Annotated in this window: 54 protein-coding genes and 4 tRNA genes (2 of these 58 cut by a window edge); 21 read left to right on the top strand and 37 right to left on the bottom strand. The window is 46.6% G+C overall.

All coding sequences use genetic code 11. The features are described 5' to 3' along the window. Positions 1–1,298: the 3' portion of an NACHT domain-containing protein gene (locus DP923_RS12230; RefSeq protein WP_112306130.1), read on the top strand. 502 nt of this gene lie to the left of the window's left edge; only the last 1,298 of its 1,800 coding nucleotides appear in the window; its start codon lies off the left edge, out of view; its stop codon occupies positions 1,296–1,298. 213 nt (positions 1,299–1,511) lie between these two features. On the opposite strand, the gene DP923_RS12235 is transcribed toward DP923_RS12230, so the two are convergent. From DP923_RS12235 to DP923_RS12265, 7 genes are all read right to left on the bottom strand, one after another. Then, positions 1,512–1,595: transfer RNA gene (locus DP923_RS12235), tRNA-Leu, on the bottom strand. Between the two features lie 22 nt (positions 1,596–1,617). After that, entirely contained in the window at positions 1,618–2,154 is a 537-nt protein-coding gene (gene hscB, locus DP923_RS12240) for a Fe-S protein assembly co-chaperone HscB (protein ID WP_112306131.1), read from the bottom strand. Between the two features lie 202 nt (positions 2,155–2,356). Then, the gene (locus tag DP923_RS12245) at positions 2,357–2,875 is read right to left on the bottom strand and encodes an ankyrin repeat domain-containing protein (protein ID WP_165838191.1); all 519 of its coding nucleotides are present in this window, start codon (positions 2,873–2,875) and stop codon (positions 2,357–2,359) included. A 32-nt stretch (positions 2,876–2,907) separates the two neighbouring features. Next, entirely contained in the window at positions 2,908–4,146 is a 1,239-nt protein-coding gene (gene hemA, locus DP923_RS12250) for a glutamyl-tRNA reductase (RefSeq protein WP_112306132.1), read from the bottom strand. A gap of 94 nt (positions 4,147–4,240) precedes the next feature. Next, positions 4,241–5,773 (bottom strand): catalase, encoded by a 1,533-nt coding sequence (locus tag DP923_RS12255; protein WP_112306133.1) that lies wholly within the window; start codon positions 5,771–5,773, stop codon positions 4,241–4,243. A 267-nt stretch (positions 5,774–6,040) separates the two neighbouring features. Then, positions 6,041–6,325 carry a putative quinol monooxygenase gene (locus tag DP923_RS12260; protein ID WP_112306134.1) on the bottom strand — a complete coding sequence of 95 codons (285 nt, stop codon included), beginning with the start codon at positions 6,323–6,325 and terminating at the stop codon, positions 6,041–6,043. A gap of 183 nt (positions 6,326–6,508) precedes the next feature. Continuing rightward, the gene (locus DP923_RS12265; protein ID WP_112306135.1) at positions 6,509–7,285 is read right to left on the bottom strand and encodes an SAM hydrolase/SAM-dependent halogenase family protein; all 777 of its coding nucleotides are present in this window, start codon (positions 7,283–7,285) and stop codon (positions 6,509–6,511) included. Between the two features lie 94 nt (positions 7,286–7,379). Here DP923_RS12265 and DP923_RS12270 point away from each other — a divergent pair, with 94 nt between their 5' ends. The 5 genes from DP923_RS12270 (at position 7,380) to DP923_RS12290 (ending at position 13,352) form a co-directional block, all read left to right on the top strand. Then, positions 7,380–8,405 carry a PhoH family protein gene (locus DP923_RS12270; RefSeq protein ID WP_112306136.1) on the top strand — a complete coding sequence of 342 codons (1,026 nt, stop codon included), beginning with the start codon at positions 7,380–7,382 and terminating at the stop codon, positions 8,403–8,405. Positions 8,406–8,427: 22 nt separating this feature from the next. Further along, complete coding sequence (locus DP923_RS12275) at positions 8,428–8,856, top strand: GNAT family N-acetyltransferase (RefSeq protein ID WP_112306137.1); 429 nt, start codon at positions 8,428–8,430, stop codon at positions 8,854–8,856. Then, positions 8,856–10,964 (top strand): ComEC/Rec2 family competence protein, encoded by a 2,109-nt coding sequence (locus DP923_RS12280; RefSeq protein WP_112306138.1) that lies wholly within the window; start codon positions 8,856–8,858, stop codon positions 10,962–10,964. Before DP923_RS12275 ends, DP923_RS12280 begins: the two co-directional genes overlap by 1 nt. Before the next feature lie 418 nt (positions 10,965–11,382). Further along, entirely contained in the window at positions 11,383–12,792 is a 1,410-nt protein-coding gene (gene rlmD, locus DP923_RS12285; RefSeq protein ID WP_112306139.1) for a 23S rRNA (uracil(1939)-C(5))-methyltransferase RlmD, read from the top strand. Positions 12,793–12,983: 191 nt separating this feature from the next. Further along, positions 12,984–13,352 (top strand): hypothetical protein, encoded by a 369-nt coding sequence (locus tag DP923_RS12290; RefSeq protein WP_112306140.1) that lies wholly within the window; start codon positions 12,984–12,986, stop codon positions 13,350–13,352. 281 nt (positions 13,353–13,633) lie between these two features. Here the strand turns inward: DP923_RS12290 and thiL are convergent, their stop codons facing one another. Next, a complete protein-coding gene (gene thiL, locus DP923_RS12295; RefSeq protein ID WP_112306141.1) occupies positions 13,634–14,659 on the bottom strand; it encodes a thiamine-phosphate kinase in 1,026 nt (341 codons plus the stop codon). Between the two features lie 159 nt (positions 14,660–14,818). Here thiL and DP923_RS12300 point away from each other — a divergent pair, with 159 nt between their 5' ends. After that, positions 14,819–15,628, top strand: a complete 810-nt coding sequence (locus tag DP923_RS12300) for an SDR family oxidoreductase (RefSeq protein WP_112306142.1) — start codon at positions 14,819–14,821, stop codon at positions 15,626–15,628. A 278-nt stretch (positions 15,629–15,906) separates the two neighbouring features. Here DP923_RS12300 and DP923_RS12305 read toward each other — a convergent pair whose 3' ends face one another. Continuing rightward, a complete protein-coding gene (locus DP923_RS12305; protein ID WP_112306143.1) occupies positions 15,907–16,647 on the bottom strand; it encodes an SH3 domain-containing protein in 741 nt (246 codons plus the stop codon). Between the two features lie 69 nt (positions 16,648–16,716). Here DP923_RS12305 and DP923_RS12310 point away from each other — a divergent pair. Together DP923_RS12310 and DP923_RS12315 are read left to right on the top strand one after the other, a co-directional pair. After that, positions 16,717–16,789, top strand: a tRNA-Lys gene (locus tag DP923_RS12310). Between the two features lie 136 nt (positions 16,790–16,925). Then, a tRNA-Lys gene (locus tag DP923_RS12315) sits at positions 16,926–16,998 on the top strand. 63 nt (positions 16,999–17,061) lie between these two features. Here DP923_RS12315 and DP923_RS12320 read toward each other — a convergent pair. Together DP923_RS12320 and DP923_RS12325 are read right to left on the bottom strand one after the other, a co-directional pair. After that, positions 17,062–18,426 carry a hypothetical protein gene (locus tag DP923_RS12320; RefSeq protein ID WP_112306144.1) on the bottom strand — a complete coding sequence of 455 codons (1,365 nt, stop codon included), beginning with the start codon at positions 18,424–18,426 and terminating at the stop codon, positions 17,062–17,064. Positions 18,427–18,435: 9 nt separating this feature from the next. Further along, the gene (locus tag DP923_RS12325) at positions 18,436–19,194 is read right to left on the bottom strand and encodes an ABC transporter ATP-binding protein (RefSeq protein ID WP_112306145.1); all 759 of its coding nucleotides are present in this window, start codon (positions 19,192–19,194) and stop codon (positions 18,436–18,438) included. Between the two features lie 325 nt (positions 19,195–19,519). On the opposite strand from DP923_RS12325, the gene DP923_RS12330 reads away from it, so the two are divergent. Then, positions 19,520–19,601, top strand: a tRNA-Leu gene (locus DP923_RS12330). Positions 19,602–19,702: 101 nt separating this feature from the next. Here the strand turns inward: DP923_RS12330 and DP923_RS12335 are convergent. The 5 genes from DP923_RS12335 to DP923_RS12355 form a co-directional block, all read right to left on the bottom strand. Next, entirely contained in the window at positions 19,703–21,274 is a 1,572-nt protein-coding gene (locus tag DP923_RS12335; RefSeq protein ID WP_112306146.1) for an NFACT RNA binding domain-containing protein, read from the bottom strand. A gap of 112 nt (positions 21,275–21,386) precedes the next feature. After that, complete coding sequence (locus DP923_RS12340; protein WP_112306147.1) at positions 21,387–22,148, bottom strand: MBL fold metallo-hydrolase; 762 nt, start codon at positions 22,146–22,148, stop codon at positions 21,387–21,389. Further along, on the bottom strand, positions 22,149–22,421 hold the full coding sequence (locus DP923_RS12345) for a hypothetical protein (RefSeq protein ID WP_112306148.1): 273 nt from the start codon (positions 22,419–22,421) through the stop codon (positions 22,149–22,151). Then, positions 22,422–22,808 (bottom strand): response regulator, encoded by a 387-nt coding sequence (locus DP923_RS12350; RefSeq protein ID WP_112306149.1) that lies wholly within the window; start codon positions 22,806–22,808, stop codon positions 22,422–22,424. 15 nt (positions 22,809–22,823) lie between these two features. Next, the gene (locus DP923_RS12355; RefSeq protein ID WP_112306266.1) at positions 22,824–28,007 is read right to left on the bottom strand and encodes a PAS domain S-box protein; all 5,184 of its coding nucleotides are present in this window, start codon (positions 28,005–28,007) and stop codon (positions 22,824–22,826) included. Between the two features lie 227 nt (positions 28,008–28,234). On the opposite strand from DP923_RS12355, the gene miaA reads away from it, so the two are divergent. Next, complete coding sequence (miaA, locus tag DP923_RS12360) at positions 28,235–29,152, top strand: tRNA (adenosine(37)-N6)-dimethylallyltransferase MiaA (RefSeq protein ID WP_112306150.1); 918 nt, start codon at positions 28,235–28,237, stop codon at positions 29,150–29,152. A gap of 209 nt (positions 29,153–29,361) precedes the next feature. Here the strand turns inward: miaA and pfkA are convergent, their stop codons facing one another. Then, complete coding sequence (gene pfkA / locus DP923_RS12365) at positions 29,362–30,333, bottom strand: 6-phosphofructokinase (RefSeq protein ID WP_112306151.1); 972 nt, start codon at positions 30,331–30,333, stop codon at positions 29,362–29,364. 327 nt (positions 30,334–30,660) lie between these two features. Here pfkA and DP923_RS12370 point away from each other — a divergent pair, with 327 nt between their 5' ends. From DP923_RS12370 to DP923_RS12380, 3 genes are read left to right on the top strand one after another with little or no spacing between them, the layout of a single operon-like run. Beyond that, entirely contained in the window at positions 30,661–31,089 is a 429-nt protein-coding gene (locus DP923_RS12370) for a tellurite resistance TerB family protein (RefSeq protein WP_112306152.1), read from the top strand. 7 nt (positions 31,090–31,096) lie between these two features. Next, positions 31,097–31,426, top strand: a complete 330-nt coding sequence (locus DP923_RS12375; protein ID WP_112306153.1) for a hypothetical protein — start codon at positions 31,097–31,099, stop codon at positions 31,424–31,426. A 17-nt stretch (positions 31,427–31,443) separates the two neighbouring features. Then, positions 31,444–31,827: a hypothetical protein gene (locus DP923_RS12380; RefSeq protein WP_112306154.1), complete on the top strand. Its 384-nt coding sequence runs from the start codon at positions 31,444–31,446 to the stop codon at positions 31,825–31,827. A 240-nt stretch (positions 31,828–32,067) separates the two neighbouring features. Here the strand turns inward: DP923_RS12380 and DP923_RS12385 are convergent, their stop codons facing one another. The 3 genes from DP923_RS12385 to DP923_RS12395 all read right to left on the bottom strand — a co-directional run bounded on the left by DP923_RS12385 (position 32,068) and on the right by DP923_RS12395 (position 36,295). Beyond that, positions 32,068–33,825, bottom strand: a complete 1,758-nt coding sequence (locus DP923_RS12385; protein ID WP_112306155.1) for an SLC13 family permease — start codon at positions 33,823–33,825, stop codon at positions 32,068–32,070. 196 nt (positions 33,826–34,021) lie between these two features. Next, on the bottom strand, positions 34,022–35,239 hold the full coding sequence (locus DP923_RS12390; protein WP_112306156.1) for an aspartate aminotransferase family protein: 1,218 nt from the start codon (positions 35,237–35,239) through the stop codon (positions 34,022–34,024). 330 nt (positions 35,240–35,569) lie between these two features. After that, on the bottom strand, positions 35,570–36,295 hold the full coding sequence (locus tag DP923_RS12395) for a Dph6-related ATP pyrophosphatase (protein WP_112306157.1): 726 nt from the start codon (positions 36,293–36,295) through the stop codon (positions 35,570–35,572). Between the two features lie 201 nt (positions 36,296–36,496). Between DP923_RS12395 and DP923_RS12400 the strand changes: the two genes are divergently transcribed. Further along, positions 36,497–36,682: a hypothetical protein gene (locus DP923_RS12400; protein ID WP_112306267.1), complete on the top strand. Its 186-nt coding sequence runs from the start codon at positions 36,497–36,499 to the stop codon at positions 36,680–36,682. A 51-nt stretch (positions 36,683–36,733) separates the two neighbouring features. Here the strand turns inward: DP923_RS12400 and DP923_RS12405 are convergent, their stop codons facing one another. Then, entirely contained in the window at positions 36,734–37,792 is a 1,059-nt protein-coding gene (locus DP923_RS12405; RefSeq protein WP_112306158.1) for an MBL fold metallo-hydrolase, read from the bottom strand. A gap of 315 nt (positions 37,793–38,107) precedes the next feature. Here DP923_RS12405 and DP923_RS12410 point away from each other — a divergent pair, with 315 nt between their 5' ends. Together DP923_RS12410 and DP923_RS12415 are read left to right on the top strand one after the other, a co-directional pair. Next, entirely contained in the window at positions 38,108–38,368 is a 261-nt protein-coding gene (locus DP923_RS12410) for a hypothetical protein (RefSeq protein ID WP_112306159.1), read from the top strand. Positions 38,369–38,454: 86 nt separating this feature from the next. Continuing rightward, on the top strand, positions 38,455–38,715 hold the full coding sequence (locus DP923_RS12415) for a hypothetical protein (protein ID WP_112306160.1): 261 nt from the start codon (positions 38,455–38,457) through the stop codon (positions 38,713–38,715). A gap of 209 nt (positions 38,716–38,924) precedes the next feature. Here DP923_RS12415 and DP923_RS12420 read toward each other — a convergent pair whose 3' ends face one another. The 4 genes from DP923_RS12420 to DP923_RS12435 all read right to left on the bottom strand — a co-directional run bounded on the left by DP923_RS12420 (position 38,925) and on the right by DP923_RS12435 (position 41,377). Continuing rightward, positions 38,925–39,245: a putative quinol monooxygenase gene (locus DP923_RS12420; protein WP_112306161.1), complete on the bottom strand. Its 321-nt coding sequence runs from the start codon at positions 39,243–39,245 to the stop codon at positions 38,925–38,927. A gap of 99 nt (positions 39,246–39,344) precedes the next feature. Then, positions 39,345–39,959, bottom strand: a complete 615-nt coding sequence (locus DP923_RS12425) for an outer membrane beta-barrel protein (RefSeq protein ID WP_112306162.1) — start codon at positions 39,957–39,959, stop codon at positions 39,345–39,347. 117 nt (positions 39,960–40,076) lie between these two features. Then, on the bottom strand, positions 40,077–40,742 hold the full coding sequence (locus DP923_RS12430) for a hypothetical protein (protein ID WP_112306163.1): 666 nt from the start codon (positions 40,740–40,742) through the stop codon (positions 40,077–40,079). A 140-nt stretch (positions 40,743–40,882) separates the two neighbouring features. Then, positions 40,883–41,377 carry a nuclear transport factor 2 family protein gene (locus DP923_RS12435; protein ID WP_239021022.1) on the bottom strand — a complete coding sequence of 165 codons (495 nt, stop codon included), beginning with the start codon at positions 41,375–41,377 and terminating at the stop codon, positions 40,883–40,885. Between the two features lie 254 nt (positions 41,378–41,631). Here DP923_RS12435 and pepE point away from each other — a divergent pair, with 254 nt between their 5' ends. Further along, complete coding sequence (gene pepE / locus DP923_RS12440; protein WP_112306164.1) at positions 41,632–42,351, top strand: dipeptidase PepE; 720 nt, start codon at positions 41,632–41,634, stop codon at positions 42,349–42,351. An 84-nt stretch (positions 42,352–42,435) separates the two neighbouring features. Here pepE and DP923_RS12445 read toward each other — a convergent pair whose 3' ends face one another. From DP923_RS12445 to DP923_RS12485, 9 genes are all read right to left on the bottom strand, one after another. Beyond that, a complete protein-coding gene (locus DP923_RS12445) occupies positions 42,436–42,882 on the bottom strand; it encodes a hypothetical protein (RefSeq protein ID WP_112306165.1) in 447 nt (148 codons plus the stop codon). Between the two features lie 7 nt (positions 42,883–42,889). After that, a complete protein-coding gene (locus DP923_RS12450) occupies positions 42,890–43,324 on the bottom strand; it encodes a hypothetical protein (protein ID WP_112306166.1) in 435 nt (144 codons plus the stop codon). 43 nt (positions 43,325–43,367) lie between these two features. After that, complete coding sequence (locus DP923_RS12455; protein WP_112306167.1) at positions 43,368–43,907, bottom strand: RNA polymerase sigma factor; 540 nt, start codon at positions 43,905–43,907, stop codon at positions 43,368–43,370. 149 nt (positions 43,908–44,056) lie between these two features. Beyond that, the gene (locus DP923_RS12460) at positions 44,057–45,010 is read right to left on the bottom strand and encodes a transketolase family protein (protein WP_112306168.1); all 954 of its coding nucleotides are present in this window, start codon (positions 45,008–45,010) and stop codon (positions 44,057–44,059) included. Beyond that, positions 45,011–46,408: a vWA domain-containing protein gene (locus DP923_RS12465; protein ID WP_112306169.1), complete on the bottom strand. Its 1,398-nt coding sequence runs from the start codon at positions 46,406–46,408 to the stop codon at positions 45,011–45,013. It lies immediately after the preceding gene. A 65-nt stretch (positions 46,409–46,473) separates the two neighbouring features. Continuing rightward, positions 46,474–47,331, bottom strand: coding sequence for a transketolase (locus DP923_RS12470; protein WP_112306170.1), 858 nt, complete (start codon positions 47,329–47,331; stop codon positions 46,474–46,476). 91 nt (positions 47,332–47,422) lie between these two features. Beyond that, positions 47,423–47,875: a thioredoxin-dependent thiol peroxidase gene (bcp, locus tag DP923_RS12475; protein WP_112306171.1), complete on the bottom strand. Its 453-nt coding sequence runs from the start codon at positions 47,873–47,875 to the stop codon at positions 47,423–47,425. A gap of 84 nt (positions 47,876–47,959) precedes the next feature. Beyond that, positions 47,960–49,852 (bottom strand): M23 family metallopeptidase, encoded by a 1,893-nt coding sequence (locus tag DP923_RS12480; protein WP_239021023.1) that lies wholly within the window; start codon positions 49,850–49,852, stop codon positions 47,960–47,962. Then, positions 49,839–50,450 carry a fumarylacetoacetate hydrolase family protein gene (locus DP923_RS12485; RefSeq protein WP_112306173.1) on the bottom strand — a complete coding sequence of 204 codons (612 nt, stop codon included), beginning with the start codon at positions 50,448–50,450 and terminating at the stop codon, positions 49,839–49,841. The genes DP923_RS12480 and DP923_RS12485 overlap by 14 nt, the downstream gene beginning before the upstream one ends. Positions 50,451–50,798: 348 nt before the next feature. On the opposite strand from DP923_RS12485, the gene DP923_RS12490 reads away from it, so the two are divergent. Beyond that, the gene (locus DP923_RS12490; RefSeq protein WP_112306269.1) at positions 50,799–51,593 is read left to right on the top strand and encodes a M48 family metallopeptidase; all 795 of its coding nucleotides are present in this window, start codon (positions 50,799–50,801) and stop codon (positions 51,591–51,593) included. A 20-nt stretch (positions 51,594–51,613) separates the two neighbouring features. Further along, positions 51,614–52,219 carry a hypothetical protein gene (locus DP923_RS12495; RefSeq protein ID WP_125047723.1) on the top strand — a complete coding sequence of 202 codons (606 nt, stop codon included), beginning with the start codon at positions 51,614–51,616 and terminating at the stop codon, positions 52,217–52,219. Positions 52,220–52,499: 280 nt separating this feature from the next. Here the strand turns inward: DP923_RS12495 and DP923_RS12500 are convergent, their stop codons facing one another. Both DP923_RS12500 and DP923_RS12505 read right to left on the bottom strand, forming a co-directional pair. Then, positions 52,500–53,306, bottom strand: coding sequence for a 3'-5' exonuclease (locus DP923_RS12500; protein ID WP_112306175.1), 807 nt, complete (start codon positions 53,304–53,306; stop codon positions 52,500–52,502). Positions 53,307–53,316: 10 nt separating this feature from the next. Then, positions 53,317–54,696 carry a UDP-N-acetylmuramate--L-alanine ligase gene (locus DP923_RS12505; RefSeq protein ID WP_112306176.1) on the bottom strand — a complete coding sequence of 460 codons (1,380 nt, stop codon included), beginning with the start codon at positions 54,694–54,696 and terminating at the stop codon, positions 53,317–53,319. A gap of 321 nt (positions 54,697–55,017) precedes the next feature. Between DP923_RS12505 and dnaB the strand changes: the two genes are divergently transcribed. Continuing rightward, a complete protein-coding gene (gene dnaB, locus DP923_RS12510; RefSeq protein ID WP_112306177.1) occupies positions 55,018–56,595 on the top strand; it encodes a replicative DNA helicase in 1,578 nt (525 codons plus the stop codon). Between the two features lie 462 nt (positions 56,596–57,057). Here the strand turns inward: dnaB and DP923_RS12515 are convergent, their stop codons facing one another. Beyond that, positions 57,058–57,495 carry the 3' portion of a nitroreductase family protein gene (locus DP923_RS12515; RefSeq protein WP_112306178.1) on the bottom strand. 147 nt of this gene lie beyond the right edge of the window, so the window shows 438 of its 585 coding nt (coding positions 148–585); its start codon lies beyond the right edge, outside the window — the gene reads right to left on this strand; it ends in the stop codon at positions 57,058–57,060.

Genomic DNA, 57,495 nt, shown 5'->3' on the forward strand with positions numbered 1-57,495 from the left:
TGTTAGATGGTTATGACGAGATTTTTTCAGATAAAAAACAAGAAATTAATCGTCAAATAGAACTGTTTGTAGATGCATATTCAAACAATAAGTTTCTAATAACAACAAGACCAGGAAGTGGCATAGAGAATTTTCCTAGATTTTATGATTTCAAAGTTCGCTCTCTAGATGACAAAGATGTAACAGGGTTCATATCGAAAATCGTAGATGAAGGAGAACGGAAAGATAGAATAAAGAAAATTGTACTTGACCCAAAAAATCAAAACTATTATGAGTTTTTGAGAAATCCACTGCTATTATCCATGTTCATCATGGCCTTTGAGAACCATCCTGAAATTCCCAAAAGGAAAAGTGCATTTTACAGAAACGTATTTGATACTTTATACTCACGGCATGATGGTATTACAAAGAATAGTTTTCCAAGAGAAAAAATAACAAAACTACAAAGAGATGATTTCGAAGATATACTATCCATCTTTTCATATCTAACTATTATAGAAGGTCAGTACTCATTTACCAATGAGTATCTTACTGATGTTTTAGATAAAGTAAAGTCATCAACTGAATACAATTATGTAGTTGAAGATTTGATTTATGATTTAAGAACTTCAATTTCTATAATAATTCTTGATGGTTTCGAGTATTTTTTTCCTCATCGCTCAATGCAAGAGTATTTCACTGCTCTTTTCATCAATAATCTCCCAACAGATAAAAAACATAAAGCGTACAAAAACCTATCAACTGTATTAGAAGAATCAAGTACAGATTACAGTTTCAACTTCTGGAGTCTGTGTTTTGAAATGGATGAAACTGTGTTTATATCACATTTCCTGATACCGCAGTTAAAGAGAATCTACAAGCAACTTGAGCATAAAACAGATGTAGAGCTCTTAATTGCTTACTTTAAGATAGTAAGCCCTACAATTTTAGAGTCTGATTTTGACAAGAAAAAGCAAGGAAATTTAAGGATATTCCGCCATTCAAATTTTCAAAACGCCATACTTGAGTTTTGCGAAGTGTATGAATATAACGAAATATGGCTCTTCCCAGAAACAACTGGATGCAATAAAAGATTGCTAGAAATCTTAACGGAAAGAAATAAGGGAATTGAAAGCAAAAAGCCAGGGTTTGGATTCAGCTCTATCGTAAATGATGAAGAAGTGATAAAAGTTCTTATCTCCAATGGAATTCTATTAAAAATAGAAACTATCAAAAATAAAATCAATGACAAGATAGTAGAGTGGGATTTGGCAGTCAAAAGAAAGAAATCGAGTATAGACGATTTATTGAATTTATAAGTTACTGCCCACAGTAATGTCTACCCAAATAGCTTATCTTCATTCATGTTATTACTTTATCTAGCCAAGCGAAATATTATGTATATATTCTGCTTGGCTAGATAAAGTAACAATTTTTAATATTAAACTGTTTTTCCGTCCCCTGTACCGTCCCCTAAAAACAAAAAAGCCCTTGCAAGTTATTAACTTACAAGGGCTTTTATACTTTGTTTGTACCTTGGGCCGGAGTCGAACCGGCACGAGTGTAACCTCACAGGTGTTTGAGACCAGCGCGTCTACCAATTCCGCCACCAAGGCATTAATCCCTCCTGAACGTCTATCAGGATTGGGTTGCAAACTTAGATAATGTTTCCTGAATTCGCAATAAATATTTTTTCTTTAAATAGTAAGTTTTTACCTGCTGCAGTGCCTGGTCTTTGGTAATGCCGTGCAGCTCGGGGTAGCGTTGCAGCACCGGAAGTATGTCTGCTTCCAGTTGTGCCTGCATACCAATGGTTTGCTCGCTTACCTGCTTCAAAATGGCTGCATCAAAGTCGAACTCCAGTTCCATCAGCGCCTCGTTCAGCTCCATCACTTCCATCAGAAAATCCGAAGGCAATTCGTTTTTTCCGCCTTCTTCCAGCAGGCCGTGCTCCTTCAGGATATACTGCATCCGCAGATCAGCATCAGACAGCGTGCGGTAGGCGTTGGTGTTAAGCGTGGAAAGCTGCAAAATTTCGGCCTGCTTTTCCTGTGGCTCGTTGGCAAAAAAATCGGGATGGTACTGGCGGCTCAGCTGGTAATACTGCTGCTTTATGGCTTTCTCATCCGGCAGAAAACTTTCCGGGATAGTATAAAACTCGAAGTAGTTGCGCATTAACGTATAATTTCAGTTCTGTGAGCCCTGCCTTACAAGCGGCCCCCTACATAGCAAAGGTACACCAAAATGAGATGCTTTGTTGTGCCAACGTGTAACTTAAGGCTTTTCAGGGCTACTCTGAAGCGTTTAAAAAGGCAGCAGCAAAGTATAAACTACACCAATGTGCAGATTTATACTATGCTGCCAGTTATAGAACGTGCTACTTCAGTAGCGCGATGCCCGCGGTGTTGCCCTGCTGGGTTGCCAGGTCGAGGGCCGTAAGGCCGCGTTCGTCTTTCATGGTTTTGTCGGCGCCGTTTTTAAGCAGTAAGGCCAGCAGCTCGTTGCGGCCAAACATGCTGGCAAACATAAGCGCCGTGCCGCCGTTGCCGCTCTGCAGGTTCACATTGGCCCCATTCCGGATAAGTAAGGCTGCCAGGTCAGTATAGCCTTTAAAAGCTGTTCCCATTAAAGCAGTGTTGCCCGAAGCATCCTGTTGGTTTACATTTGCGCCCGCTTCTAAAAGTATGGTTGTCGCCTCCTGGTGGCCACCATATACGGCCAGTATCAAAGGGGTAAAGCCGCGCGCGTCTGCAGCATTCACATCTGCGTTTTTTTGTAGGTGTTGCCTGATGGCTGTTACATCGCCCGCGCGTGCTGCAGCCATTAAATTATCAGATTGGGCAAAAAGTGCGGTAGGTAAAAGCAGTAGTAAAATATTCAGGAAAAGAGATCTCATGGAAGTATAAATAAGTATAAATTTAAGTTTGATTACTGAGCGGAAGTATGGAAAAGCCGCCCGACAGCCTGCAGCAATTGTTCACGCGATGCGCCTTCTGTCGTTCTTAGAGCGCCGGCAGGCCTGCGTACCAGCCTGTCGAGGGTAGCTTTGGTAATGGCTGCTACCGTTTCGGGTTGGGTTGCAAGGGGATGCTTCTGTAATTCGCTGCCGATCACATCTTCAAAAAAAGCTTTTAAGGCGTTGATCGCTTCGGCCACCGGCAATTCCTGTAGCCATGCTGCAAACTTTACGGCCTCTTCGGTTACAATATCTTCCACTACTGCAATGGCAGCCTGGCGTGCTTCCTGCGCCGCCTGTGTACGGCTGCTGATCTGGTCTATATTAACCAGCGTCGTGTTTGCCAGTTGTCCGGCAGCAGGGGCTATTCCCTGTGGCACCGACAGATCGAGGAGTACGCGTTTGGCAGCTGTTTGCCCGAACTGCCCAGGCTGCAATAATTCGCCGCCACCCACACAACTCACTACCACATCATACCTGGCCAGCTGCTCGCCTAGTTGCTCGTAAGGGATCTGCTGCACGTTTAATTCTTGGGCCAGTTGGGTTGCTTTGGCAGAGGTGCGGTTGGTCAGGGTAATGTCTTTAAATCCGAACGAAGCAGCGTAACGGGCAATGTCGGTTCCCATCTGGCCGGTCCCGATGATGAGGATGCGCTTGTTCCCAAAATCTTTTCGGGGATAAAAATCTGTCAGGCGTTCCAGTGCGGCATAACCTACAGAAGTGGTTCCTGCCCGGAAATCGGTTTCGTTGTGTACGCGCTTGTGCGTCCTGAAAAGTGTTTGCAGCGCCTGGTGCAGCAACGGGCTTCCCATTTTTAAAGCGTTGGTCAGTTGGTAGCTTTCCTTAAACTGCGTGATGATCTGCCTGTCGCCGGTAACCTGAGAACGCAGGCCAAGGCCTACTTCCAACAGGTAATGCAACGTGCTTTCGCTGTAGCTGTAATGTATAAAGCGCGGCGCAAAGGCTTCGGGGTTTGGTATGCGCTTAAAACGTAGCAGCCTTTCCTGTATCATGCCCGGGGAGGCGTGGGTTGTTTCAAAGTATACTTCGGTGCGGTTGCAGGTAGTTACCACCATAACGCCCTCTACCAACTGCGCTTCTTTCAGCTCCTGCATAAAAGCGGTTGTTTCGGCTTTGCTCAGTTGCAGTGCCTGCCGCCATTCGAGTGTAGCTGTTTGGTGCGAGATAGAAATAACCTGTAACGTGCTCATATAAATTGGAAAGTGCGTGCTGATGAAAGTATAAATATGTGTTGGGAGAGAAGTATAAGTATAGGCAGGCTAGGTGGCCGGCCCGCCTATATTTTTACTGCCGGGTTACCAGCTTGTTTACTTCCGCTTTGTTCAGCTTCAGTGCCTTTATAAGGCGGTTGCCATAATCAGCATCAGCCTGGTAAAAATAGCTTGCCATTTTGTTTACTATTTCCTTGTTCTGGATCTGCCCCAGGTCGCCTGCCAGGTTATTGATCAGGTGCTTCTTGTCGGTTTCGGAAAGAGAGCGGTACAGCTCGCCAGCCTGCGCAAAATTGTTTTGCTTTGTGATCACGCGCTGCATCGTTTCTGCATCTATCTTGCTCACAGCGTAGGCATACTGCTTGTTATCAGTGTAAGTGCCCTGCTTGGTAACACTTGGCTCGTAGTTGATATTGGAGTTTTTGCCACGGTTGCTGAACGCGCCATTCTGGTTGTTGCTGTTTACTTCTACCTTCGGAGCATTAACACCAATGCGCTGGAAATTTGCACCCAACCTGTAACGCTGTGTATCGAAGTATGAGAACACACGGCCCTGCAGCAATTTATCTTCGGATGGCTCGATGCCCGGCACAAGGGTGGCCGGCGAGAATGCTGCCTGCTCTACTTCCTCAAAAAAGTTGCCCGGTATGCGGTTAAGTGTCATTTTGCCGACTTTCATACTTGGCGCAACTGCTTCCGGCCATATTTTGGTAGGGTCCAGCGGGTTGAAATCGAACTTATCCAGGTCTTCCGGCTTCAGCAGCTGTACTGAAAGCTCCCAAGCCGGGAAATTTCCTTTGCTGATCTGTTCGTACAGATCGGCGGTGGCGTGGGAATGGTCTTTGCCCTGCACCGCACTGGCTTCAGCAGCTGTCAGGCTCTTCACACCCTGCAACGATTTCCAGTTATACTTCACGTAAGTAACTTCGCCTTGTGCATTTACCCATTTAAATGCGTGCACGCCAAAGCCATCCATCTGGCGGTAACTGGCCGGTGTACCCAGGTTAGAGTACAGGTAAGTCAGCATGTTGGTAGATTCCGGCTGGTGCGATAAGAAATCGAACACACGGGCCTGGTCCTGCTTGTTATAAACAGGCGATGGTTTAAAAGAGTGTACCATATCCGGAAATTTCATGGCATCTCGGATAAAGAACACGGGCAGGTTGTTGCCTACCAGGTCGTAGTTGCCTTGGTCGGTGTAGAATTTCACAGCAAAACCGCGCGGGTCGCGCAGCGTTTCCGGAGAGCCCTGCTCGTGCACAACAGTTGAGAAACGTACAAAAAGCGGTGTTTTTTTACCTTTCGTATTGAACAAAGAAGCCACTGTATACTTTGAGAAGTCGCCGTAGCTTTCGAACTCGCCGTGGGCGCCGGCGCCGCGTGCATGTACTACCCGCTCAGGTATGCGTTCCCTGTCAAAGGCAGCAAGTTTTTCAATCAGATGAACATCTTCCAGTAATACCGGACCGTTTTCGCCGGCAGTTTTAGAGCTTTGGTTGTTGCCAACCGGTGCGCCTGTGTTGGTGGTTAATGGCTTCTGCTGTGCAAAAGTCATGTTACCGGTTGCCAACAAGGTAACTCCCAGAATAAGTACTTTTTTAACCATGTTTAGGATGTATTTGAATGTTTTACATCACAAAATTGATCTCTAAAGTCACATAAATCAAATTGATAATTATTATTATGATATAGTGTTAATCTATAATATGTAGTATGCTGTTAAGCTTCAGTCTGTTATTTTAAGGGAAGGGGTATGTTTTTTTAAAGTATAAAAGTATATATAAGCTTAAATCAAAGTATAAACTGATGAGCTGCACAAAGCAAAGCGCCTGCACTTTTTCAAACGCAGGCGCTTTGCTTAAAAAGAGGTTATTTATACTTGTCTGTAAGACCAGGTTTCCGGTTTGGCTGCAAAAAGTGATTTGGTTGCCGGCCATACCTGCCCGAATAATTCGGATCTGCGGTATTGGTTCAGGTGCTCTTCAGAGTCCCAGAGGCTATAGGTGCTGTAAACGTTTGGCTGGTTGAAGTCCTGTAATAATTCTACGTGGTTGCAACCGTCAAAGGCTTTTATTTTGTCTTTGGAGCTTTCGAAAATAGCCAGAAACTCGTCGGTTTTCTCTGCCAGAAACGTCATCCGGACAATGCGTATTAACATAAGTTTGAATTTTGAATAACTGAATTTTCAGTAATTGAATAAGTCTAAGCTGTTAAACAGGCACTATATAAATGCCTACCAAAGCGTAAAGTATAAAACAGCAGCAAAGGTATGATTTTAAGAAATATGATTCAGTTATTCAAAATTCAGTTATTCAAAATTCAGTTATTCAAAATTCAACCCTTAACTCCCCGGGTAAAAGCGTATCTCAACCGGCGAATCAAAGCCCAGGTGCAGCGCTTCCGCAGCATTTCCTGAATTAATGCCGATGCAAAGTAATCCCTGGCTGTTGTAAATACAGCAGAAATCGCCTTCGTTTACCTGTTTGTAGTTCGGCTGAATGTTGCTGATGGTTTCGCGCGAGAAATGGATCGTAAACGTACGGCCATGTGCAATCGTGTCAATGCTGTCGCGGGTAATGTTGGTGATCAGGTTACCGAAACGATCCACATAAATAACGTGGCCGGTAATGGCGTGGTCGCTTAAGCGCAACTGCCGGTTCAGTAATTGTTTAAACTCGTGTGTGCGTTCGCCCAGTACATCCAGGTCGCCACCGTTTGCCAGGAAAACGGCCGCTGCGGCCAGTAAATCTTTCGCCGGGAATGACATCTGCGGGAACTCCGTTTTCAGGTTAATCACCACTTCCGGTTGTCCGTCTGTTAAAAGCGAAAGCAGGCCATTGTCGGCCAGCAAAAAGTAGTGGCCTTTATACTTTGCAGCCAGGAAACCGCCGTCTTTTCTACTCTGCGTATCCACTGCCAGCAGGTGCACGGTGCCTTCCGGAAAATCGCGGTAAACGGCCCCGAAAACATATTCTGCCTGCGCAATGTTAAAGGGTTCGATGCCATGTGAAATATCGATGATCTGAGCCTGAGCATCTTGCGAAATAATTCGGGCTTTTACGGCAGCCACATAGTGATCTGTGTACCCAAAATCCGACAGAAACGTAATTACAGCCATATTTGCGAACTATAATATTGATAGTTTTGTAATATTAACAGAAATTCCTTAATTAAGAAAAATAGTACCAACCGACCCTTTATATATAAATCATTTGGTAGAGAAAGTAATAACCTTAGAGAACATCTCTCTGATTGATTTTCTGGGGACAGAGAATCAGAACATCAAACAACTGGCCGCCGCTTTCCCAAGCAGCAAAATCATATCCCGCGGAAACGAAATCAAAATTCAGGGCCAGACGCCGGAAATAACTAAAATTCATGAACTCTTTTCGTCGCTGATCGATCATTACCACAAGTTTGGGAAGATTACGGAGAACAGTGTAAATAGATATCTTTCTGCAGATGCTTTTACCGACGAGGAAGTGATCGCCACTTCGCCGGACGTTATTGTATATGGCAGCAAAGGTGGCATCATCAAAGCCCGGACTCCTAATCAGCAGAAACTGATCGATGCGGTAGAGAAGAATGACCTGACATTTGCGCTGGGGCCTGCCGGTACCGGTAAAACTTATGTATCGGTTGCAATGGCGGTGCGTGCACTCAAAAACAAAGAGGTCAGAAAGATCATTATATCGCGCCCGGTAGTGGAAGCTGGCGAAAGCCTTGGGTTTTTGCCCGGTGATATGAAAGAGAAAGTGGACCCGTATCTGCGCCCGATCTATGATGCGCTGGAAGATATGATCCCGATCGAAAAACTGAAATTTTACCAGGAAAACAAGATCATCGAGATTGCGCCGCTTGCCTACATGCGCGGCCGTACTTTGAACAATGCGTTCGTGCTTTTGGATGAAGCCCAGAACACCACGCCAGCCCAGATGAAGATGTTTCTGACCCGTATGGGGCCGAACGCCAAAGTAATGGTAAACGGCGACTGGACCCAGATCGATTTGCCGCGTAACCAACGCTCCGGTCTAATGGAAGCCCTGAACATACTCCGGAATGTAAAAGGAGTAGGCGTGGTAGAGATGACAGCAGATGATGTGGTGCGCCACCGTCTGGTAAAAGAGATCGTGAATGCCTATACCAAACTGGAAGAAGAGCGCCGTGCTGCCAAGGAAGAAGCTTTGGCGGAGAACGGCGAAGCCAGAGAGCACCGCCCGTTTAACCGTAACAGATAACAGCTTGTAATTTTTGCAGAAGATGATACAGGTGATCAGAGCAGAGCAGGAATACGACCTCCGGAAAGCGTTCAGCATTCGGGAGCGGGTTTTTGTGCACGAGCAACAGGTGCCACCCGATGCCGAACACGACGAACACGAACCAGTCGCGAAACATTACCTGGCTACTTTTGATGGTGAACCCTGCGGGGCTGCCCGCTGGCGCAAGACCGATGCCGGCGTAAAGCTGGAGCGGTTTGCTGTACTTCCGGAGTTTCGGAACAAGAAAATAGGGGAGCAGGTGCTGAAGGCTGTATTAGCAGATGTAAAGCAAGCGCATCCGCAGGAAAAAGTATACCTGAATGCGCAACTGCCGGCTGTTAATTTTTACAAGCGCAACGGCTTTGCGGCAGAAGGCGACCTGTTTGTGGAGTGCGACATAGAACATTATAAAATGACCTATAAAAGCTGATGCTGCGGTGGGCGCCATTTCCGTTTGTTCGGATAACGCTTAGTTTTATAGCAGGCATCCTGGTGTATTTAATTTCGGGCAAGGAGTTCAGTTACAGTACTGAGCTCCTTGCTTTTTTTGTGGGAGTATACATTATACTTTTTATACTTTCCAGAAAGCTCAAATCTGCATCAATTACAAGTTTAACAGGTATAGTTGGAATATTATGTTTTGTAGCAGGTGGTGTATGGGTAACACATTTTAAAACCGAAAGCCACCGAGCTGACCATTTGCTGCATTTAAAGACTTCGCCGGCTTATTACATGGGCGTGGTGGATAGTTACGTGTTGCAAAAACCCGGCTACCAGACCACGGTGCTGCAACTGGAGCAAGTACAGATAAAGGGGCAATGGCAGCCGGTACGTGGCAAAGTGCAACTGTCTGTTCCTCACGATTCGGGCAGCGAATATGAGCTGCGGTATGGCGACAGGCTGCTGGTAAAAGGTGCCCCGCAAAAAGTAGAAGCAGCTCTCAATCCCCAGCAGTTTAATTATGCTGCTTACCTGGCCGGCAAAAATATTTACCACCGCCAGTTCCTGCAATCAGAGCAATATCTTAGACTAAATAACGATCCTGGTAACCCGATTTTATACTATAGCATTCTGATGCGCCGGAACGTGGATCAGTTACTGCGTAAAAATATGCCGGAGCAGCGGGAGTATGGCATTTCTACGGCGCTGCTGCTGGGCGTTACCGACGAACTGGATAATTCCATCAAAGCAGCCTACACCAATTCAGGTACTATCCATGTATTGTCGGTTTCAGGGTTGCATGTAGGCTTAATTTATGGGGTGCTGATGGTATTTCTGGGGAAGTTTAACCGCACGCCGCGCCAACGGTTTTATGCGGCACTTATCGTAATTGCGTTTCTGTGGTTGTATGCCTTTATCACAGGGTTATCGCCTTCTGTACTGCGCTCGGTGGTGATGTTTACCATGGTTACACTGGCGCTTGCTATCGGGAGGCGATCTAATATCTATAACACCTTGGCGATAGCGGCTTTCGTACTGTTGCTGCATAACCCATACTTTGTGCTGGATGTGGGTTTCCAGTTATCGTTTCTGGCAGTGCTCGGGATTGTGTACCTGCAGCCTAAACTTTATACTTTAGTTGAGGTTAATAACCGTGTTAGCAAATTCTTCTGGGCCTTGTTTACCGTATCTATGGCGGCCCAACTGGCTACGTCGCCGCTTAGTTTATACTATTTCCATCAGTTTCCGGTGTACTTCTGGCTGGCAAATCTGGTTGTGGTTCCACTCTCGACGGTTGCTTTGTACAGTGGCCTGGCAGCCATTGGTTTTGGCTGGATTCCGGTGATCGGCTGGCTTTTATACCAACTGCACTTCTGGGTTATCTGGTGCATGAACGAGATAAACTTCTACCTGATCAGTTTACCAAACGCGTTGCTCGATGGCATCTCTATTACCGCTTTCCAGACCTGGTTACTGTATGCGTTGTTTTTCATGCTGATCCTGTTTTTTGCTTTAAAGAAACTGCCGTACCTGGCTATAGCAGCAAGTATACTTTTTGTTTTGGCAGCCCAGCAAATCCTAGAAACCATTGCCCAGCGCAAGCAGCAGTTTTTTACAATTTACAGCATGCGCGGCCAAACAGCTTTGTCTTTTGTGCAGGGGCAACAGGCCATACTTCTGGCGGATAGTATAACATTACAGGATAAGCAGGACTACACGTTTAATATCCAGCCGCACTTGTGGCATTTGGGCATAAATAAACCCGAACCTCAGTTCCTCCATACGTCAACTCAACATCAAAGTATAAACCATGCGTTTCTGCCTGATAGCAACAGCCTCTATGCATGGCAGAATAAAACACTGCTGCTGCTGCATAAGCCACTGAAAGTACAAACCATTTCTCCGCTGCCCGTGGATTATCTTATACTTGCCAACAACGTGCGCATCAATCCGGAAGAGTTGCAGCAGTTCAGGTATAAACACCTCATTTTAGATAGCTCGAACAGCCTCTGGTACCGAGAGAAAACGAAGCAGCAACTGGATACGCTGGGATTAGTTTATTATGATGTAGCCGAACAAGGCGCTTTTGTTGAGTAACCTGTTCTGCTAAAAACAGGCTATGATCATGACACAAGTTGTTTCCTGCCGCGAGATTTCATCTCGTGGTTTTTCATACCAGCAAGCTTTCAGCTTGCGGAAGTATAAATTGAGCTTATCACCGGCTCACGCAAGCTGAAAGCTTGCTGGTATGAAAAACCACAAGTTACCGCTCCGCTCAAACTCGCGGTAGATAAGGCTTTTGTATACTTAGGTCTTAATCGTAGCCTAAAAACTGGAGAGGGTTATTATCAGTATGCGTAGTTTCTAAAGTATATCTTTTATTACTTCTTTTTAAAATCAGGATATGATAAACATGAAATGTTTTAAGGAACTCCCTGCTGTTTTGGGGTAGGGGCCTTCGAAAAAAGGAGGGGGCAGGGGGAGGTATCTAAAAAAACCGTAATTTTGCAGCATTGTGAGAAAGAAGAAGAAAAAGCATTTCGAGATACTCGAAAACGTACGGATAGATGAGATGGTGGCCGAAGGCAAATGCATGACGCGCCTCGATAACATGGTGGTTTTTGTGGGTGGCGTTGCGCCCGGCGATGTAGTAGACCTGCGTATTACGCGGCAGAAAAAGAATTTCCTGGAAGCGGAGCCGGTTCGGTTTCATGCTTTTTCGGAACTGCGCGTGCAGCCTTTTTGCGAGCATTTCGGTACTTGCGGCGGTTGCAAATGGCAGCACATTGGCTACGATACCCAATTGTTTTACAAGCAGAAACAGGTTAAAGATAACCTCGAGCGCATCGGTAAAGTGGCACTGCCGGAATTTGATCCGATCATCGGTTCTGACAAAACAGCTTTTTACCGCAACAAACTGGAGTATACTTTCTCTAAAAACGGATGGCTTACAAACGAGCAGATACAATCCGGTGCGGAGTTTAACCGCAACGTACTCGGTTTCCATATGCCCGGCCGCTTCGATAAGATCCTGGACATTGAGAACTGCTACCTGCAACCCGAGCCGTCCAACTCGATCAGGTTAGCTGCCCGCGATTTTGCCCGCACCCTCGATCTGCATTTTTATGATGCCGTAAAGCAGGAAGGCTTCTGGCGCAACATCATCATCCGGACGGCCAACACAGGCGAATTGATGGTGATTTTGCTGGTGAAATCTGATGTGCAGGAAGCTATACTTGGTATGCTGGATCACCTGCACGCGCAATTCCCAGAGATTACCTCGCTGCAATATGTGGTCAATCCTAAGATGAACGATACGTTCCATGATATGGAAGTGGTATGCTATAAAGGCTTGCCTTACATCCATGAAGAAATGGAAGGCATCCGCTTTAGGGTTGGACCTAAGTCTTTTTACCAGACCAACGCAGAGCAGGCCTACGTACTTTACAAACAAACCCGCGACCTGGCCGGCCTTACCGGCAACGAACTGGTATACGACCTGTACACCGGTGCCGGCACCATTGCCAACTTTGTAGCCCGCCAGTGCCGCGAAGTAATCGGGATTGAATATGTGCCAAGTGCCATTGAAGATGCCAAGATCAACTCGCAGATAAACGACATCAACAACACTACGTTTTATGCCGGTGATATGAAAGATATTTTGTCGGATGAGTTGATAAACCGCCACGGCCGGCCGGATGTGATCATTACCGATCCGCCACGCGCCGGTATGCACCCGGACGTAATCGCGAAACTGCTGCAGGTGCACGCCAACCGGATTGTGTACGTAAGCTGCAACCCCGCTACGCAGGCCCGCGACCTCGAACTGCTTTCCGAAAAGTATGATGTAACCCGTGTGCAGCCCGTGGATATGTTCCCGCAGACACACCACGTAGAAAATATAGTTCTGTTAACCGCTAAATAGATAGACGTATCACGTATTTCGTATCAGGTAGCATGATTATTTTGACATAAGACTATTTGACAAAAGACAAAGGAGAAATAGAAAGCGGTCTCTATTCTTCACTTTGAATATTTACTGAGCATCTTTGTCCTTTGTAGTTCAATTGAAAAGTCATGATACCTGATACGTGCTACGCAATACGTAAAAAACTTATGGAAAACGATCCGGAATTAAATGGAAAATACCTCGGCAACATCTCCAAAGATTTTGTAGTAGTAGCCGAAACCCTCAAAGAAGCCGCTTACCAGGTGCGCCGCCGCAAAATATCAGAGTACCCGATCTTTGTGTTTAGTCGTACGCCGGTACCGGTTGGTTCTAATTTCCTGGCAAAAGAAGAACTGGCCCTGGAGTGGAATATCAACGCCTCTTACCTCGAAGATTTCGTGCAGCGCGGCTTGATATTAGAAGACAGAATCGACGATTTTAAAGGTGCTTACAAAGACTCCGATGAATTCTGCTGCCTGTTTGTCGTGGACGGTGAATTCCAGAATTTTGTCTTTATTCCGTACCCGGAAGATTAATTTTTTGACAAAAGACTATTTGACAAAAGATAAAAGAGTTGTTCTTAGATAAAATGAAAAAGAGAAGCCGCAGCGGCTTCTCTTTTTCATTTTATACTGGGTCTAACCACCACCAGCCCCTCCTTGTCTAAGGCGGGGAGTCTGCTATTGCTTCTATAAAGTATAAGTTTTATAGTTACTGATTGTTCTTTAAAAGAAGTAAGGCTTTAAGTATACTTTATGAAGTATAAAATGGTAAGTAAAACTCCCTCCCTTGTTATTAGGGGAGGGTTGGGGAGGGGTTAAAAGTGCTTCCAGCCTTGTGCCTGCAACGGGAACGACTGGCCGTGCTTGTTTGCCAGGTTAATGCCTTCGCTTTTGTCTGTTATTTTGCCGATGATGCTGATATCCGGGTGGTTTTTTACTTTATCGTAATCAGAAAGGGCAACCGTGAACAGCAGTTCATAATCTTCGCCACCGTTCAGAATGCAGGTTATCGGGTCGAGGTTAAACTCAAGGGCAGCTTCCAGCATCTGCTCATCGGCGGGCAGATTGTCTTTAAAAATAGTAGCCCCAACGCCGGATTGCGCACAAATATGGAATAATTCCGATGCCAGTCCGTCTGATACATCGATCATTGAAGTTGGTTTGATATCGCGCTCTTTCAAGTCGTGGATCACATCCATACGGGCCTCCGGACGCAGCTGGCGACCAATAATGTATTGCTTTTCGTCCAGTTCAGGCTGCATCTCCGGGTTGGCTAAAAAAGCCTGCTTTTCGCGCTCTAAAATTTGCAAACCTAAGTAGGCTGCCCCCAGATCACCGGTCACACAGATAAGATCGTTCTCTTTAGCGCCACTGCGCAGTACGGCTTCGCCTTTGGCAACTTCCCCGATAGCAGTTATACTTATTATCAGGCCTGTTCTGGAGGAAGTCGTATCGCCGCCAACCAGGTCAACGTTATAGTTCTCGCAAGCCAACCGGATGCCTTCGTACAGTTCTTCCACTGCCTCAACGGTATAACGGGCGCCCAGAGCAATGTTCACGGTAATCTGCGTAGGAGTAGCGTTCATAGCCGCGATATCGGAAACGTTTACCGCAACCGCTTTATACCCCACGTGCTTTAAAGGGCAGAAGGCCAGGTCGAAATGAATGCCTTCCAGCAGCATGTCGCTTGATACCACGATCTGTTTTTCGGATGGCTCAATAACGGCCGCGTCATCGCCGATGCCTTTAATGGTGGAAGAATTCCGAAGCTCTACTTTATCTTTTATCAGTTTGATCAACCCGAATTCGCCGAGTTCGCTTAAGGGAGTATATGCTGTCATGATGATTTTCTGCTTTATATCTGCAAAAATACGAAATTAAGTACAGATGATAACAGTGCCGCCAAGTATGGCAAAACGGATTAGAAGTATAAACTCTGCTGAGTGATAAAAGATTAAAATAAGTAGCTTTGCACAAGTATAAAGTATGATTTCAGGAACATGAAAAATAAAGTAATACTGATAACAGGCGGAAGTTCCGGTATAGGAAAAGCCTGTGCATTTGCATTTGGCAGGGCAGGAGCGAAGGTGGCTTTCTCGGGAAGAAATATGCAGGCACTCGAGCAAACGTCACAGGAACTAACCGCAGCTGGTATTGATAACCTCCCGATTCAGGCGGATGTGAGCGTGCAGGAGCAGTGCGAGCGCATGGTGCAGGAAACGATAGCCAAGTATGGAAGTATGGATGTGCTGATCAATAACGCCGGTATTTCGATGCGGGCGCTATTTCAGGATGTGGACCTCGACGTATTGAAGCAGGTGATGGATATTAATTTCTGGGGAACGGTGTACACGACCAAGTATGCATTGCCTTACATTCAGAATGCCAAAGGTTCTATTATTGGTATTTCGTCGGTGGCGGGTTATCGCGGTTTACCGGCGCGTACGGGTTATTCAGCTTCCAAGTTTGCCATGCACGGTTTCCTGGAGACGCTGCGTACCGAGTTGCTATACTCTGGCGTACACGTATTGCTGGCTTGTCCGGGTTTTACGGCTTCCAATATCCGAAACACTGCTTTAGCCGCAGATGGCCGTCAGCAGGGCGAAACACCGCGCGACGAGCAGGAGATGATGAGCGCCGAAGAAGTGGCAGACCGCATCCTGAAAGCAACCATCAAGCGCAAACGCGACCTGATCATGACCACGCAGGGTAAGATGGCTGTCTGGGTTAATAAACTGCTGCCGGGTCTGGCCGATAAGCTGGTGTATAATGTGATGGCCAAAGAGAAGGATTCGCCGCTTAAGAAGTAGCCTGACAAAAGACTATCAGACAAAGGACAAAAGATAAAGGACAAAAGATAAAGTGACCCTATATCTTGTTCAAGCAATCTTCTGTCCTTTGGTTTTTTGTCAAAGAAAAATAGATTCCTGCCGTTGTTGGTGTTTTCACCGACAACTAAACGTTAGCCTACTTGTGCTTGCTGGTGAAAACACACAGCAAGGGCAGGAATCATTAGTTTTTCAAAAGCCTGAGCAACTTTAAGAATTCGGTCCTTTATCTAAAAGTTAAAAATGCCTTTGTCAAAAAATTACCTGGGCAGTTCCAGCAGGTTGCTTTTACGGATATACGCCTGCTTTCCTTTCCATTCAATTTCGAACCAGATGTCCTGCTCGCCGGTGATGGGTACTTTATGGCCCTCCGATGCCGTAGCCAACCAGGTAGCGCCCGCAGCTGGTGCCGACATAATTGCTACCTGATTTTGCCTGATAATACCCGCATGACCCAGGTTCAGGAAATTGATATAGTAAGCGATCAGGAGCAGGTAAAGTATAAACCCGATCTTAAAACTGCTGCTGAACTTTTGCCCTTTGCGCCAACTGAAAAACATAATGGTTGCCGTTACAACCGCCACCAGCAACATAATCTCTAAAATGCGCATGTAATATTTATTCAGCTGGGTCTTAAAAAACTGCAGGTCGTTGTATTCGTAGCCCGACAGGCGGTGGGTCTGGGCAAGTTCTTCCATCTTTTTGAGCACCGATCGGCTGGGAACTTTAGCATAAAAAAGATGGAGATAATACATCGCGCCCGTATAATCCCGGAAACCTTCCCGGATATATGCCATCTTTAATAGCATCTGTGGCGAGTAAAGTTGGTTTTCTTTAAGAATCTGTTCGTACTCCTGAAAAGCTTCCGTATAATGCTGTTTAAGAAATAAAGAATCTGCTTTAACCAGTGTTACAATAGGAGCCTGACTATAAGCTGGTTCTGAAAATGTAAATAAAAAAGTGATCAGAAAGACACTTATTTTGAACCAAAGGTTTTGCATTTAAAAAGATAGCTGTTACTTTTGCATCGCAATTAAGGGAAACGCCCCTGATAAAGCAAGTTAGTAAAAGATTCTGTAGCTCAGCTGGTAGAGCAATACACTTTTAATGTATGGGTCCTGGGTTCGAATCCCAGCGGGATCACTAATAGAGATAGAAAACCAAAGAAGCACCTGGCTTTTATCTTTACAATCGGAGTACACAGGTTTTGAAAATTTTATTTTGTCATTTAAAATAAAATTTCTACTTTTGCCCTCCCAAGTTACTAACAAAAAGTACCGATTCTGTAGCTCAGCTGGTAGAGCAATACACTTTTAATGTATGGGTCCTGGGTTCGAATCCCAGCGGGATCACAAAGAAAAAGCCACTCCTTTCGGGTGGCTTTTTTGTTTTTTATACTTTCCTGTTTTGTAGCATCAGGTATTACTTTTAAACAGCGTTTCGAAGAGCTTATACTTGTACACCGGGTATTCTTTCATCACAGCGAAAAAAGCAAAATATGTACCGGCCAGCAGCAAGGGGTACATCAAGTATAAAACAGGGTGCAGCAACGGCAGAAACAACATCCCGAAAAGGGCGATGGCTATAAAGTTATAAAGATAAGAGGCCTTTGCATCAAAACTAAACACACCACCTTTCACGGCTTTCGGGCTGATGATGGAAGCGATGATACCAAACGGCGTTAAAATAAGGACAGCGCTCACATACAGGCTTACAATAAAGGCTGCATGCTCATGGTTAAAGAAGGCAGTGTATAGCAAAGTAAGGATAACATCCAGCAACAGGGGCATCCAGAGGGGCAGCAGGCTTGCTTTTACAAACGCCTTAATACTTCCGCTTGTCCGCTCTACAGTGAGCCACAGGTTGCGGTAAAAGCCCCATATATTGTTGAACACATACGAGTAGATCACGATAGGCCCTACAAACAGCCACAAAGTAACGGCATAATCAAAAATATGGCTGCCCTTCTGTGTAACCGAGAAAGCATCAATCGCCAGGAAAAAGCCTTTAAACACCAGCCCGAACACCAGCATCTGTTTGGCCAGTTTATGGTTTTTGAACAGGCGCCAGCCCAGGCTACGGCGGCTGTCCTGGCTGTATGTTACGGTACGCTTGCGTGGTTCGGCGGCGGCCAGCTCTAAAAAGTAATTTGACGCGATAAAAAAGCCCAAAGCCACCAGGTGTGCGATCAGCAGCAGCCAATCTTCAGTGTCTGGCCTAAACATGGGTTGCTGTGCCTGCAAGGCTACAAATACGGCAGCCATAACAGCTGCCGTACTAAAGTGGCGGCTTGTCCAGTGCACCTTCCGCTCTACAAATACCTGCAACGAGCGCAGTGTTACATGCGCTGTTAGCAATACAAGTATACTTTGCAGGAAATATATAAATGTGTACTCCGGCGACATCAGCCACAGGAAAAACAAGAAATTGAGCAAAATAAAATAGAACGGCGAAACAAGTTCTACCACAAGCTCAGTCCGGAATTTTACAACCGGCCTGACGGGAAATATACGCTGTATAATCTCGATCTTAGGAACATAAGCCGGGAAAAAGCCTTTCAGGATGATGAGTGCAAGTATAAACAGGTTTGCATATTCCAGCATCAGTACGGGCGTAGGCCCTGCGTCGGTTTTATGCGACTCCAGCATTACAAAAGAAAAAAGCCAGCTGTAGAAGTAGGCCAGTACAATGCCGAAAGCCAGCATCAGGAAACGCTGCGTCTTTTTCTGCCGGAACTGGCTAACCAGCCGTACACGGCACGCATATAAGATTAACTCCATGGTATAAACTTAGGTAAGCATCCAGTCGATGTTCGCTTCCGGGTTGTGGTGCGGCAACAGCAACTGGAACAAGGCCTGGTCAATCAGGTTCTTTCCGTTCATAGTAAATTCTTCTACCGACCCGTTGTACATCATCTGCCCGTCATTCAGAACGCCAATGTGCGTAGCCACGCGCTCCACATAATTCAGGTCATGCGACGAGATGAGGATAATACGGTTAGCGTTGCGGTAGCTGCGGATAAGTTGCACTAAAAGCTGTGCGGCAATTGGGTCGAGGCCCGTGAAAGGCTCATCTAAAAGCAGTACATCGGGTTTGTGAAGTATGGCGGCAGCAATGCCAACTTTCTTTTTCATGCCGGTAGAGTAGCCTGCCATGTTCTTTTGCAGCGATTCCTGGTCCGAGAAAAAGTATTTGGTTAAGCTGCTGATGCGCTCGTTTGCCTCGGCAGTTGGCAGGCGGTAAAGTTTCGCTACAAAGTTGAGGTACTCCAGGCCGGTAAATTCTTCGATCAGTGGGTTGTCTTCGCAAAGTGCGCCCAGGTTCTGCTTTATTTCGTAGCCGTGCTGGCTGTAATTTTTATCTAAAAGGTTAACTGACCCTGCATCGGGCTTCACCAAGTCTAAAATACAATTCAGGAAAGTGCTTTTGCCAACCCCGTTCTTACCGAGCAAACAGTAGCACTGGCCTTTTTCTATCGTTAAATTAAGCTCCTGCAATACAGGTTTTTTGCCGTAGGTTTTAGATAATCCCTTTATTTTGATGCTCATACAGTTTCCGGTTCGGTGTGGCAGTATGTAAAAGTGCTACTTAGTATATAATCAGGAACCAGGTATAAATGTTCAGAAACTGAAGAGGTTAGCAGCAAGTATAAACGCTGATTTACACATCGGATAACCATTCTAAGTACCGGGTTAGTTACAGGGAGTAACATCACGATAACAACATAAGGTTCTGTAATATCCTTTTAAAATTTAAATTTATTGAGGCATCTATACTTTCGGACACCAGGATAAGCAACTTATTTTCCGGAAGCAGCAGTTAGTGGTTGCATATATCGTTTGGGGTATCTACTTTTGCATTCACATGTTACCTGCGCACGTGGTGAAACTGGTAGACACGCCATCTTGAGGGGGTGGTGCCTTCGGGTGTGGGAGTTCGAATCTCCCCGCGCGCACAAACAAAAAGCTCTATTCTAACGGATAGGGCTTTTTGCGTTTTAAGGCGGTTTTATACTTTGTATTTCTGATTACAAAGGGAGTAAATCAGTGACCAGTTTTAATGCAGCCGTTCGAAGGGGTTTTCGGGCTTTACAAGTATAACTTTTTCACGGTCTACGGCTACGGAGCCAGGCGCAGCACCTTTTGGTTTGCGCACATACTTTTTGGGCGTATACAGCACAGGGCAAAGCGAATCGGTTTTGCGTTTGCTGTAATAGGCGGCAAGCTGGGCTGCTTTTTCGAGTACAGTGGCAGGGATGGTTTTGCCAGCCTTTTGTTTGATCACCACATGCGAGCCGGACACATCTTTGGCATGGAGCCATAAATCATCTTTGTGCGTATGGCGTTGCGTGAGCAGGTCGTTGTTTTTGGCGCTTTTGCCAACCAGTATCTTAAAGCCTTCGGCCTCAAACACCCGGAACGGAATTTCCTGCTGCGCCTGCTGCTTCTGGGAAAGCAAATGTTCATACTCGCGCTGGTATGCTTTCATTTGCTTGAAATCTTTCACTTCTGCCAAAGCCTGCAGGGCATCCTCCAGAACAATCACTTCCTCCAGTTTCCGCTCTGCTTTTTCGGCCAGCTGGGTTACTTCTACGTGCTGGTTTTTGGCTTTCCGGTAAAGGCGTTCGGCGAATTTCTGCGGCGTTTCGCTTTCTTTTAAAGTATAAATCCGGTTTTGATCGGTGTAAAAATCATAGAGTTCTACCTGCCTGGCCCGGGCCGGAATGTTGGTGAGGTTGGCCATGATCACGTCGGCGTTCTGGCGGTACGAGCGGTCGTGGCGCAGCTCCTGCAGTTTGGTTTCGGTTTGCTGCAGGATGGTTTGCGTAACCTGCAGTTTCCTGGAAAGAAGCTGGCTGGCCTGCTCATACTGTTGTTGGAATCCGGTTTCAGCTAAATAATAGCGGGTATAAGCGTTTAAGGCCTCCAGCGGATGCGCAAAAGTATGTTCTACCGTGCCTAACTCCAAAAGCGAGAGCCGTAACTTCCCGTTTAGGCGGATGATGTAATACTGGGTTGGTGCTTCTAAAATATCGAGCAAGGCTTGTACAAGTTCCCATTGCTGTTCCAGGTCGAGCTGGCTGTAGCGCTGCTCTTGCAAGTATAAATTCGGCAACTCCCCGAAGGTTGGGTAAAGTTTGCGCAGATCGCCGCCAGCGGCTACAAAGGCTTCGTAATGCTGCGGAATGGCCCGGTCAAGCTGCTCAGGGTCCAGGTCGGCGTCGCTGCCGAATTTGTTCTGAAAAAGCTCAGGTGGCTCGCCGTTCTGGTAAAATATCACGTTAGAGCGATTTCCGAATAACTTGAACAGTAGTTGCATGCCTCCCGAAAGCCGGAGGTAAAAGCTGCGCTCGTTCAGGTGCTGCACTACATCCTCCACGGTATGGCCCTGCATATCCTCAAGCAGATCCACGCTGTTGGCCCTTGCCCTGTTAAATACATCCGGAAAAGAAAGCGAACTAAAGCGTGAAGTAAGTAGTGCACGGATATAGAATTCCTGGTGCTGACCGGCAAAACCAAGTATAAGTTCGTCTTTGTTCTGGCTGAAGGCTGTGACGATCTTTTTGCCAAGTAAGGCAGGTTTTAGTGCCTCCGAAAGCTGCCGTATAAAGTAGTAGTTCTGATGCACTTTTTTAGAATTACGAATTACGAATTACGAATTACGAATTACGAATTTTCGGGATTGAACAAAATGAAAGTATAAATGCGAATAGATTAATTCATAATTCGGCACTCGTAACTCATAACTCCAATTGTAGCCCGTCATAGGCCAGGCGTATAAAATCGGGGAGTTCTAGTTCTACTTCGCGGTGCTGGCCAAGCAGGTGGCTGATGTGGGTCAGGTATGCACGTTCGGGCTGCAATTCTTCCAGCAGGTTTACGGCTTCCTGCAACGAGAAGTGGGAGATGTGCGGTTCTTTGCGCAGAGCATTCAGCACCACAACTTTAGAGCCCCGTATCTTTTGCTTTTCCTCTTTTGAGATCTTGTTGGCATCCGTGATATAGGTGAAATCGCCTACCCGGAAACCAAGTATAGGCAGCTTGTAATGATCCACCCGGATCGGGATAAACGGCACACCTTCCACTTTAAAAGGAGCTGTACTGATGGGGTTTAGTTCTACCTTCGGGATACCGGGATATTTGAAATCGGCAAAAATATAAGCAAACTCTCGTTGCAGCTGGTCCAGTACGCGCTGTTCAGCAAAGAGCGGCATATCCTTGTTCTGGGTAAAATTATAGGCACGTATATCATCCAGGCCGGCGGTGTGGTCTTTGTGCTCATGGGTAAAAACCAGCGCATCCAGCGTTTTAATGCGCTCGCGCAGCACCTGTTGCCTGAAATCGGGGCCCGAATCGATGATGATACTTTTGCCGTTTACCTGCAAATGCACCGATACGCGCAGACGTTTATCGCGGTAATCCACAGAACGACAAACCTCGCAGTCACACCCGATAACGGGTACGCCCTGCGAGGTGCCAGTGCCTAGAAATGTTACTTTCAATTAATTCTGATTGAGGTTACGGATTTCCTGGTAGAGTTGTCTGTTCTTGCTGCTCAGGAGTGTTTCATCCACCGAAATAGTTCTCAGGATATCGTACAGGCAGTTTATTTTGCCCTCCAGGCTGTAATATTTGTTTACTACAGCCACCTTCATATCCTTCAGCAAACAGTATCCGGCTTTAAAATTGCCCTTCTCGTAGCGCAATACAAAATCCGACTCTGCAAAAATATCCTCAAGTTTGTTTAAAAATGGTCGAGTATACTTTAGCTCCATCTATTCCTTTTCTACTGTGTATTTTTTTACGGTCTGTACCAGCATGTCGAAATCAAGCGGCTTTGGCAGGTAGTCGTTAATGCCGGCTTCCTTAAAATCTTCCATGGAGTAGTTGTTTGCATTACCGGTTACGGCAATGATCGGAATACCAGCAATGGTCTTGTTCTCGTGCGCTCTTATCTCGCGGGTGCAATCCATGCCATTCTTTACCGGGATATTCAAATCCATCAGAATAGCATCTATCTTATGCGCTTCTACCTGCTTCAGAACTTCGCCGCCGTTTTTGGCCGTCAGGATCTTGTAGTTCTGTAATTCCAGGATCTTCTTTGTCAAATTCAGGATCACAGAGCTATCTTCTGCAATCAGGATCGTTTTATTTTCTGCCATATAGGTTGAGGGTTGCTAAATAATTATTTCTTTAAAAGCGTTACGGTAATTATCGTATTCTGCCAGCAGCCTGGTAAAGTTGTGCTCTACCGAATCAAATTTCTCTAGTTTGATATCGTGCTCCAGTTGCTTGGCAAGCTCTGCCATCAGGTTAATGCCCAAGGTAAAGCCTGTACCTTTTAATTGGTGCAATGTACTCAAAATACTGTTGTATTGTTGTGCCTGCATGTCTTTTTTGGCTTCTTCGAGCAGTTCGGCGGCTTCTACTTCAAACTCTTCATACAGCTGCCTGGCAAACTCATCGCCTCCGATCTGTTTCAACTGGTCCAGCACGTCCAGGTCTATAATGGCTGCCGCAGGTTCTGCTTCCTGTTCTTCTTCCTGGTGGTACCAGCTGTCTTCCTGCCATTTGCTGAGTATGGCATGCAGGTCCGCACTTTTTACGGGTTTCGATACATAATCGTCCATGCCCTGGCTCATGAATTTCTCGGCATCATCTTTCATCGAGTAAGCCGTCATGGCTACAATAGGCGGGCAGGCAGTACCAAGCTTTTCTTTGATGATGCCGGTAGCCGTTACACCGTCCATTTCCGGCATCTGGATATCCATAAATATAATATTATACTTATTGGCAGTGGCCAGCTCGATGGCTTCAAAACCGTTGGATGCAATATCAACGGTGCAACTCAGGCGCTGGAGTTGTTTCTGGGCTACTTTCTGATTTATCTGGTTATCATCAACCAATAATACATGCGGGCTGTTTTCGAGTGCCACCACCTCAGCTGCCTGTTTTTGCTGGCGCTGTTCCTGTGCTTCAATTTCAACGGAGCTGGCCTCGCGCACCTGTATCTCGAACCAGAAAATGCTACCTGTATCCGGCGCAGACATAACGCCAATATCGCCCCCCAGCAGGTTGGTTAACTGTTTGGAAATAGCAAGCCCAAGGCCGGTGCCGCCAAACGTTTTGGTTGATGAGTTATCGAGCTGCGTAAAATCGGTAAAGAGCAGCTGCTGGTCTTCTGGTGTTATGCCGATGCCGGAGTCTTTAACGCGCACCTGCAACACAAATTTTTCATTGCCCAAAGGCTTGCAATCAACTTTTATACTTACCTCGCCGGCGTTGGTAAACTTAATGGCGTTGGATGTAAGGTTAGACAGTACCTGCAGCAAGCGGGTTTCGTCGGTATATACGTGGCGCGGCGTTTCCGGAGAGATCTGGTAGGTAAAGGTCAGGTCTTTCTGCTGGGCACGGTTTGCAAACAGGGCGTGTATTTTGCCCAGCGTTTCGTGCAGGTCTATACTTGTTTCGTGCAGCACCAGCTTGCCCGCCTGCATCTTGGATAAGTCAAGGATATCGTTCAGAATAGCCAGCAATGCATCCGATGATTTGCGGAGCGTATCGATGTACTCGCTTTGTTCAGGGTCTGTATTGATATGGGTCAGCAGATCGATCATACCGATGATCCCGTTCATTGGCGTACGCAACTCGTGGCTCATGTTTGCCAGGAACTGCGATTTGGCTTTCAGCAGGTTTTCGGCTTCTTCTTTCGATTTTACCAGGTCGTTCTGTATCTTTTTAATTTCCGAAACATCCCGGATTACCCCTTCGGCTGCTATCGGAGTACCTTCGGCATCGTACACCAGGCGGGCATCAAGCAACATGGTTTTGATCGTACCGTCTTTGGTAACCATCTCCAGTTCCATGTCCCGGAAATTAGGATGCTCCAGCAGGCGTTGCATCATGACCTTTCTGTCGTCCGGGTTCACGTGCAGCATGGCCGTGTTCTGGCCCAATACTTCTTCCGGTCTGTAGCCAAACTGCTGGTATATAGAAGGGCTGATCAACTCCAGTATACCTGTTAGCGAAGTGCGGTAGTACACATCCTGGAAGGACTCGAAGATCTGGCGGAATTTTTCTTCGTTTTTAGAAAGCGCCAGTTGCGAGTGTTTCTTTTCTGTAATGTCGAGCGCAATACCTGAAATTTCATCAAAGGTACCGTCCTCGTGGTAAATCGGGTTCAGGTATACTTCGCGCCAGCTCTCAGGCTCATTCACATAAACTTCGAAGTGCTGCGGATTGCCCTGAAACGCTTGTTCATACTTTTCTTTCCAGAACTCAAACGAATTTTGGTGAAAATGCAGCAGGCTTTCGCCATCCATGTGCGCATGCGGTACCAGCATATTGCCTGTTCTGGCCTCAAAAGCACTTCCGAAGTTGCGGTTAAATGAGGTAAGTACAAACTCCCGGTTTACCGACCACATATGGTGCGAGCCACTTTCAAAGATCGCATTCAGGCGGGCGTTCTGGTTATTTATCTGTTCTTCGTCGCGTTTACGGCCAATGGCAAGCGCTACCTGGTTCGAAATAAAGTGCAGGATCTCAATGTCGCTGTGTACATAGGCGTCCGGGTTGTGGTAATCCTGCAGGGTAATTACCCCGATGATCAGATCACCGATGGCAAGGGGCGAGCAAAGTATAACCTCCGGCACAGCGCCGTAAAGCGTAAAATTTTCATCGTGGGCCAGCTGCAGCAGTTCTTCTTTTTGCATGTACAGCGGCTTGCCTGTTTTGATGATATGCTCGGATAAGCCATCCGAAAAAGGCCGGCTAACCTGCACCTGCGATGATTTATCGATAAACTGATCAACCAGGTAAACAAAGTTCAGGCGTTCGCGGTCCTCGTCGCAGAGGGCAATGTAAATGTTACGGGTTTCGATGATCTTGCTCAGCTCGCGATGTATGGCCGAGTAAAGCGAGTTAAGATCTTTGCTGCTGATGGCCAGGTTCGCAATACTATAATATACTTTCTGGAGGCGCTCGGCTTTGATACGGTCCGTAATATCGTGCAGAATAGCGCGTGTAGCCACTGGCCGGTCGTCTTGCCAGCTGCAGTTTATACTTCCGATAAGGTGTACCGGCTTGCCTGCTTTGGTCAGGAATACGGTCTCAATCTTATTTACATTTTCGCCTTTGTAGAGGTTACGCAGCTGGTAAATAAGCTTGGCCTTGTAATACGGGTGCACAATATCGTTCAGCGTCAGCGACTCTATATCCTGATCGTTGTAGCCCAGGCGTTCCTTCCAGGCTTTGTTAACGAATATAAACTTATTGTCTGCTGATATATTCTGGATAAGGTCGTGGGCGTTGTCGAAGAGGTCCTGCAGGCGGATTTTGTTATCCTTCAGGGCCTCCATGGCAACGCGTTTATCGGTCATGTCTTTGCCTACGCTGGTCAGGCCGGCCACTTCGCCTTCGGCATTATACTCGATCATGCAATTCCAGCGGATGGTCTTGATCTGGCCGGATTTTGTAACCACGTCGCGTTCGTAATACGAGTTCATTTCCTTGGTTTCCATCACCTTCCTGAACTCCTGCCGGCGATAGGCACGGTCAACTTCCGGAACCAGTAACTCATAAAAATTTCTGCCTAACAGTTCTTCCAGCGAGTACTCAGTATACTTACAGAAAAAATCGTTGGCATATACAATTGTACCCTCGCGGTCGAGGCTGTAATGTACCAGGTTAACTTTGTCAAGGAAATTGCGGAACTGAGCAATCGATTCGTTTACAACTTCTTCCTGGTGCTTGGCACGTTTAATTGTTTTTTGCTGTGTGATATCCCGTTTAAAGGCCTGTACATAATATTCTCCGTCTATCAGGATGCGGCTTACCGTAATTTCAGAATCCAGGGGGGTGCCGTCTTTCCTGATATTGAGCCATTCTGACGTAGAAGGGACGCCGGTTTCGATTACGTCGCGCATCATCTGCATTGCTTTTTCATCAGAGCGGGTACCGTCCGGTTGGTATTCAGGAGAGAAAGCAGAAGGAGATTTATTGAGCAGGTCTTCGCGGGTGCAACGGAAAAGCTCCAGTGCCTTATCGTTAAACTCCACTACGACTCCATCTTTAAACAAAAGTATAGCGTCGTAAGATGATTCGAAGAGCAGTTTATACTTGTCTTCTGTGCTGGTGAGTTGCTGCTGCAGCTGGTGGCGGGCAATATAAGTACCCACCGTATTGCCTATAAAATTTAGCAGCGCATTAAACGAATGTGTTAACCTGGGCTGGTCTGCAGACCAAAGTACAAGCAGCGCCAGTAAATTCTGATCTGTGGTAATGGGCACGATAAAGAGCCGTTTTTGCAGTTCGCTGTTCAGCAGAGCGGCAATAGCGCTTGTGGCACCTGCGTTATCGGAAGAAGCAACCTGGGCGGCAATTTGGGCGGGCAGCGTTGCAAACTCCGGCAAGGGCATGGTCTCGGTTTTACCGGTAGAGTAGGTAAGGGCTAGTTTTTTGTCGCCGCTGCTGTAGGTATACACCGAACCGCCTTCGGCATCACTTTTGCCCAACAGCTCATTTAGCGTAAAAGTTAACACTTCCTGCTGGCTGTCTGAGGTAGAAAGGTTGGTGATCAGGTAATTAACAAACTCCAGCTGGTGGTTTCTGAAACGTATATCCTGCTCGGTATCAATCACTTCAATTAAATTTTTGGCAGCACCAAGGATAACTTCCTGCCCTTCGAAAGTGCCTTTCTGCAGCGTTACTTCAATGGGCAGCAGGTCCTGGTCTTTGTCGCGTATCCACCATTCAAATTTCTGAACGGCGCCTTGCGCTACCTGTTTTAACTGTGCTTTAAGAGCTACACGCTCAAAAAGGCTCAGCTTAAAATTCTTGAAAATGGATTGGCCGACCAGCTGTTTTTTGGAAGCATCGATCAGGCCAAGCCCTTTGCGGTTCACATCCAAGAAATTGCCTTGCAGGCTAAGTATAAATTGTGGCTCGGTGCTGTTCTCGAAAACGCTTTTATAACTTTCGCTGGCGGCGGTTTCCGGTTCGGCCATTTCATCCCAAAACTCAGCACAGATATGTGTCTGGCCTTCGTGCTGCAGCAACCGGCAGGTATAGGCGAGCTGGTGCGCCTGCAGTTTGCCGCTAACCTGTTTTTGCGTTTCTACCGCTTCTGAAAATTTCTCGAACTGCGCTTCGTTCAGGCCTAACAGCTCTTTCAGATGAGTACTAGTGCTTGCTATACTTTGCAGGGAAGCCAGGGGGTGTGTATGGGCTGCTGTGCACTGGCCGGCAGGTGTTGCAAGTATAAGCCCATGTTGTGGGTTAGCAAATTGCACAAGTAACTGCAGCAACGATGCTGCCTGCAGGTTGGTCTGCTCTTGGGTTTGCCTGTTAGACGTATATGGCATTTGTTTGGTACTTAATTGTATTGGAGCCGGATCAGCCGGTTGTAGCATCACAGTTTACGAAATAACATGTTATTTTGCAAGATAATCCCACTTAAGACAAGTAAGTACCGGTTTTAAGGCAGTAGAACAGGGCAGAAGCCAGGGTAATTGTGCATAATGCATAAAATATTGAAGCGCTGGGATTGCCCACTTTATTTATACTTTTAAATAGTACCAGAAAAATTGAAATGGAAGATCAGCAGTTAAAAAAGCACTTGCTTGTAGTGGTTGGCCCGACTGCTGTTGGTAAAACGGATTTGTGCGTGGCGCTGGCCAAACAGTTTGCCACCGAAATAATTTCCGCCGACTCGCGGCAGTTTTACAAAGAAATGAACATCGGAACGGCCAAGCCCAACCCCGAAGAGCAGCAAGGTATACCCCATCATTTTGTAGACAGCCACCAGATAACCGAGGAATATAATGCCGGTGCTTACGAGCAGGAGGTGCTGAGCTTATTGGATGAGCTGTTCCAGAAACATGACCTGGTTATACTTACCGGAGGCTCGGGTTTGTATGTACGCGCCGTTTGCGAAGGCATGGACGAAATGCCGGAAGTAAGCCCGGAACTGCGCGAGCAACTAACGCAGCTTTACCAGACCGAAGGCCTCGAACCCCTGCTCGCGCAACTGCAGCAACTGGACCCCTTCTATTTTGCGACGGTAGATAAAGCCAACCCGCAACGCGTCATGCGGGCCCTGGAAGTATGCCTGGCCAGCGGGAAGCCTTACTCGGGCTTCAGGTTGCAGGAAAAACAGGAGCGGCCTTTCAATATCATTAAAATCGGGCTGAACCGCGAAAGAACGGAACTGTATAACCGGATCGATACCCGCATGGACCAGATGCTGGCAAATGGTTTACTTGAAGAAGCAAAAGCGCTTTACCCGCACCGGTCTCATAACGCGCTGCAAACCGTAGGCTACAAAGAAATATTCGATTACCTGGAAGGCAAGTATGACTGGGCCGAAGCCGTCCGGCTTTTAAAACGAAACAGCCGCCGTTACGCCAAACGGCAGCTTACCTGGTTTCATAAATACCCGGATTATACCTGGTTCCACCCCAACCAACTCGAAGAGATAAGGGCGTTTATAAAAAGCAGAACAAGCTAAAGTAAGTAAAAGGACTCTAGTATCAGGATATCAGACACAAGACTTTAATTTAAAAATCTATTGATTTAAAATACATGATACATAAAAAACACAATGTATTATATACGTTTAAAGTTGTCCTGCTAAAGTTTACCTGAGAAGTATAAATTCATACTTCTCAGGTAAGTACTTCAATCCAGTAACTTTCTAACTTCTCAACTTTCAAACTTTTAAACTGAAAGTATATCCACCATCTTCAGGAAAGCCGGGTTAATGGGTTTGTCTTTGGTAATGGTATCGGTAAACGAAGTATAAGTTAGCCTGGAGTTGATGACGCCGGCCATTACGTTTTTCCGGCCTTCCAGTAAGCCATCGATGCAGGCAATACCCAATTGGCTGGCCAGCATACGGTCGGCAGCGGTGGGGGCGCCTCCACGCTGCACGTGGCCCAGTATCGTTACGCGGGCATCCATATGGGGCAGTTCTTTTTGTACGCGGGCAGCTACTTCAGTGGCATTTCCTTCGTCGTCGCCTTCGGCAATAATAACGATGAAAGAGGTTTTGGAACGGCTCCAGCCTGAACGCAGCGTTTCTACCACTTCGTTTATCGAGGTTTTCGTTTCCGGGATCATCACAATTTCGGCACCGCCGCCAATAGCGCAGGGGATGGCAATATAACCCGAGTCGCGGCCCATTACTTCAATAAAAAAAACACGGTCGTGGCTGTCTGCCGTATCCCTTATCTTATCTATTGCATCCAAAGCGGTATTTACAGCCGTATCGTAGCCAATAGTATAATCGGTGCCGAAAAGGTCGTTATCGATGGTGCCGGGTGCGCCGATGGTTGGGATGCCGAACTCTTCATAAAATGTGTTAGCGCCTGCAAAAGTACCGTCGCCGCCAATGGCTACCAGCCCTTCAATCCCGAATTTCTGTAATTGGTTGTAGGCTTCCTGGCGGCCTTCCTTCGTCATGAAATCTTTGCTGCGGGCAGAGCGTAAAATGGTGCCGCCTTTCTGAATGATATTGCTCACAGAATGCGATTCCATCTTGTAAATATCACCTTTGATCATCCCATTATAGCCGCGTCTGATACCGTATATTTCGATGCCTTTGTACACGGCCGTACGCACGGCAGCCCGTATGCAGGCGTTCATACCCGGTGAGTCGCCGCCAGAAGTAAAAATTCCGATTCTTTTCATTGTTGTCAATTTGTATAGCCTAAGGTACAGAAGAAGCGCGCGAGTTGTTTTAAAAGCCTGCCATACTTTTCAGCGCTTTGTGTATTTCTTCTGTAAATCAGTACATTAGTATAACATTCTATCTAAAATAAAAAAAACACAAAAGCTGACCGCCCTTAGATATCGAAAACCGTATGTGTAGCAAAGATAACATCGTAGGAGTTCGGAGGTAAACAGGGGTATACCTATTTTGGCAGCTTTTTAGTATGTTTGAACCTGAAGCCGCAGCCCGTTGGCTACAGGCCCGATGCAATGTAATTACTGTATTTTAATAAAGAGAGGCAAAATATGTTTGGTTTTTTTGAAAGTGAAGAAACAAAGAAGTTGAAAAGCCATATCAAAAATCTGGGTGCCCTGGCCAAGATAGACGGTCACCTGGATGCGGAAGAAATGAAGTATATCGTTTCGATCGGGATACGGCACGGGCTTAAACCAGACGATGTAAAACACCTGCTTTCGAACGCAAGTAAAATTGAGCCTCAACTGCCTACCAACGATTCGGAACGTTTCGACCAGATCTACGACCTGGTGGAAATGATGCTGGCCGATGGCATTGTAGACGAACAGGAAATGGATTTTTGTATAACAATGGCCACCCGCCTGGGCTTCCGTAAATCGATTGTAGGGATGCTGGTGCGCAAAATATCATCCGGCGTAAAAGACGGCCTTTCCAGAGAGGCGATTAAACTGGATTCCCAGACATTCTTTAACTACTAACCTGCGCATGAAAAGCATGCACCTGCGTACCGTTATTTTATTTCTGGGATATGGCATGTTGCTGCACCTGCTTGCCTCCTTTTTTCTGGTAAAGCAAACGGCTATACTTCAGCAGACAAGCGAACAACTGCCCCTTGAATTTGTAGCGCGGTTCGGCGCTTTCTGGTTTATCAGTTTTATACTTGCGCTCATTATTTTTTCGCTGTACCTGCGCTATAAACGCGTTACCATTACGCTGAGCCAGAAAAGCCACATCAAACGCTTAAGCAAAACCGCCACTTTAACTGCCCTTGTAAGTATACTTTTCTCGGCCCTTTTTCTGTATGTCAGTTGGTAGCTAAGGTATTTTATACAATGGAAGAAACTTTGGTTACCTATCAAGATTGGGAGTTCTATTCTGATAAAGAATTGACCGAGCAAACATATCTGGAAATGGACAAATCGGGTGCCGAAAGCTGCGGTTGTAGCTATTGCAGAAACTTTATTGAGCAACGAGAAACGGTTTTTCCAGAGGAAATAAAGGAATTGTTAGGCAAACTCGGAGTTGACTATAAGAAAGAAGTGGACGTTAGCGAATTTGTGAAACTTGAATGCGGGCTCCACTACTATAATGGCTGGTTTCATTTCAAAGGCGACTTCAAAGGAAAAGATTGCTCCATACCCTTCCCAAATGGAGGATATTCAACTGATTTAAGAAAAAATCACGGACAATTTTTATATCGGTTTTCATCATGGTAATTCCTTAACACCATTCAAAGAGAAGGAAGGACTTGTCCAGATTGAGTTTGATTGCTATCTGCCGTGGGTTCTGGAAAATGGACCAGAATAAAAGAACTGTTTAAGTTTTATCTCTTCACTGCCTACACGAGTCCTTCACAGCTTTACAAATCTCAGAATTTACTTATCGTATAAACACCAAGCGAGAGAACAGCCATTTGTTCTCTCGCTTGGTGTTTATACTTGGTACTAACTTTAATCTTACAAAGGCCAGAAGATAGGAATAGCCAATAATAAAACGGCCAGTAAGATGATAGTAAGCGGGAAGCCTACTTTTATAAAATCCCAGAAGCGGTATTTGCCCGGGCTATATACCAGAATACAAGCCGGCTCGAATGGCGTAACTAACGAGATAGAGGCCGCCAGCATAATGCCAATAGCAAACGTACGCGGGTCGGCATCCATGCCTACGGCAGCCTTTAAGGCTACAGGCACAATTACAAGCGCGGCCGCCGCATTCGACATGGGTTGGGTAAGTATAACAGTAAGCAGCACAAAGCCAGCCAGTACGCCCATTTTACCTAGCCCGCCCATAATATCCACGATGCCGCCAGCCAGAAAATCGGCTGCACCGGAGTTTTCCATGGCAGTACCGAAGGCCGTCATACCTCCAATGAGTACCAGCAACCGGAAATCGATTGCGCTATAGGCTTTCTCGGAACTGATGCAACGGAAAAGAATGGTCAGGATGGCAGCCAGCAGAAAAGCAATAGATAGTGGCAGTATACCCAGTGTGCCGGCCAGAATGGCAAGTATAAATGCCGATAAGGTGATAGCGCCTTTTCTTTTTTTGAACAGCACCGGCTCAAATTCATCTAAAAGGGCCATGTTATTGGAGTTACGGAGTTGGTTCAGCCGGTCAGAAGAGCCTTGTACCAGCAGCATATCACCAAGTTGCAAACGTATACTTCCGATTTTGGAACGTAATGTTTCTCCGTGCCGGGAGATGGCAATAACCACCAGGCCAAAGCGTTGCAGGAAATTTGCTTCTTTTACAGTTTGCCCCAACAGGTTCGATTGCCTTAGAATAAGTACTTCCGCCAGGCGAATACCTTCGGTTTGTAAATCTTCTTCCAGCATTACATCCGCCAGAATATCAATGCCTTTAGTTTCCTTTACCTTCATCAGGTTGTCCAGGTCGCCTTCTACCAGCAGCACATCGTTGGCAAGTATACGGGTTCGGAAATCCGGCAGAAAATTATCTTTACCACGAATGATGTTCAGCATCCGGAAGCCCAGCAGCGTCAGGTCAGACGCTACCACCAACTGCCCGACCAGTGGCGAATCTTCTTTTACCACAATCTCGGTCAGGTATTTTTTTAGTTTGTATTCTTCAGTTAGTTCTTGGTCGTCGCGGTCCGGAAGGATGCGTTTGCCTATCGTGAGCATGTAAATAATGCCAACAATAAAGATAATAGCGCCAATACCTGAAATCTCAAATAAACCAACCGGCTCCAGACCGGCTTTTGCAATGTAACCGCTTACGGCAACGTTAGTTGATGTGCCGATGAGCGTACACGTACCACCCAATATGGAGGCGTAGGCAAGGGGCATCAGTAATTTGGAAGGGCTTTGGCTAATGCGTTTCGAGAGGCCGATAAGGGGCGTCAGGAACATGGCCGTAACGGTGGTATTGTTCATGAAAGCCGATACAAAACCTGTCACCAGCATCACGATAAAAAGCATTAAGCCGGCACTGTGTTGGGCCAACCTGGCCAGCCGGACGACGGCAAAGTCCAGAATACCAGTTTCTTCGAGGGCGGCGCTAAGTATAAAAATGGCAGCAATGATGATGATGAAATCGCTGGAAAAACCTGCAAATGCCTCCTCCGGCGTTATGATACGGACACTTGCCAGAATAATCAGCATAATGAGCGTCACGATCTCAATTGGCAGCTTTTCTGTGGCAAAAAGGACCACAGCAATTGCCAGTAATGTTAGCACAAGGGCTATTTCCATAAAAGCTGTTGAAGATTTGTACGAATAACTAGTACATGAGGTATAAATCGGCTTTTACGGGAAGTTAGTTAAGAAGTTAGGAAGTTATAAAGTGAGGAAGTTAGAAAGTTTTTGAAATAAGCAACGTATGAGATCATCGCCAAAAGTATAGCACGTATAACGCTTTAGGTTTTTAGTTCTTTAACCTCTTAACTTTCTAACTTTTTAACTTCCCAAATTTCTGACTCATCAACGCTTCGTCTATTACCTGAAGTATAACACGGCAGGCTTCCCTGATCTGCTCTTCGGTGATAACAAGGGGCGGGGCGATACGCATGGAGTTATCGCAGAACAGGAACCAGTCCGTTAAAACGCCTCTCTCAATAGCTTTGTCGATCACAGCTTTCAGCACGTCAAACGATTCGAATTCGGCAGCCATCATCAGACCACAGTTACGGATAGCTTTGATGCGCGGATGCACAAGCAGTTGCTTGAATAAGTCGGCTTTTGCCTGCACGCCAGCCAGCAGGTTTTCTTCTTTTATTACGTTTATGGTTGCCAGCGAGGCCACACACGATACCGGATGGCCGCCAAAAGTGGTGCAATGGCCCAGAATAGGGTTGGTTTTGAAAGCCGCCATAATATGCTGCGGCGCAATAAATGCCCCGATCGGCATGCCGCCGCCCATACCTTTGGCGCAAAGCAGAATATCCGGCTCGATGCCAAATTGCTCGAATGCCCAGAAAGTACCCGTTCTCCCGAAGCCAGATTGAATTTCATCCAGAATAAGAAGGGTTCCGGTTTCGGTGCAGCGGGCGCGCAGTTTTTTAAGGTAATCGTTTTCAGGTACGCGTACGCCTGCTTCACCCTGCACGGTTTCTATAATAACAGCGGCTGTGCGGGTAGTTATACGTTCGAGGTCTTCTATTTTATTGTAATGGATGTGGCGGACATCGGGCAACAGCGGCCGGAAAGCATTTTTGAAGCCTTCGCTGCCATTAACCGAAAGGGCGCCCTGGGTAGAGCCATGGTAGGCATTATAACAGGAGATAAGTTCGGTGCGGCCGGTGTAGCGTTTGGCCAGTTTAAGCGCGCCTTCCACGGCCTCGGTGCCGGAATTTACAATGTATACATTATCGAGGTGCTTCGGCAAGGTCTGATGCAAAGCCTCGGAAAGCTGCACCTGCGGGCCATGTACAAACTCGCCGTATACCATCAGGTGCATGTATTTTTCGAGCTGCTCCTGTATGGCGCTCACCACGCGCGGGTGCCGGTGACCTACGTTGCTTACCCCAATTCCGGAAATAAGATCCAGGTATACTTGCCCATTGGTGCCATACATGTATACACCTTCCGCTTTCTCTATCTCCATCATCAGCGGGAAATCTGATGTCTGCGCCACATGCTGCAGAAATAATTGCCTCATCGAAACCATGCTGCAAATGTAGCTAATTTGCTTGAGGTATTTCGAATCACGTAACTCGACAAAGGACTTTAGGACAAAGGACAAAAGATGTTCTGAAATATACACTTGTACTTTATCCTGCCGTTGTTGGTGTTTTCACCGAAAACTATACTTTCACGAACAGGTGCTTGCTGGTGAAAACACACAGCAAGGGCGGCGAATCTTGATTTGCTAGAAAATGCTGAACAACTTCAAAGTATAAAAGATGTTTCAAAGTATAAATTTGTACTTTTTTAAATCTAATGTTTATTACTTGATCTTTTGTCAAATAGTCCAGAAGTCAAAAAGTCAGGTAATGTATTACGACGTTAGCAGATCGCAAAACCAGAAGCCGGTATCAAAAACTGGCTTTGAGGATTCGGTATGGCAGTTGTCTTCGTTTTGGGCTGGGGTGCCGTATGTTTTATACACTTTTTCGCCGATGGTAAACTTTACAGGATTTTGGAAGATAGGGCCATCGTATACAAACGTATGGAACTCGCCGTTTTCGCCACACGGATCGACGCCGGCTGGCAGGTCGTTCAGGAAAGCATTATCCAGCTCACGGCCAACAAACGAGCTGTCCACTATGCGGCCGTTTACACAAACCACCACTGCTTTAAAACCGGCCGCTATAAAATCGTGCACAACTTGCTGCGTAGGCAAGCCCCAAAGCGGAAAAACTGCTTCCAGGCCGGCCTTCTTTAACTGTTCTTCGCGGTAACGGCGCAGGTCTTCCAGGTTGATATCTCCGTAAATGGCATGCGTAACTTGCTCCTGGATGAACGGTGTAAGGGCCTCCTGCATAAGTTTATCATAGGTTTCCATCCCTATACCTTCGGGCAGAAAAACCTGCGTAAGCGGCAAACCTATACTTTCGGCCTGGCGCTGCAATAGTTCCTGGCGAACGCCGTGCATGGTAACACGGTTATTGGTGCCGCTTAATGTGGTTAATAGTGTATCAATTTTATACTTGCCTTCCTGCAAAACGCGGTGCAGGCACAATGCCGAATCCTTTCCGCCACTCCAGTTAAAGATGCTTTTCATAGTGTAATGTAGTATGAGTTGCAAAAGTATAAACCTGTAAGCAGGTATCAAGTTCAGCAAAGTATAAATGCTTGGTTATACTTCGCCTGATAGTTTTAAGCGGGAGCATTGATAGATAGTAAATTTGATTTTTTCGTACAAATCATCCATAGGCTTCTTAGTTTTAAGGAGCTGTTTTATACTTTAAAAAAGGAGGATACCATGCCACAAGGAGATAAATCGGCTTATACCGACAAGCAAAAGCGCAAAGCCGAACACATCGAAGATTCTTATGAAAAGCAGGGGCTGAGCCAGGAAGAAGCAGAGAAACGTGCCTGGGCCACTGTAAACAAACAAGACGGCGGAGGCAAGAAAAGCGGATCAGGCCGTGCCAATCATAAATCTTAGAAACAGCTACAAAAAGAAAGAGCCGGAATTTATACTTCCGGCTCTTTCTTTTTAAGGATAATTATTGGTGTTTGCCAACGGGTCTTCATAATCTACGGGGGTAGTGTGCATCACACGGTTATGGGAGTAAGGCCGTTGCTTTTTTATTTTACTATTTTTCTTGTTTCGCTTACTTAAGGCAGCCAGCGCAATACCAGCCAGGGTTACAGCACCGGCTACAGCCAAGGCTTTAGGTACCGTATTGCTCTTATCAGGCGGTACCGACACTACGCCATATTCATCGGCTATGGCCGGCGCATTTACATAACGCCCGCTATCCGGTACAGCCACCATCCAGAAATCTTTCACCAAACTATCCAGCTGCGAACGAAGCTCGTTGCCCGTCATAGGCAGTCCGTGGCCGGTAGCAGCTATTTCAGGGTTCAGGCTGGTCAGCTTTTCTACAGAGTGCTGTGCTGCAGCCCAATCCGGGGTAAAGTACATGGGCGGGCCATGCACTTTACGTTCCTGCGTCAGCACGGCCATCGCCGATTCGCCTTTGCGGGTTATAAAAGCATCTCCGGCAATCAGGGTGCGGTCTTCTTCCCTGAAAAAGGACACGTGCCCGGGTGTATGGCCCGGCGTATGCACCCATTTCCAGCTTGGCAGGCCCGGCACCGAACCATCCTGCGGCAGCAACTCTAAGTATTGGCTGATGTTGATCGGTTGTTTAGGATACATAAAAGCCATATAGGCCATCATGCCGCCCCCTACACTTGGGTCTGGTGGCGGATAGCTGGAGCGTCCGGTTAAATAAGGAAGCTCCATGGGGTGGGCATAAACGGGTACATCCCATTCTTCGGCCAGCTCTTTTACAGCGCCTATATGGTCGAAGTGGCCATGCGTTAAAAGAATGGCTTTAGGCCGGGCATCAGAACCAAAAATCTGGTTAGCTGCCTCTTTGATCCTGGTTTTAGAGCCATACACACCTGCATCGATCAGGACCCAGGAGCCATCGGGCTCGGCTACAAAGTATAAATTTACAAAAACGGTTTTCAGTCCCCACACCATAGGAGCCGCTCTAAACGTTTTTTGTTGGGTGGTGTGCTTATTTTCTGTGAATGTTGCCATACGCTTTCAGTTTGTTTTCGGGTTTTGGTAGAGATACACGACAGTATAGGTAGTACGCACGTAACCGGAAAATAGATAAGCAACCTGCTCAGGTTATTGTGGTTAAGTATTTAAGACCAGGCTTTTGAAACTGAAAACAAAAAGCACGAAAATTGGTTAAAAACATAAGTAGCAAGCAGGCAGCAAGCTTATGCAGGCAACAGATAAGTTTGTGTCAGAAATGTAGTTTGTATACTTGTTTTAAGAAATAAAAATGTACTTTTAGGAATTCCGGATTTCCAGGAATTTTTTATCTTTCTGAAAAGTTTAGAATACATGGTTAATTTATTTGTACCCCCAAGCTATATGGCGGTTTATGCAAAATGCGTAGATGCGTCGATGCCAGCTTTCGAACCGGAAGAGTGGATTGAAGCAGGAAAGGTCTACCCGGTGAAGCATTTTACGGAGCCCATGAACCAGGGCGAAGGATATGCCATCACCATTACAGATGAAGATGGCATCGAAATTCATCCTTCTTCCTCGCACTGGAGTTTTGCTTCTCATCGGTTCGAGATGTATACGCTGCATCTCAACTAGACCAAAAACACAATATGTACGTTAACTAAAAGGCTGCCCCGCGCAGCCTTTTTTAATGCCATTTTGTTTATTACACCCAAGAGAAGATGAGTGCTGAAGAATTTAACCAGCTGCCGCCACACCTGCAGGCAGCATCCGTTCTGGAAGAAGGCCATTACCTGCACCACCGTATCCGGGGCTGGTGCAAAATAGACCTGTACTGGCTGCACAATTTTTATGTAGAGCTTTGGTTTTTATACGATCTCAAAAGTATAGGTCTGGTGCGTGCCCTTACCAATTACACTTCCCTGGACCCCTACGCCGAAACGATCAAGCTGAAACTGGCGATCAATAAAGAAAAGGAGTGATGTAAAGTATAAATGGCGTGTAGCTAGTGGGTAGGAAATTGTTTTACAAGCGCATTTCTGTAAGCTGAAAGAACCAATACCTCATGCCCTTGCAGCGTGTTTTCACCAGCAAGCACAAAAGCCGGTGTTTAGATTATCGGTAAAAACACTAACAACGGCAGGTATACTAACAACAGCGGGTTTAAGTTAAAACTTCTAAAAATTTTAACTTAATAACTTGAGTTTAGACCTGCGCCACCCAATATTTCCAGTTCCTGTCCTTTCTGCGGCGGGCCAGCCAGCAGCGGAATAGCTTGCCCAATTAATTCCCGCACGCCTGCTACTTTCAGGGAGTTGTCGTGGGCTTCTTTACTATCCCATACTTCGGTTACCCACACGGCATCTTCGGTAGCAGCGTCTTTACTGACCAGGTATACATGGCAGCCGTCTGCGGTAGCAACCAGTTTAGCCGCTTGCAGTAGTATAGCGGCCAGTTTATCGGTGTTGCCTGCTGTGGCAGTTAGTTTTCCGTGGAGTCCGTATTTGTTCATGGGGTTGATACATTGGTTTAGAAGTGCTTCGGGATGATTTTAAATTATTGATTTACAGGAATGACTTTTAAAGTATAAATCGCTCTAAAAACTAAACGCCTATATAACAAGGTGCACACTAAAGCTTAGCCGGTGGCGGTAATAACTGTTTAGCATACCGGCAAGTCCGTTCTCACTTGCTGCATTGGTAAGGCTTCGGCTAAACCTTAGTTCCGGCATGATCTGTACACTTTTTACAGGGAATGAATAGTTTACGCCCAGATCCGAAGCCAGATCGAAGGCACGAAGGCCTGTACCAGCTGAATTGTCTTCGCTGTTTAACCTGAAGTAGGGTGTAAGGCCGGCAACCAATTGCCAACGCGATTGCTCGTTTCGCTTTAGCAAAGCATGCACGCCGGTGCTCAGGAATGTAGAAACCAATTTACCACTTATACTAAATTCCTGAGAAAAAAACTTTAATTCATCGCCTTCCAGGTGTAAACCCAACGTTCCCCGTAAACTGAAAACAGGAGCCGGTTGGTAGTATACATTAGCGCCCGCCGCATAGCCCAGATAATTTACTGTAGTAAAGGTAACGCCTTCTTTCGTGTGCTGATCGAAGCTGTTTAACCGCAGCACCGCGCCTGCAAAAAAGCCATACTTAACTTTCGATTCCTGGGCGGTGGCTGTGGTGGTAAGTAGTGCAAGAAGCAGTAAAAGTAGCGTTGTTCTCATGTAAGTTTTTGAGGTGGAGTGGTTTTTAAACGCTACTAATATACCGTTTCAGATGATAGAAAAACACTGTATATTAAAACATTATCTATACTTTATTTTGCTGCTGAAAATGCTTAATCATGTTACAATTCCAGGCAGGCAGGTTTTTGCTTCTGGGTTCTTAGTTCTTAGTTCCAGGAGTTGTGCCAGCTCATTTGCTACAGCGTTTAGTGATGTACAAGCAACTTGTTTATTAGCACCCATACTTGTTTCTGCTTTGGTGGCGTCGTTTGCATCAGCCAGGATCGTATATTTCTTCTGAAGGCATTTTACAGCTTTGTTGCCTATAATGTAAGTCCGGTTTTCGGTGACGTTGTCTTTGGTTTTATTCTGATCTGCAAAGCTCCAGGCCACCTGCTTGCTGAACACAAAGTATAGCGAATCGTTTTTCAGGAAATACTCGTCTATTGCAGAAAAATGGCTGTACGCATTGTAAGTATGCCGTATCAGGCGCAGCTGCCCGTTATCCGAAAAGTAAGTTACCTGCCCGCTTTTTTCACCGTTGCAATCATACCCAAAAGAGGTAGAATCCATACTTCCGCTTTTCAGTTTCGATACAACTTCCGCATACGCTGCTTTAATGGCCTCTTCGCTTTTTATTTCCGGCAAAGCGCCGGAAGTATGGCCTGGAGAAGTAACCCCTGTAGCCGGTTCGTTTTCTGCAGTTTCAGCATCAGTTAGAGCTGTATTTTCGTTGCAGGAGAAAAGGAGGAGAAGTATAGCGAGGTATAAGATTATTTTCATTGAATTAAGTGTTTTCAGGTCTTGATGCTCCGAGTCTTCTTACTGGCATTAAGATTAGCGTGTTGAGTATAAACGCGCCATAAGCTACAGACATTGCTGGCAGCAATTTCTTAAGCAGAATAAAGGTTACGGGCTAACCCTCACAATTTGGTATCTTTTAAGTCAGTCGATTCAATCACAAAGGCCACCAGTTCAGCCATTTTTCCATCACGGAATTTCCAAACATCACAGTAAGAAAATTGATCACGTGTTCCGTTCTTTCTCATCACTGTCAGATATCCAAGTACTGTCAGATATTCCTTCTCGGAAATTAAATGTTTAACCTCATTTTGAGGAGGTTCAATGTATTCATTCGACATCCAAATACGAACAGCTTCTTTTCCGGTTAGCACTTGGTCGCCGACAAAAGTCCATTTTGTGTCATCGGTGCAGTATTGAAGAAATTCTTCATAGTTCCCTTTAGCAATGGCTTCGTTTGCTTTTGTTAGAATTGATTGATTGGTTGCTGTCATTGTATTGTGGTTATTTTTGAAATTATCGCCGCCGGTTTTGTGCATGAGGCTTGTGAGGTCGTCGGCAGAAGCATCGCTTATGTACCTTGAGATTGCTAACTTGTCGAAACTGTCTGTTGTCACAGCACTCAGTAGTCACGTATAAGCAGTCTTGTACTTAGTTAATATTCTTTACTTACTAAATTTAGCAAGATTCGTTAAGCGTTTACATACCAGAATTAGCTGGCTAAACGAATGTTTTGGATTTGAATATACTGCTTTATCCAAACATAGTAGTAAGCCTTTGTAATTTATACTTTATACCTGCCGGCTCGCTAAAATTTCAAATTCCATACTTTAAATTCCCGCTGTTCAGCCAAATTCTATACTTTTGAAGTATGAACAGAAACTTACTTTTAATCAGTACTTCTTCCACGCACGGCACAGGCTACCTGGAGCACGCCGAAGAACAAGTAAAAGAACTGTTACAGGGCAAAAGCAGCATCCTGTTTATACCTTATGCCAGGCCAGGCGGCATTTCGCATGCAGCTTATACTGCCAAAGTACAGGAAGCATTTGCCCCATGGGGAATAAGCGTAACAGGCGTATATGCGTATGATAATCCGGACCAGGCAGTACGGCACGCCGAAGCTGTTTTTATTGGTGGCGGAAATACGTTCCTGTTGCTACGGCAGCTTTATGCGAACAAAATAGTAAAACCGCTGCAGGAGCGTGCAGAAAAAGGTATGCCCTACATAGGTACCAGCGCCGGAACAAACGTAGCCGGTAAAACCATCGGTACAACTAATGATATGCCGATTGTGCACGTCAAAACATTTGATGCGCTGCAACTGGTGCCTTTCAATATAAACCCGCATTACCTCGATCCGCAACCAGACTCCACGCACATGGGCGAAACCCGCGAAACCCGTATTGCCGAGTTTCATAACCACAATGCACAACCCGTAGTTGGCCTGCGCGAAGGAAGTATGCTGCGCGTAAAAGGCGACAGAATTGAGTTGCAGGGGCCGTTAGCCATGCGGGTTTTCCTGCAGGGCCAGAAACCAATCGAGTTCAAAGCCGGCGACGATATCAATTTCCTGATGGAAGCGGTATAAAGCAGTTTTCGGACCAGCTTATTACCTAAAACAAAAGCAGCCGGCTCATATGAACCGGCTGCTTTTGTTTTAGGTAATAAGCTGTTAATTATTTGCCCTGGATTCGTCGAGGCGTTTAAGCAGCAGTTTCGTGAAATCGCGTTCGCCGCGGTACAGTTTTATCAGTTGCCTGTTAGAGATGATGCGCTGGTACCTGGCTGCATATTCCTGCTCCAGCGCAAGTTCTTTTTCGCGTACCTGAAACAGTTCGTTGATGCGCACTCTGGCCTGTTGTTCGGTGAGTTCCTCTACATTCTGGCGGTAGCCGCTGCGGTAGGCGTTCACGATGTCGCGGCGCTTGTTCTGGTATTCGTTATACACTGGCCAGAACTTCTGTGCCTGCTCTGCGGTCAGCTCCATTTTATCGGTGAGGTACGCAATCTTAGCAGATTCTACCTTCTCGCTGCGGTCGTTGTTTTTATTGCCCTGCGCAGAAGCAACAGTAGAAAAGGAGAAAACGCAAAGAAATAAAAGTATGGTTAATCGTATCATGGGCGCATTAATATTCGATATGGTTCAGGTTGTGGTATTCTAATTCCTCTTCGGCAACTTCGGGGCTTACATTCAGAAAATCGGCTGCCAGGTCATGGTCTTCCAGGGCACTAAGCTGCGCGAAATCGTTGCTTTCAATGGTTTCCTGGCTGCTGCTCAGGTAAGTTATAATATCGGTTCGGTGTAAAGCAGCAAATTCGGCACTGGCCGGCAGTTGTTCTTTAGCCGAGTTCAGGAAAAATACGCTTCCTAAAATAAGTAACAGCAACAGTGGGGCAAGCGCCAGCCTCACCATACTTCTTACCGGAATCCATGACCGCCTTTGCTGCACAGCGCCAGCAGTATGTTCCATCACACGCATCGGCAACGTATCGAAATAGCCTTCCGGTACCTGGTAAATGTTGTGCTTTGGCAGCTCGCTTAGCTTAAAATCCTTTTTCATTTCTTGTAATCTTGATGGTTAGAGGAACCTGAGCTTCAAAAGTTTAATCCTGCTTCAGAAATTCTTCTATTTTTTTTACCGCATGGTGATAAGATGCCTTTAAAGCGCCCACAGACGTGCCCAGTACCTGCGAGATTTCTTCATACTTCATCTCATCGTAATATTTCATATTGAAAACCAGCCGCTGTTTATCCGGTAACTTCAGCAATGCTTTCTGTAGCTTAAGCTGAATTTCGTCTCCAGAAATAGTGGCCGATGCATCGATCTTTTTGGAAAGCTCGGCGGCTACATCGTTTATAGGTAAAAAGAAGCGCCGTTTTTTACTTGCCAGAAAGGTTAAACATTCGTTGGTGGCGATACGGTAGATCCAGGTAAATAGCTGCGCATCCTGCCGGAAGTTTTCAAGATTCTTCCATACTTTCAGAAAAACCTCCTGCGTCAGGTCATCAGTATCGTCGTGGTCGATCACCATCTTGCGGATGTGCCAGTATACTTTCTGCTGGTACTTGCGCACAAGTTGGTTAAAAGCCACATTACGACTTTCCGGGTTCGCGAATTTTTCTAAAATCTCTTTGTCTTCCACTGTAAAAGGTGCTGCCCGCAGGCAGGAAGTATACTTAAGTTGCTTTGGTTAGCAGATTTATCTTGTGCAATAACAAGTATACTAAAAAAATAGAGGGCGATACCAACGCACCGCCCTCTATTTATACTTCAGGTTGATTTAAAACTAACTTATTTTCTGCTCATAGCACGCTCTGCTGCGTCTACAATGTTCTGCTCGGTTAAGCCATACTTCTCCATCAGTTGGTCCGGCGTGCCAGACTCGCCAAAAGAATCGTTTACGCCAACCATTTCGAGTGGCGTAGGTAGCTGGCGGCCAAGTAATTGGGCAATGCTGTCGCCGAGGCCTCCGTTTAACTGGTGCTCTTCTGCAGAAACCACGCATTTTGTTTTACCAACCGAAGCAAGTATAGCGGCATCATCCAGTGGCTTGATGGTGTGGATGTTGATGATCTCGGCGGAGATACCTTTCTCTGCCAGAATTTTACCGGCAAGTATGGCTTTCCAAACCAGGTGGCCGGTGGCAACAATGGTTACGTCAGTTCCTTCGTTCAGTATCACAGCTTTGCCAATTTCGAATTTCTGATCGGCTGGCGTAAAGTTAGGCACCGCCGGGCGTCCGAAACGCAGGTAAACAGGTCCTTCGTGGTCAGCGATGGCAATAGTAGCGGCTTTGGTCTGGTTAAAATCGCATGGGTTGATCACGGTCATGTGCGGCAGCATTTTCATCATGCCAACATCTTCCAGAATCTGGTGAGTGGCACCGTCTTCGCCCAGCGTAAGGCCGGCATGCGAAGCACAGATCTTTACGTTTTTGCCTGAATAGGCTATAGACTGACGGATCTGGTCGTACACGCGGCCCGTAGAAAAGTTGGCAAACGTACCCGTGAACGGAATTTTACCACCGATGGTCATACCGGCGGCAAGGCCCATCATGTTCGCTTCGGCAATACCTACCTGGAAAAAGCGCTCCGGGCACTCTTTCTGAAACGCGTCCATTTTAAGCGAGCCTGTTAAATCGGCGCAAAGGGCCACTACATTAGGGTTGGTACGGCCAAGCTCCAGCAGACCGGCGCCAAAGCCGGAACGGGTATCTTTTGTTTCTGAATACGGAAAGTCTTTCATCTATCTGTTGAAAATTTTTACGGTTGTAGTTGCCCCTGATCGTATGGTAAAATCCTGTACATCAGTAAATTTACTTGATTGGGCTGATTTAATGCGATATACTATTCTATACTTGCCCGGCTGAAGTGCCAGGCTTATTTTACTGTTATCTTCCGGTACATTATACAGCCAGCGCTGTTGGCCATTTTCGCTAAGTTCGTAAATGCTGCCATAGCCCTGCATCTGCGACGAAATAGCCAGCTGGCCCGGCGGCGTAATATCAATGGTATAGGTCTGTCCCTGTTTTATCTCCACGCCTTTTAAGTAAGTGCGGGGCAGGGTTAAAATTTCCAGGTCATACTTGCCGGTTAGGTACTTCTGTCGGCTGCCGAACACCAGTACGTTCAGGGCTCTATCAGCATCTGCTTTATATACCAGCGCCGAAAGTTGCCCGTATGCCGACGGCCCGTTTTGCCGCAAGTATAACTCGCCTTGCGGTGCTTTCACTTTTACTACATTGTGCTGGCCCGGCTTTAACTGCAGGTCGCGCTCTACAACTGGCGGCACTGTATTCACAACCAAATGGTAGGGCATGAGCGCATCCACATCCAGTATGTCAGTTTTGCCTTTGCTATCAAGGTAATGCACATAATTATACTCGGGCAAGCCTGTCAGGGAGTTGATGAACGTCATGTTCGTGTTGCTTTCCTCTGCTTTTCCCTGGTCGTTGAGCAGTTCTACACTAACGGTTGTAGGGGTGAGGGCCTGCGTTACAATCTCGGAAAGTACATTTTCAAACGTTTTTACATCGGCTGCATTAAAATACTGGCCAATGCAACTCAGCTGCTTTTCGTACTGTGCTTCGATGCCGATGCCAATGATAAAGGGCCTCAGGAAAATGCGTTTCTGTTGCAAAGCCAGCGAAGTCGCACATGGGTCGCCACCACAGGATTCGATACCATCGGTTATCATAATGATCACGTTCCGGGCGTTTTTCTCTTCCGGAAAATCGTTGGCCGACTGCTCCAGCGAATACGTGATCGGTGTGTTTCCTCTGGGAATGATCTGTTGCAGCTTCTTTTTTACTGTTACAGCATTTTCGGCGGCAAAAGGCACTTCCAGTTTGGTATCCTTGCAATCGTTACGCTCACGGCCGTGCTGGTGCCCGTAAACCCGTAGCGCCACTTCCACATTGTTATAACGGTCCAGCGAATCCACGAGGTTAGTCAGCATGTTTTTAGCGATTTCCATGCGGTCGCTGTTTTCCCATTTGGCCAGCATACTTCCGGAAGCGTCCAGCAAAAAAAGAATGCGGGTTTTGGGCTGTGGCTTTTTATCCTGGGCCATAGCCATACTTCCCACCGATAAAATCAGCAGGAGAAAGTATAAACCCTTGATAAAAGTACGCTCGTTTGCCATGTAGCCCGCGCAAAAGCCAGGTTAAGATTTACCTTCCGGTACCTATAAACCGGAAGGCTGTGTTATTAATAGTCAGATGCTTTTTCTACGGCCAGTTGCTGCAGGGCAATTTCGAGCTGCTCATCGTTCGGAGCAACGCCATGCCATTTGTGCGATCCCATCATAAAGTCTACACCAAAGCCCATCTCGGTATCCATCAAAATCATAACCGGTTTGCCTTTGCCGGAAGCAGCTTTGGCTTCGTCGAAAGCAGGCAGCAACGACTCGAAGCTGTTACCGTTTGCTTCCAGCACATGCCAGCCGAATGCCTCAAACTTAGCTTTTAAATCGCCTAAGCCTAACACCTGGTCTGTAGAGCCGTCTATCTGCTGGCCGTTTTTATCGATGGTTGCAATTACGTTGTCCATTTTGTTGTGCGCCGCATACATGGCAGCTTCCCACACCTGGCCTTCTTCTACTTCGCCATCGCCCATCAGCACATAAACCAGACTGTTGTCTTTGTTCAGTTTTTTAGCCTGCGCCGCGCCGATAGCAACCGATAAGCCCTGGCCCAATGAGCCTGACGCAATACGGATTCCTTCCAGACCTTCTTCCGTGGCCGGGTGGCCTTGTAACCTGGAGTTTAGTTTGCGGAACGTGGCCAGCTCTTTTACATCAAAGAAACCTGCGCGTGCCAGCGTGCTGTACCAAACCGGAGAGATGTGGCCGTTCGAAAGGAAGAAAAGATCTTCGCCGGTGCCATCCATCTTAAAATCGGTGCTATAGTTCATTACTTTAAAGTACAGCGATACCATGTAATCGGTGCAGCCCAGGGAGCCGCCCGGGTGTCCTGAATTTACGGCATGCACCATGCGCACGATGTCGCGGCGTACCTGCGACGCGATCTGGTTCAGCTCTTCGATGCTTTTGTTGTGTGGATTCACGGTTTTAATTATGAATTAGAAATTAAGAATTACGAATGGATAGTCAAATATACAAAAAACGCAGCGTACCAAAGGGCAGCTGCGTTTATAATTACTTTTTCAGAATCTGACTGGCGTGGTCGGCCGTTTTTACTTTCGTGATGATGTCCTGAATGGTCCCGTCCTCATCGATCACAAAGGTATAGCGCATCGTGCCCATGTACTTGCGGCCATACATCGATTTTTCCTGCCACACGCCATACTTGGTTACGATGTCTTTATCGGTATCGGCCAGCAGGGTAAAGGGCAACTCCTGTTTGCTGATGAACTTCTGATGCGATTTTTCATCGTCGGTGCTTACACCCAGAATCTCGTAGCCTTCCTGTTGCAGCACGCTGTAATTATCGCGGAGGTTGCAGGCCTGCGCTGTGCAGCCAGAGGTATTATCTTTCGGGTAGAAGTATAAAACCACTTTTTTGCCCAGGTAATCGCTTAACTTAACGGTGTTGCCGTTCTGGTCTTTGCTTTCAAAAGCCGGGGCTTTATCGCCAATGTTGAGTGTCATGTTACTTGATTTTTTTGACTGTTTGACTATTTGACAAAAGACTTTTCTTTTTTTTCGTCCTTTGTCACATAGTCCTTTGTCAATCTAAATTTTCGTAGTGAAAACTGCTTCGTTGCCGGCAACGTCTTTCACTTTCAGAATTACTTCGCCGGACAAAGGTATACTTTTATCGAGTTTTTCAGAATAGATCAGTGCCTGTTTATGTTCATACTTCATGAGCAACCACTGGCCGTTTACCCAGGCATTAAACGAACTGATACCCGACAAATCATCGCCGATCTTAAACCGGATCTGGTTCGGGCTTTTGCCGAGTAGCTTAATGGTGGGTGCTTTTACATCTTCCATCACTTTAAACTTGCCCATGTTGCGGGTAGTAAAGGTAATGGAGTTGCCATTCCAGGTGCCGCCTTCATAACCGCGCCCTCTGCCTGTGCCTAAAAAGTATACGGCCGCTTTGGTTTTATCTTTGTAAGTAACAGGAGGAGTTATGGTAACCTTAATAGCCTTGTGCAGCGGCGTAAAATAATCGCCCAAAGTATAAACATCCGCTTCCTGCTTTGCTTCAAAGTATAACGTATCGTACAGCGACTCTTTGCCGAACTGGATGGTTGCAAAATCGGTTTTTACTTCGGTTTCCTGAGCTGGAGGTACCATTTGCTTAAACGAGAAAGCCTGCGAAACACCACAGGAACGGATAGAATCTGGCAGGCCGCCACGCAGATCATATAAACTTACCGAAGCCGCATTTCTGATATAACTTGGCACCAACACCATCGCTTTGCCTTTGATAAAAAGCTCTACGTTTTGCGGGGTGCTGCTGGTATCGGATGCACTAATCTTAAGTACGTTCCCTAAAATTTCGGTTGTGAGCTTAGGTTGTTTTACAGCTTTGGCCTGCATGGCAGTGAAGACCGGTTTCTGCCCTTTAATAATAAACTGAAGGGTAGAACTATTGTCATAAGAGTCTTTGGCAACCAGTTTTACTTCGTAGATCGAGTCGGGCTTTACTGCGAACCGGCCCTGCTGGTAATTGGCACGATAAAGCGGCAGGTCGTTTCCGTAATCCACAAACGCTTTCTGGAACGTGCGGCCGTAGCGCTTAAACATGTTGTAGTTGATGTGCTGCGAAACCTGTCTCGAAATCTCAAACGGTACCTGCTCGATGTGATGCTGGTAAATGGCCTTGCCGTTCACGAAAAGCGTTACTTCCTGCGTTCCGTTTTTATTTGCCGCACCGTCCAGCCTGTCGTTTGTCTGTAGCTCCAGCCCAAGCAGGCCATGCGCTTTAACCGTATCTGCCAGCGTATAGGTACTGCCAACTTTCTTAGCCGCAAATTCGGCGCGGGCAAACTCGTTGCTGATGCGCGCGTGTATGTTTAAAGGCAGGATGCCCAGCGTATAAATATCCGGCGGTGTGGTGTCCAGAATCTCCGTAAATTTATACTTCAGCGGGTTGTATAAGCGGTCTTTTTCATCACGGATCTCGAAGTGCAGATGCGGGCCGCCCGAACCACCTGTGTTACCGGACAAGCCAATCACATCGCCGCGCTTGATCGGAAATTTGTCTGGCTCCGGAAAAATCTCCAGTTCAAACGTTTTCTTCTCGTACTGCTTTTTCAGCATAAACTCTGCCAGCGGCAGGTTAAACGACTGCAGGTGCGCATACGTGGTTACCAGGCCGTTTAAATGCGTGATGTAAATGATGTTGCCGTACCCGTAGGTAGATTGCTTTACCCTGGAAATATAGCCATCTGCAGCCGCATAAACCGGCAGGCCTTCGCGCTGGTCGGTTTTAATATCGAGGCCGCCATGGAAGTGGTTGGAGCGGATCTCGCCCATACTTCCGGATAAATAATTACGAACACCGGGCTTGATCGGGAAGGTAAAGAAACCTGCCTGCGGACTTGGTTGCGCCGCCAGCCCCAGCGATGTTAAAGTACAAAGTATAAAAAGGGTAAGCTGCTTATTTAATTTCAAAATCAAGTAATTTTTTGTCTTCCACATAGCCTTCCAATCTGTCGCCTACCTGCACGGCGCTAACACCTTCGGGTGTTCCGGTAAAAATAATATCACCTGTCTTCAGAGTAATAAACCTCGAAATGTAGGCAATGATGTCGTCGAACGAGTTCATCATCAGTTTCGAGTTGCCCAGTTGGCGGGTTTCGCCGTTCACATCCAGCCTGAAGTTGATATCTTTCAGATCCGGGAACTGGCTGATCGGCATAAACTCTGACACAGGAGCGGAGCCGTTAAAGCCTTTGGCCAGCGTCCAGGGCAAACCTTTTGCTTTGGCCTTCGCCTGAATGTCGCGGGCTGTAAAATCGATGCCCAGCCCAATGCCGTCGTAATATTTGTGAGCAAACTGCTTTTCGATGTTCTTGCCTTCGCGGCAGATGCGAAGTATAAGTTCTACTTCGTGGTGGATATCGTTGGAATAATCCGGGTAGTAAAAGGGCTCGTTGTTGCGAAGTATGGCCGTATCAGGTTTAAAGAAAATGACAGGCTCGTCCGGAATTTCGTTTTTAAGTTCGGCTATATGGTCGGCGTAGTTCCGACCGATGGCTAGAATTTTCATGTAAAGTGGGTGTTTGTTTGTCTGGATTTCAAAAATAGGGTTTCTATTTTTCTGTTCAGCGCAAAGTTTCTAAATATTTATACTTGTCGGCACAACAAACAGAACTGTACTTAGGGGTTTAACCCCAAGTTACCGGATTTATTGTCAGGTGGCAGCGAATACAACATTTTATTCGGCCGTTCGCGTATACGGGTGCAATCAAAGTATACTTTGTTTCCGCCTGAAAATGAGTTGTATATACCGGCCATTACCGGTATCAGCAGAAATAAGCAAGGCGTGGAGCATCGGATTCTGAAAAATGGTTCAAAATTTGAATCTGATTTTTTGTTAATTTTAAATTCAGAAATGATGTATAAGAAAATAGTCACCTTATCCCTGGCAGTAAGCATGCTGGCAGCATGTACCACTGTTCCGATCACGGGCCGCCGTACCATCAGTTTAGTTTCGGAAGCTGAATTGCAGGCTATGAGCTACCAGGCTTACGACCAGTTCCTGAAAGAAAATAAGTTATCCAGAAGTGCCCAGGAATCGGCTATGGTAAAACGCGTGGGCCAGCGCATCCAGAGTGCAGTGGAGCGTTATATGGCGCAGAATAATATGTCGGATAGGTTGCAGGGCTACCAATGGGAGTTTAACCTGATTGAGGATGAGCAGGTAAACGCCTGGGCGATGTCCGGTGGTAAAACGGTAGTATACACGGGCTTGCTTCCGATCGCTAAAAACGAAACCGGCCTGGCTGTAGTAATGGGCCACGAAATTGCACACGCCATTGCCCAACATGGTAACGAGCGCGCCAGCCAGCAGATGCTGCAGCAGTTTGGCGGGTCTACACTTTCGGCGTTGGCAGGCACTAACCCGGGCGCTGCCCAAAGTATAGCCATGGCGGCTTATGGCGTAGGTTCGCAGGTTGGCCTTCTGAAATTTGGTCGTAACCAGGAAACGGAAGCTGACAAATTAGGACTGATCTTTATGGCGATGGCCGGGTACGATCCGCAGGCGGCCATACCGTTCTGGGAGCGTATGGAAGCAGCCAGCGGCGGACAGGCACCACCTGAATTCTTAAGTACCCACCCTGGCGCTGCTACCCGCCAAAGCGACCTGCGCAAGTTTATGCCGGAAGCGCTTACTTACTATAAAAAATAGAAAACCATACTCTATAACTCATGAAGTTAAGCGCCCCAGCACAGCGGTTACGTACTGCCCGAATCGTATCCCGATCAGTTTATACTTTGCTTTTACTTTTGCTGGTTTCTACGGCCTGTACGCGCCGCGAGGCATTTCAGGAAGAGAGTACGACTGATCCGAATGAGGAGAAAGTGGAAGTATACGATGGCAAACTGCTGGGCCAGGTCATTTTTGATAGTATAGATTACATTGTACCGAAGCAGGAACTGATGCAACCGTTTATTCGTGAGTTTGGCGATGGAACAGTGGTAGACAGAGTAATGATCCGGAAAGTGCAGGAAACCAAGGAAGACAAACCTGCCTATTACCTGGTGGGACTCGGCATGCAGAACGGCGCTTTCCGCTCGATGGCGCTGGAGCTGGATGTAGCTGGCGATAACAGTTTATACCTGAGCAGCAAAGGAGCTAAGCACATGTGCCAGGCTGCTGCCGGTTGTAACTTCTGTTATTTCACGTTTATCGGAAATAAAATCACGGGTTGCGAGTGCTCTTCCAATGTGCCGGGCAACAACTGCGTACACAAAGTAAGCGAGCGCAATACGTTACTGAAAGGCGTGCAGCTTAGTAATTCTTCTAGAAGATAACTAACCAGAATTTTAAAAAGTATAAAAAAGGCTGCCTGAATTTTCGGGCAGCCTTTTTTGTGTGCGAGATTTGCTTTTAAGGTGTGAGTTGAGATTACCTTAGTTCTAAATAACCCACCCCTAGCCCCTCCGAGGAGGGGAACTAATTAATACGAATAATTAATACGAATGTCGCCCTTTGAAGGAGGCGAATGGGAATATTTACTCTCGAAAAAATCCCCTCCTCGGAGGGGTAGGGGTGGGTTTCCAGATTGAAAATCCTCCAATTTATACTTTGAAATTATGACATCTGCATGCTCCTGAGGCGGATGCGTGTCAGTACTTTTTTTGTGTAAAGCGGGAAGTCACCTTTCATCATCCAGTCGTAGTAACTTGGTTCTTTGCGAAGCACTTCTTCTACGGCTACATTTTTATACTTCCCGAAATTGAAAACCTCTTGGCCGGCATTGTTATACACCAGCCTGCCCGATAAATCTGCTGTTTTCTGGAACGTGAACTTGTGCAGCGCCGCCATGTCGTTCTGCACCGGGTATTCTATCGCGCCTTCGCCGGCTTCATACGGCGTATCCTGGTAGCGGTCAAGTTGCGCCATCAGAATTTCGTAGGTCGCAATGGTATCAGCTTCGGCGCTGTGCGCGTTTTCCAGGTTTTTGTTGCAATAGTATTTATAAGCGGCTGATAACGTGCGTTTCTCCATCTGGTGGAAAATACGGCAGGCATCAATAATGTTACGGTTCTCGATGTCGAAATCAATATCGGCGCGCAAAAACTCCTCGGCCAGCAACGGAATATCGAAGCGCAGCAGGTTGTAGCCCGCCAGGTCGCATCCTTTCAGAAACTGGTCAAACTCGCGCGCTACCTGCTTAAACGTAGGGCAGTCCTGTACATCGGCATCGTAAATATTATGAATCATACTCGACTCAAGCGGAATAGGCACCGTTGGGTTTATTTTTTTCGTTTTCAGGATCTCTTCTCCGTCCGGCTTTATTTTCAGTACACTGATCTCCACGATACGGTCTTTGCAGATATCGGTGCCGGTGGTTTCGAGGTCGAAGAAAACGATGGGGCGCTTGAGGTGCAGTTTCATAAAGTATAAATTAAAGAACCGCGTTAGTTAGCGCCTCCAGGTTTAGGTTGTTATAGTTTCCCGAGCTCATCAGCAGCAGGTTGGTCTGGCTCCAGTTGCGGCCAGTTAAATGTTGTTGCAATGCTTCAGAATCCGTGAAAACTTTGAGGCGCGGGTTCTGGAAAGCAGCTTTCAATTCTTCTTCGGTCAGCATTTCCATGCGCTTGTGCTCGATGGTTTTTGGGTTGAAGTATAAAATAGGCTCATCTGCCAGGTCGAGGGCTCCGGCATACTGCGGCAGAAATGCTTTGTTCAGGCTACTGAAGGTATGAAGTTCCAGGGCGGCTACCAGCTGTCGGTCCGGATATTGTTTTTTAACGGCTTCGGTGGTAGCTTTTACTTTGGAAGGCGCATGTGCGAAATCCTTGTAAACAACAGTTCCGGCGTTTTCACCCAGTTTTTCCAGGCGCTTGGCTGCTCCTTTAAACGATTTCAAGGCTTCGTAAAAATCAGACGCCTTCACGCCAATTTTCTTGCACACTTCCTTGGCCGCGTTAATGTTGCGCAGGTTGTGTTCCCCGAAAAGCTGTATCGCTACGTCGTCTTCTTTTTTGGTATGCAATATGGTTTTGCCGTTCCGGATGCTGTGTTCGTGCACGCCGTAGCCCACGTAGTTGATATCAGCCGGGTTGCGGGGAACGCTTACCAGTTGCACCTGCTCATCATCCTGGTTATAGATCAGGGTTCCGGCTTTCGGCGTCATCTCGGCAAAAATGCGGAACTGCTCGCGGTATACTTCCGGGTTCGGAAACACATTGATATGGTCCCAGCTGATGCCACTGATCACAGCAATGTGGTGATGGTACAAATGGAATTTCGGGATGCGCTTGATCGGGTCGGAGAGGTACTCGTCGCCTTCAATAATGATAACCGGGGCATCTTCCGTCAGTTTTACCATACGATCAAAACCTTCGAGCTGCGCGCCAACGGCATAATCAAATTTGCGGTTCAAATGCTTCAGCACGTGCATAATGATAGAAGTGATGGACGTTTTGCCGTGGCTGCCACCAATTACAACGCGCTGCTTATCCTTGCTTTGCTCGTAAATAAACTCCGGGAAAGAGTAGATCGGGATATTTAACTCTTGGGCGCGCAGCAATTCCGGGTTGTCCGGGCGGGCGTGCATCCCAAGTATAACAGCATCTATACTTGCGTTTATTTTCTCCGGAAACCAGCCTTCCTGCGCTGGCAATAATCCGGCAGCGGCCAGCCTGCTTTTGGCAGGTTCAAATATTTCGTCATCCGATCCGGTAACGTGTAATCCTTTGTCGTGTAGTGCCAGTGCCAGGTTATGCATAATGCTTCCCCCGGTGGCAATCAGGTGAATGCGTTGTAGTTCCTTCTTCTCCATAAAGCCAGACTAGTGTTTAGAGCATGGTTAAAATTTATACTTTGCGCTGCAAATTGATCATAAAAGAATCTGTTTTTACGTTTTTCTCGCTCCATAGCGCTGCTATGAAGCTCTAAAAACATTTTGACAGAACCCTTTCTGTTCAATTTTCGCATGCAAAAACAAAATTTAAACATGCTCTTAGCAAGCAGGCAAAGTTAGAAGGAGTTCGCAGAATAAAAATAGGGTTACCCTTATATGTGGATAGTTTGTGGATATCTTGTGGATTATTAACAAGCTTATAAAGGTAGTTTAGAGTTAGATGCTCTTAAATTTGTACCTATGGAGGAGATGAAAACGAACGTGCGGCCGGTAGGCAATCCAGGCCAGTGGGCAAAAAAAGCCCCTGTAGTATCAGGTATGGGTAAAATGCCCCCACAGGCACTCGATCTGGAGGAAGCTGTACTGGGCGCGCTCATGCTCGAAAAAGATGCCCTGACCACAGTAATTGATATTCTGCGCCCGCAGAGCTTTTACAAAACGGCACACCAGGCAATTTTCAGGGCCATCCTTTCGCTGTTCGATAAATCGGAGCCGATTGATATTTTAACGGTAACGCACGAGCTGCGCGAGCAGGGCGAACTCGAACTGGCAGGCGGCGCTTACAACATCACGCAACTTACCACACGCGTAAACTCGGCGGCCAACATCGAGTACCACGCCCGTATCATCACCGAAAACTCCATTAAACGAGACCTGATCTCTATTTCTTCGGAAGTATTATCGAGCGCTTTTGAAGATACCACCGACGTTTTCGATCTTTTAGATAAAACAGAAGCCAAGCTTTACGAAGTATCCGAATCGAACATCCGCAAGAACTTTGCAGATATGCGCTCGTTGATGCACGAAGCCATTAAAGAACTCGAAGAAAAACGCAAGCAGGCCGACGGCTTAACCGGCGTACCAAGCGGACTTGCCGCCCTTGACCGTGTTACTTCCGGCTGGCAAAAATCCGACCTGGTTATACTTGCTGCCCGCCCTGCGATGGGTAAAACGGCCTTCGTACTTTCGTGCATGCGCAACGCGGCAGTTGATTTTAAGAAAGGCGTTGCTATTTTCTCGCTCGAGATGTCTTCGTTGCAGCTCGTAAACCGACTTATTTCTTCGGAGGCTGAGCTTGATTCTGAAAAGATAAAAAAAGGAAGCCTTGAAGATTACGAGTGGGCCCAGCTTAACCACAAAATTGCCAAACTAACCGAAGCGCCTATTTTTATTGATGATACGCCTGGTTTATCTATTCGTGAGTTGCGTACCAAGTGCCGCCGCTTAAAAGCGCAGTACGATATCCAGATGATCATTATTGATTACCTGCAGCTGATGAGTGGAAACTCGGAAGGAAAGGGGGGCGGTAACCGCGAACAGGAAATTGCGTCTATCTCCAGGGCCATGAAAATGCTGGCCAAAGAGCTGAACGTACCCGTAATTGCGCTTTCGCAGCTAAGCCGTGCCGTGGAAACCCGTGGCGGCGACAAACGCCCACAGCTCTCCGACCTTCGTGAATCCGGTTCCATTGAGCAGGATGCGGACATGGTGCTCTTCCTGTATCGCCCGGAATATTACGGCATCACAGAAGATGAGATGGGCAACCCGACTGCCGGCGTAGGCGAAGTAATTATAGCCAAGCACCGTAACGGTTCCCTCGAAAACGTACAGCTCAAGTTTATTGGTAAGTATACCAAGTTTACGAATCTGGATAACGATTTCAGTGGCGATGCCATGGGTGGTTTCAATGCCTTGCCAAACAGTACCTTTGATGCTGAAACGCCAGGTGCTATCCGTTTAGGTAGCCGTATGAACGATGGTGCCAACGGCGGCGGAGGTTTCCCGACTTCTAATTTCGATGAAGAACCGCCGTTTTAAAGTTTAGAGTTTGCTAGCTTAGCTGTTTGGTCTTTTATCAAGTATGATTTTGGCTTTGCTAGCGTAGTGAGTGCTTATTTAGTTTGGGAAGTTCTTGTTTCATTGCTGGCTTTCGCGCTCGGCAGCCGCGCTGGCTGCGTTCTCGGGTATCGCGCTGTGTTCATTTCCTGCCTTACGGCTGCTTCGCACCGGAAATTCACAAGGCGCTCAACCCAAGAACTGGGATAGGTTTTTTCTTCGATCGGCTGATTTATACTTTACAGAAAGTATAAATTATACTTCAATTAAGAGCAAAAGGCATTTGCTAAACCAACGCCCCTCCTTGAAAAAAGGAGGGGTGCCGCAGGCGGGGTGGTTTATCGCATCAATGAGAAAGGTAAGTCCTATCCGCCGAGTTCGGCCTGCTATACAACAATACCTTTCCAATCAAACCAACAACTACTTACGCCAGCAAAATCATACTTACATCCATTCTACTTTATCGCGCAGCGGAATAATGCGTTTGCCTTCGTGTGCCGGGTTTTCGGCGTAGCCTAAGTATAAAATGCCCAGTACAATATCTTCTTCGCGGAGGTGCAGGGATTTTCTCATAGCAGGGTGATAGGCCATGCCGCCGGAGCCCCAGTAACTGGCAATTCCTAAGGCGCTGGCACCAAGCAGCAGGTTTTGAATAGCGCAGGAAGTGGCAGCAATTTCTTCCAGCACCGGAATTTTAGGCAGGTTGCCCCGCTGCATGTACGCCACCAGTATATGCGAAGCCTGATCGCCCATGATTTTCAGCTTTTCATACTTGTCAGGTTTGTAGTTTTCTTCCGGAGTTTCCTGTTGGTAGAGCTCAGCGTGACTCTGGCAAAACTGTTTTACTTTATCCCCCGCATATACTTTAAAACGCCACGGTTC

This window comes from Pontibacter arcticus (genome assembly GCF_003284895.1).
In the GTDB taxonomy this organism is placed as follows: Bacteria; Bacteroidota; Bacteroidia; order Cytophagales; family Hymenobacteraceae; genus Pontibacter; species Pontibacter arcticus.

Excerpts from the sequence above, each read along its gene's own strand:
- hscB (WP_112306131.1), bottom strand. The coding sequence starts at position 2,154 with ATGCGCAACTACTTCGAGTTTTATACTATCCCGGAAAGTTTTCTGCCG.
- DP923_RS12245 (WP_165838191.1), bottom strand. The coding sequence starts at position 2,875 with ATGAGATCTCTTTTCCTGAATATTTTACTACTGCTTTTACCTACCGCA.
- hemA (WP_112306132.1), bottom strand. The coding sequence starts at position 4,146 with ATGAGCACGTTACAGGTTATTTCTATCTCGCACCAAACAGCTACACTC.
- DP923_RS12255 (WP_112306133.1), bottom strand. The coding sequence starts at position 5,773 with ATGGTTAAAAAAGTACTTATTCTGGGAGTTACCTTGTTGGCAACCGGT.
- DP923_RS12260 (WP_112306134.1), bottom strand. The coding sequence starts at position 6,325 with ATGTTAATACGCATTGTCCGGATGACGTTTCTGGCAGAGAAAACCGAC.
- DP923_RS12265 (WP_112306135.1), bottom strand. The coding sequence starts at position 7,285 with ATGGCTGTAATTACGTTTCTGTCGGATTTTGGGTACACAGATCACTAT.
- DP923_RS12275 (WP_112306137.1), top strand. The coding sequence starts at position 8,428 with ATGATACAGGTGATCAGAGCAGAGCAGGAATACGACCTCCGGAAAGCG.
- DP923_RS12280 (WP_112306138.1), top strand. The coding sequence starts at position 8,856 with ATGCTGCGGTGGGCGCCATTTCCGTTTGTTCGGATAACGCTTAGTTTT.
- DP923_RS12290 (WP_112306140.1), top strand. The coding sequence starts at position 12,984 with ATGGAAAACGATCCGGAATTAAATGGAAAATACCTCGGCAACATCTCC.
- thiL (WP_112306141.1), bottom strand. The coding sequence starts at position 14,659 with ATGACAGCATATACTCCCTTAAGCGAACTCGGCGAATTCGGGTTGATC.
- DP923_RS12300 (WP_112306142.1), top strand. The coding sequence starts at position 14,819 with ATGAAAAATAAAGTAATACTGATAACAGGCGGAAGTTCCGGTATAGGA.
- DP923_RS12305 (WP_112306143.1), bottom strand. The coding sequence starts at position 16,647 with ATGCAAAACCTTTGGTTCAAAATAAGTGTCTTTCTGATCACTTTTTTA.
- DP923_RS12320 (WP_112306144.1), bottom strand. The coding sequence starts at position 18,426 with ATGGAGTTAATCTTATATGCGTGCCGTGTACGGCTGGTTAGCCAGTTC.
- DP923_RS12325 (WP_112306145.1), bottom strand. The coding sequence starts at position 19,194 with ATGAGCATCAAAATAAAGGGATTATCTAAAACCTACGGCAAAAAACCT.
- DP923_RS12345 (WP_112306148.1), bottom strand. The coding sequence starts at position 22,421 with ATGGAGCTAAAGTATACTCGACCATTTTTAAACAAACTTGAGGATATT.
- DP923_RS12350 (WP_112306149.1), bottom strand. The coding sequence starts at position 22,808 with ATGGCAGAAAATAAAACGATCCTGATTGCAGAAGATAGCTCTGTGATC.
- DP923_RS12355 (WP_112306266.1), bottom strand. The coding sequence starts at position 28,007 with ATGCCATATACGTCTAACAGGCAAACCCAAGAGCAGACCAACCTGCAG.
- miaA (WP_112306150.1), top strand. The coding sequence starts at position 28,235 with ATGGAAGATCAGCAGTTAAAAAAGCACTTGCTTGTAGTGGTTGGCCCG.
- pfkA (WP_112306151.1), bottom strand. The coding sequence starts at position 30,333 with ATGAAAAGAATCGGAATTTTTACTTCTGGCGGCGACTCACCGGGTATG.
- DP923_RS12370 (WP_112306152.1), top strand. The coding sequence starts at position 30,661 with ATGTTTGGTTTTTTTGAAAGTGAAGAAACAAAGAAGTTGAAAAGCCAT.
- DP923_RS12375 (WP_112306153.1), top strand. The coding sequence starts at position 31,097 with ATGAAAAGCATGCACCTGCGTACCGTTATTTTATTTCTGGGATATGGC.
- DP923_RS12380 (WP_112306154.1), top strand. The coding sequence starts at position 31,444 with ATGGAAGAAACTTTGGTTACCTATCAAGATTGGGAGTTCTATTCTGAT.
- DP923_RS12385 (WP_112306155.1), bottom strand. The coding sequence starts at position 33,825 with ATGGAAATAGCCCTTGTGCTAACATTACTGGCAATTGCTGTGGTCCTT.
- DP923_RS12390 (WP_112306156.1), bottom strand. The coding sequence starts at position 35,239 with ATGGTTTCGATGAGGCAATTATTTCTGCAGCATGTGGCGCAGACATCA.
- DP923_RS12395 (WP_112306157.1), bottom strand. The coding sequence starts at position 36,295 with ATGAAAAGCATCTTTAACTGGAGTGGCGGAAAGGATTCGGCATTGTGC.
- DP923_RS12400 (WP_112306267.1), top strand. The coding sequence starts at position 36,497 with ATGCCACAAGGAGATAAATCGGCTTATACCGACAAGCAAAAGCGCAAA.
- DP923_RS12405 (WP_112306158.1), bottom strand. The coding sequence starts at position 37,792 with ATGGCAACATTCACAGAAAATAAGCACACCACCCAACAAAAAACGTTT.
- DP923_RS12410 (WP_112306159.1), top strand. The coding sequence starts at position 38,108 with ATGGTTAATTTATTTGTACCCCCAAGCTATATGGCGGTTTATGCAAAA.
- DP923_RS12415 (WP_112306160.1), top strand. The coding sequence starts at position 38,455 with ATGAGTGCTGAAGAATTTAACCAGCTGCCGCCACACCTGCAGGCAGCA.
- DP923_RS12420 (WP_112306161.1), bottom strand. The coding sequence starts at position 39,245 with ATGAACAAATACGGACTCCACGGAAAACTAACTGCCACAGCAGGCAAC.
- DP923_RS12425 (WP_112306162.1), bottom strand. The coding sequence starts at position 39,959 with ATGAGAACAACGCTACTTTTACTGCTTCTTGCACTACTTACCACCACA.
- DP923_RS12430 (WP_112306163.1), bottom strand. The coding sequence starts at position 40,742 with ATGAAAATAATCTTATACCTCGCTATACTTCTCCTCCTTTTCTCCTGC.
- pepE (WP_112306164.1), top strand. The coding sequence starts at position 41,632 with ATGAACAGAAACTTACTTTTAATCAGTACTTCTTCCACGCACGGCACA.
- DP923_RS12445 (WP_112306165.1), bottom strand. The coding sequence starts at position 42,882 with ATGATACGATTAACCATACTTTTATTTCTTTGCGTTTTCTCCTTTTCT.
- DP923_RS12450 (WP_112306166.1), bottom strand. The coding sequence starts at position 43,324 with ATGAAAAAGGATTTTAAGCTAAGCGAGCTGCCAAAGCACAACATTTAC.
- DP923_RS12460 (WP_112306168.1), bottom strand. The coding sequence starts at position 45,010 with ATGAAAGACTTTCCGTATTCAGAAACAAAAGATACCCGTTCCGGCTTT.
- DP923_RS12465 (WP_112306169.1), bottom strand. The coding sequence starts at position 46,408 with ATGGCAAACGAGCGTACTTTTATCAAGGGTTTATACTTTCTCCTGCTG.
- bcp (WP_112306171.1), bottom strand. The coding sequence starts at position 47,875 with ATGACACTCAACATTGGCGATAAAGCCCCGGCTTTTGAAAGCAAAGAC.
- DP923_RS12485 (WP_112306173.1), bottom strand. The coding sequence starts at position 50,450 with ATGAAAATTCTAGCCATCGGTCGGAACTACGCCGACCATATAGCCGAA.
- DP923_RS12490 (WP_112306269.1), top strand. The coding sequence starts at position 50,799 with ATGTATAAGAAAATAGTCACCTTATCCCTGGCAGTAAGCATGCTGGCA.
- DP923_RS12495 (WP_125047723.1), top strand. The coding sequence starts at position 51,614 with ATGAAGTTAAGCGCCCCAGCACAGCGGTTACGTACTGCCCGAATCGTA.
- DP923_RS12500 (WP_112306175.1), bottom strand. The coding sequence starts at position 53,306 with ATGAAACTGCACCTCAAGCGCCCCATCGTTTTCTTCGACCTCGAAACC.
- DP923_RS12505 (WP_112306176.1), bottom strand. The coding sequence starts at position 54,696 with ATGGAGAAGAAGGAACTACAACGCATTCACCTGATTGCCACCGGGGGA.
- dnaB (WP_112306177.1), top strand. The coding sequence starts at position 55,018 with ATGGAGGAGATGAAAACGAACGTGCGGCCGGTAGGCAATCCAGGCCAG.